The organism is Lentibacillus populi (assembly GCA_014642895.1).
In the GTDB taxonomy this organism is placed as follows: Bacteria; Bacillota; Bacilli; order Bacillales; family Amphibacillaceae; genus Lentibacillus_C; species Lentibacillus_C populi.
Window position 1 is genome coordinate 1 of record BMJD01000027.1, and the last position, 57,671, is coordinate 57,671.

Annotated in this window: 54 protein-coding genes, 1 pseudogene and 1 riboswitch (1 of these 56 running past the window's edge); of the genes and pseudogenes, 22 read left to right on the forward strand and 33 right to left on the reverse strand. The window is 41.0% G+C overall.

Annotated features, from left to right (window positions below; all coding sequences use genetic code 11):
- The first annotated feature begins 183 nt into the window (after window positions 1-183).
- Together IEX12_RS14945 and IEX12_RS14950 are read left to right on the forward strand one after the other, a co-directional pair.
- Complete coding sequence (locus IEX12_RS14945; RefSeq protein WP_088053385.1) at window positions 184-372, forward strand: hypothetical protein; 189 nt, start codon at window positions 184-186, stop codon at window positions 370-372.
- A 1-nt stretch (window position 373) separates the two neighbouring features.
- Window positions 374-1,870 (forward strand): sodium:solute symporter family protein, encoded by a 1,497-nt coding sequence (locus tag IEX12_RS14950; RefSeq protein ID WP_155555444.1) that lies wholly within the window; start codon window positions 374-376, stop codon window positions 1,868-1,870.
- Between the two features lie 36 nt (window positions 1,871-1,906).
- On the opposite strand, the gene IEX12_RS14955 is transcribed toward IEX12_RS14950, so the two are convergent.
- Window positions 1,907-2,902 carry a glutaminase gene (locus tag IEX12_RS14955; protein WP_188725442.1) on the reverse strand — a complete coding sequence of 332 codons (996 nt, stop codon included), beginning with the start codon at window positions 2,900-2,902 and terminating at the stop codon, window positions 1,907-1,909.
- Between the two features lie 150 nt (window positions 2,903-3,052).
- On the opposite strand from IEX12_RS14955, the gene IEX12_RS14960 reads away from it, so the two are divergent.
- Both IEX12_RS14960 and IEX12_RS14965 read left to right on the forward strand, forming a co-directional pair.
- Window positions 3,053-4,240: an amino acid deaminase/aldolase gene (locus tag IEX12_RS14960; RefSeq protein ID WP_188725443.1), complete on the forward strand. Its 1,188-nt coding sequence runs from the start codon at window positions 3,053-3,055 to the stop codon at window positions 4,238-4,240.
- Window positions 4,228-5,538, forward strand: a complete 1,311-nt coding sequence (locus tag IEX12_RS14965) for a D-arabinono-1,4-lactone oxidase (RefSeq protein ID WP_188725444.1) — start codon at window positions 4,228-4,230, stop codon at window positions 5,536-5,538. Before IEX12_RS14960 ends, IEX12_RS14965 begins: the two co-directional genes overlap by 13 nt.
- Window positions 5,539-5,867: 329 nt before the next feature.
- Here IEX12_RS14965 and IEX12_RS14970 read toward each other — a convergent pair whose 3' ends face one another.
- Entirely contained in the window at window positions 5,868-6,197 is a 330-nt protein-coding gene (locus IEX12_RS14970; RefSeq protein WP_088053379.1) for a YflT domain-containing protein, read from the reverse strand.
- A 243-nt stretch (window positions 6,198-6,440) separates the two neighbouring features.
- A complete protein-coding gene (locus IEX12_RS14975; protein WP_088053378.1) occupies window positions 6,441-7,232 on the reverse strand; it encodes a CAP domain-containing protein in 792 nt (263 codons plus the stop codon).
- Between the two features lie 450 nt (window positions 7,233-7,682).
- Here IEX12_RS14975 and mreBH point away from each other — a divergent pair, with 450 nt between their 5' ends.
- The 5 genes from mreBH to IEX12_RS15000 all read left to right on the forward strand — a co-directional run bounded on the left by mreBH (window position 7,683) and on the right by IEX12_RS15000 (window position 13,668).
- Window positions 7,683-8,690 (forward strand): rod-share determining protein MreBH, encoded by a 1,008-nt coding sequence (gene mreBH, locus IEX12_RS14980; RefSeq protein ID WP_102415755.1) that lies wholly within the window; start codon window positions 7,683-7,685, stop codon window positions 8,688-8,690.
- Window positions 8,691-9,019: 329 nt separating this feature from the next.
- Entirely contained in the window at window positions 9,020-9,379 is a 360-nt protein-coding gene (locus IEX12_RS14985; protein WP_188725445.1) for a DUF1428 family protein, read from the forward strand.
- Between the two features lie 382 nt (window positions 9,380-9,761).
- Window positions 9,762-10,919 (forward strand): CaiB/BaiF CoA transferase family protein, encoded by a 1,158-nt coding sequence (locus IEX12_RS14990; protein ID WP_088053375.1) that lies wholly within the window; start codon window positions 9,762-9,764, stop codon window positions 10,917-10,919.
- Between the two features lie 16 nt (window positions 10,920-10,935).
- Window positions 10,936-12,138 (forward strand): acyl-CoA dehydrogenase family protein, encoded by a 1,203-nt coding sequence (locus IEX12_RS14995; protein ID WP_088053374.1) that lies wholly within the window; start codon window positions 10,936-10,938, stop codon window positions 12,136-12,138.
- A gap of 87 nt (window positions 12,139-12,225) precedes the next feature.
- Window positions 12,226-13,668: an NAD-dependent succinate-semialdehyde dehydrogenase gene (locus IEX12_RS15000; protein WP_088053373.1), complete on the forward strand. Its 1,443-nt coding sequence runs from the start codon at window positions 12,226-12,228 to the stop codon at window positions 13,666-13,668.
- A gap of 380 nt (window positions 13,669-14,048) precedes the next feature.
- Here the strand turns inward: IEX12_RS15000 and IEX12_RS15005 are convergent, their stop codons facing one another.
- From IEX12_RS15005 to IEX12_RS15055, 11 genes are all read right to left on the reverse strand, one after another.
- On the reverse strand, window positions 14,049-14,600 hold the full coding sequence (locus tag IEX12_RS15005) for a cupin domain-containing protein (protein ID WP_088053372.1): 552 nt from the start codon (window positions 14,598-14,600) through the stop codon (window positions 14,049-14,051).
- 238 nt (window positions 14,601-14,838) lie between these two features.
- Complete coding sequence (locus tag IEX12_RS15010; RefSeq protein ID WP_155555447.1) at window positions 14,839-14,991, reverse strand: hypothetical protein; 153 nt, start codon at window positions 14,989-14,991, stop codon at window positions 14,839-14,841.
- Between the two features lie 310 nt (window positions 14,992-15,301).
- Window positions 15,302-15,682, reverse strand: coding sequence for a retropepsin-like aspartic protease (locus IEX12_RS15015; protein WP_088053371.1), 381 nt, complete (start codon window positions 15,680-15,682; stop codon window positions 15,302-15,304).
- Window positions 15,666-15,956, reverse strand: a complete 291-nt coding sequence (locus IEX12_RS15020; RefSeq protein ID WP_371871328.1) for a hypothetical protein — start codon at window positions 15,954-15,956, stop codon at window positions 15,666-15,668. Before IEX12_RS15020 ends, IEX12_RS15015 begins: the two co-directional genes overlap by 17 nt.
- A gap of 487 nt (window positions 15,957-16,443) precedes the next feature.
- Window positions 16,444-16,767: a DUF3870 domain-containing protein gene (locus IEX12_RS15025; protein ID WP_088053370.1), complete on the reverse strand. Its 324-nt coding sequence runs from the start codon at window positions 16,765-16,767 to the stop codon at window positions 16,444-16,446.
- Window positions 16,768-16,788: 21 nt separating this feature from the next.
- On the reverse strand, window positions 16,789-17,565 hold the full coding sequence (locus IEX12_RS15030; protein ID WP_088053369.1) for an IclR family transcriptional regulator: 777 nt from the start codon (window positions 17,563-17,565) through the stop codon (window positions 16,789-16,791).
- Between the two features lie 189 nt (window positions 17,566-17,754).
- Entirely contained in the window at window positions 17,755-18,930 is a 1,176-nt protein-coding gene (locus IEX12_RS15035) for a saccharopine dehydrogenase family protein (protein WP_088053368.1), read from the reverse strand.
- Between the two features lie 539 nt (window positions 18,931-19,469).
- On the reverse strand, window positions 19,470-20,969 hold the full coding sequence (locus IEX12_RS15040) for an aldehyde dehydrogenase family protein (RefSeq protein WP_088053367.1): 1,500 nt from the start codon (window positions 20,967-20,969) through the stop codon (window positions 19,470-19,472).
- A gap of 41 nt (window positions 20,970-21,010) precedes the next feature.
- The gene (locus IEX12_RS15045) at window positions 21,011-22,684 is read right to left on the reverse strand and encodes a thiamine pyrophosphate-binding protein (protein ID WP_268811341.1); all 1,674 of its coding nucleotides are present in this window, start codon (window positions 22,682-22,684) and stop codon (window positions 21,011-21,013) included.
- Window positions 22,681-23,862: an aminotransferase class I/II-fold pyridoxal phosphate-dependent enzyme gene (locus IEX12_RS15050; RefSeq protein WP_088053366.1), complete on the reverse strand. Its 1,182-nt coding sequence runs from the start codon at window positions 23,860-23,862 to the stop codon at window positions 22,681-22,683. Before IEX12_RS15050 ends, IEX12_RS15045 begins: the two co-directional genes overlap by 4 nt.
- Before the next feature lie 124 nt (window positions 23,863-23,986).
- Window positions 23,987-25,567: a Na+/H+ antiporter NhaC family protein gene (locus IEX12_RS15055; protein ID WP_088053365.1), complete on the reverse strand. Its 1,581-nt coding sequence runs from the start codon at window positions 25,565-25,567 to the stop codon at window positions 23,987-23,989.
- A gap of 241 nt (window positions 25,568-25,808) precedes the next feature.
- Here IEX12_RS15055 and kynU point away from each other — a divergent pair, with 241 nt between their 5' ends.
- The 5 genes from kynU (at window position 25,809) to IEX12_RS15080 (ending at window position 31,834) form a co-directional block, all read left to right on the forward strand.
- A complete protein-coding gene (gene kynU, locus IEX12_RS15060) occupies window positions 25,809-27,080 on the forward strand; it encodes a kynureninase (RefSeq protein WP_188725446.1) in 1,272 nt (423 codons plus the stop codon).
- On the forward strand, window positions 27,080-27,709 hold the full coding sequence (kynB, locus tag IEX12_RS15065; protein ID WP_088053363.1) for an arylformamidase: 630 nt from the start codon (window positions 27,080-27,082) through the stop codon (window positions 27,707-27,709). The genes kynU and kynB overlap by 1 nt, the downstream gene beginning before the upstream one ends.
- An 18-nt stretch (window positions 27,710-27,727) precedes the next feature.
- Window positions 27,728-28,570, forward strand: a complete 843-nt coding sequence (kynA, locus tag IEX12_RS15070) for a tryptophan 2,3-dioxygenase (RefSeq protein ID WP_088053362.1) — start codon at window positions 27,728-27,730, stop codon at window positions 28,568-28,570.
- 480 nt (window positions 28,571-29,050) lie between these two features.
- Window positions 29,051-30,394, forward strand: coding sequence for a sodium-dependent transporter (locus IEX12_RS15075; RefSeq protein ID WP_088053361.1), 1,344 nt, complete (start codon window positions 29,051-29,053; stop codon window positions 30,392-30,394).
- A 93-nt stretch (window positions 30,395-30,487) separates the two neighbouring features.
- A complete protein-coding gene (locus tag IEX12_RS15080) occupies window positions 30,488-31,834 on the forward strand; it encodes a CoA-disulfide reductase (RefSeq protein ID WP_088053360.1) in 1,347 nt (448 codons plus the stop codon).
- A 1,018-nt stretch (window positions 31,835-32,852) separates the two neighbouring features.
- Here the strand turns inward: IEX12_RS15080 and IEX12_RS15085 are convergent.
- The 3 genes from IEX12_RS15085 to IEX12_RS15095 all read right to left on the reverse strand — a co-directional run bounded on the left by IEX12_RS15085 (window position 32,853) and on the right by IEX12_RS15095 (window position 34,648).
- Window positions 32,853-33,524, reverse strand: coding sequence for a hypothetical protein (locus IEX12_RS15085; RefSeq protein ID WP_088053358.1), 672 nt, complete (start codon window positions 33,522-33,524; stop codon window positions 32,853-32,855).
- A gap of 174 nt (window positions 33,525-33,698) precedes the next feature.
- Complete coding sequence (locus IEX12_RS15090) at window positions 33,699-34,367, reverse strand: TerC family protein (RefSeq protein WP_088053599.1); 669 nt, start codon at window positions 34,365-34,367, stop codon at window positions 33,699-33,701.
- A gap of 134 nt (window positions 34,368-34,501) precedes the next feature.
- The gene (locus IEX12_RS15095) at window positions 34,502-34,648 is read right to left on the reverse strand and encodes a hypothetical protein (protein ID WP_188725447.1); all 147 of its coding nucleotides are present in this window, start codon (window positions 34,646-34,648) and stop codon (window positions 34,502-34,504) included.
- A gap of 253 nt (window positions 34,649-34,901) precedes the next feature.
- Between IEX12_RS15095 and IEX12_RS15100 the strand changes: the two genes are divergently transcribed.
- The 3 genes from IEX12_RS15100 to IEX12_RS15110 are packed head-to-tail and all read left to right on the forward strand — an operon-like array spanning window position 34,902 to window position 37,780.
- Entirely contained in the window at window positions 34,902-35,981 is a 1,080-nt protein-coding gene (locus IEX12_RS15100) for a FecCD family ABC transporter permease (RefSeq protein WP_088053357.1), read from the forward strand.
- Window positions 35,982-35,984: 3 nt separating this feature from the next.
- Entirely contained in the window at window positions 35,985-36,746 is a 762-nt protein-coding gene (locus IEX12_RS15105; RefSeq protein WP_088053356.1) for an ABC transporter ATP-binding protein, read from the forward strand.
- A gap of 17 nt (window positions 36,747-36,763) precedes the next feature.
- Window positions 36,764-37,780 carry an ABC transporter substrate-binding protein gene (locus IEX12_RS15110; protein WP_088053355.1) on the forward strand — a complete coding sequence of 339 codons (1,017 nt, stop codon included), beginning with the start codon at window positions 36,764-36,766 and terminating at the stop codon, window positions 37,778-37,780.
- 362 nt (window positions 37,781-38,142) lie between these two features.
- On the opposite strand, the gene IEX12_RS15115 is transcribed toward IEX12_RS15110, so the two are convergent.
- Entirely contained in the window at window positions 38,143-39,084 is a 942-nt protein-coding gene (locus tag IEX12_RS15115; RefSeq protein WP_371871331.1) for a DMT family transporter, read from the reverse strand.
- Window positions 39,085-39,119: 35 nt separating this feature from the next.
- Window positions 39,120-40,172: a C45 family autoproteolytic acyltransferase/hydrolase gene (locus IEX12_RS15120; RefSeq protein ID WP_088053354.1), complete on the reverse strand. Its 1,053-nt coding sequence runs from the start codon at window positions 40,170-40,172 to the stop codon at window positions 39,120-39,122.
- 445 nt (window positions 40,173-40,617) lie between these two features.
- Between IEX12_RS15120 and IEX12_RS15125 the strand changes: the two genes are divergently transcribed.
- A complete protein-coding gene (locus tag IEX12_RS15125) occupies window positions 40,618-42,333 on the forward strand; it encodes a DNA-binding protein (protein ID WP_088053353.1) in 1,716 nt (571 codons plus the stop codon).
- Between the two features lie 125 nt (window positions 42,334-42,458).
- Here the strand turns inward: IEX12_RS15125 and IEX12_RS15130 are convergent, their stop codons facing one another.
- The 5 genes from IEX12_RS15130 to ribD all read right to left on the reverse strand — a co-directional run bounded on the left by IEX12_RS15130 (window position 42,459) and on the right by ribD (window position 47,835).
- Window positions 42,459-44,339: an ABC-F family ATP-binding cassette domain-containing protein gene (locus IEX12_RS15130; RefSeq protein WP_088053352.1), complete on the reverse strand. Its 1,881-nt coding sequence runs from the start codon at window positions 44,337-44,339 to the stop codon at window positions 42,459-42,461.
- A gap of 94 nt (window positions 44,340-44,433) precedes the next feature.
- Entirely contained in the window at window positions 44,434-44,913 is a 480-nt protein-coding gene (gene ribH / locus IEX12_RS15135; protein WP_088053351.1) for a 6,7-dimethyl-8-ribityllumazine synthase, read from the reverse strand.
- Window positions 44,914-44,922: 9 nt separating this feature from the next.
- The gene (locus tag IEX12_RS15140; RefSeq protein WP_088053350.1) at window positions 44,923-46,122 is read right to left on the reverse strand and encodes a bifunctional 3,4-dihydroxy-2-butanone-4-phosphate synthase/GTP cyclohydrolase II; all 1,200 of its coding nucleotides are present in this window, start codon (window positions 46,120-46,122) and stop codon (window positions 44,923-44,925) included.
- Window positions 46,123-46,151: 29 nt separating this feature from the next.
- Window positions 46,152-46,739, reverse strand: a complete 588-nt coding sequence (gene ribE / locus IEX12_RS15145) for a riboflavin synthase (protein WP_088053349.1) — start codon at window positions 46,737-46,739, stop codon at window positions 46,152-46,154.
- A complete protein-coding gene (ribD, locus tag IEX12_RS15150) occupies window positions 46,720-47,835 on the reverse strand; it encodes a bifunctional diaminohydroxyphosphoribosylaminopyrimidine deaminase/5-amino-6-(5-phosphoribosylamino)uracil reductase RibD (protein ID WP_188725454.1) in 1,116 nt (371 codons plus the stop codon). Before ribD ends, ribE begins: the two co-directional genes overlap by 20 nt.
- Before the next feature lie 392 nt (window positions 47,836-48,227).
- Window positions 48,228-48,377, reverse strand: a riboswitch (FMN riboswitch).
- A 366-nt stretch (window positions 48,378-48,743) separates the two neighbouring features.
- Between ribD and IEX12_RS15155 the strand changes: the two genes are divergently transcribed.
- On the forward strand, window positions 48,744-50,102 hold the full coding sequence (locus IEX12_RS15155) for an alkaline phosphatase (RefSeq protein ID WP_088053348.1): 1,359 nt from the start codon (window positions 48,744-48,746) through the stop codon (window positions 50,100-50,102).
- Between the two features lie 97 nt (window positions 50,103-50,199).
- The gene (locus tag IEX12_RS15160; protein ID WP_188725448.1) at window positions 50,200-51,192 is read left to right on the forward strand and encodes a DmpA family aminopeptidase; all 993 of its coding nucleotides are present in this window, start codon (window positions 50,200-50,202) and stop codon (window positions 51,190-51,192) included.
- 36 nt (window positions 51,193-51,228) lie between these two features.
- Here IEX12_RS15160 and IEX12_RS15165 read toward each other — a convergent pair whose 3' ends face one another.
- From IEX12_RS15165 to IEX12_RS15190, 6 genes are all read right to left on the reverse strand, one after another.
- A complete protein-coding gene (locus IEX12_RS15165; protein ID WP_088053346.1) occupies window positions 51,229-51,879 on the reverse strand; it encodes a VC0807 family protein in 651 nt (216 codons plus the stop codon).
- Between the two features lie 163 nt (window positions 51,880-52,042).
- On the reverse strand, window positions 52,043-52,384 hold the full coding sequence (locus IEX12_RS15170) for a hypothetical protein (RefSeq protein ID WP_159457865.1): 342 nt from the start codon (window positions 52,382-52,384) through the stop codon (window positions 52,043-52,045).
- 77 nt (window positions 52,385-52,461) lie between these two features.
- On the reverse strand, window positions 52,462-52,608 hold the full coding sequence (locus IEX12_RS23880; RefSeq protein ID WP_088053344.1) for a MerR family DNA-binding transcriptional regulator: 147 nt from the start codon (window positions 52,606-52,608) through the stop codon (window positions 52,462-52,464).
- Window positions 52,609-52,740: 132 nt separating this feature from the next.
- Window positions 52,741-53,649 (reverse strand): RluA family pseudouridine synthase, encoded by a 909-nt coding sequence (locus tag IEX12_RS15180; RefSeq protein ID WP_286171178.1) that lies wholly within the window; start codon window positions 53,647-53,649, stop codon window positions 52,741-52,743.
- A gap of 19 nt (window positions 53,650-53,668) precedes the next feature.
- A complete protein-coding gene (locus IEX12_RS15185; RefSeq protein WP_188725450.1) occupies window positions 53,669-53,899 on the reverse strand; it encodes an excisionase family DNA-binding protein in 231 nt (76 codons plus the stop codon).
- A 193-nt stretch (window positions 53,900-54,092) separates the two neighbouring features.
- Window positions 54,093-54,374: a GNAT family N-acetyltransferase gene (locus IEX12_RS15190; RefSeq protein WP_088053342.1), complete on the reverse strand. Its 282-nt coding sequence runs from the start codon at window positions 54,372-54,374 to the stop codon at window positions 54,093-54,095.
- Between the two features lie 118 nt (window positions 54,375-54,492).
- Here IEX12_RS15190 and IEX12_RS15195 point away from each other — a divergent pair, with 118 nt between their 5' ends.
- The gene (locus IEX12_RS15195) at window positions 54,493-54,693 is read left to right on the forward strand and encodes a hypothetical protein (RefSeq protein ID WP_088053341.1); all 201 of its coding nucleotides are present in this window, start codon (window positions 54,493-54,495) and stop codon (window positions 54,691-54,693) included.
- Between the two features lie 60 nt (window positions 54,694-54,753).
- Here IEX12_RS15195 and cyoE read toward each other — a convergent pair whose 3' ends face one another.
- Window positions 54,754-55,689, reverse strand: a complete 936-nt coding sequence (gene cyoE, locus IEX12_RS15200) for a heme o synthase (protein ID WP_155555248.1) — start codon at window positions 55,687-55,689, stop codon at window positions 54,754-54,756.
- Between the two features lie 320 nt (window positions 55,690-56,009).
- Here cyoE and IEX12_RS15205 point away from each other — a divergent pair, with 320 nt between their 5' ends.
- A complete protein-coding gene (locus IEX12_RS15205; RefSeq protein WP_286171179.1) occupies window positions 56,010-56,495 on the forward strand; it encodes a hypothetical protein in 486 nt (161 codons plus the stop codon).
- Between the two features lie 161 nt (window positions 56,496-56,656).
- On the opposite strand, the pseudogene IEX12_RS23725 reads toward IEX12_RS15205, so the two are convergent.
- Both IEX12_RS23725 and IEX12_RS15215 read right to left on the reverse strand, forming a co-directional pair.
- Window positions 56,657-56,827: pseudogene (locus tag IEX12_RS23725) on the reverse strand (DUF6688 family protein); the annotation flags it as partial.
- Window positions 56,828-57,529: 702 nt separating this feature from the next.
- Window positions 57,530-57,671 carry the final stretch of an aminoglycoside 6-adenylyltransferase gene (locus IEX12_RS15215; protein WP_284732551.1) on the reverse strand. It continues 170 nt past the right edge of the window, so 142 of the gene's 312 nt are visible here — the last part of the coding sequence; the start codon falls outside the window, past its right edge — the gene reads right to left on this strand; it ends in the stop codon at window positions 57,530-57,532.

The window sequence follows — 57,671 nt, forward strand, 5'->3', positions numbered from 1 at the left end:
GCAATAAATGAATGTGATATACCTCCTATCCAGGCTAGAAATTCTTTTTCATCATAGATGGTGGCTGCGCGAATGCGGAGCCATGTTGGTTTCTTATGGTATAAGAAAAACTTCGCTTCAGCTATTATAGACGAAACGAATGCCCAGTTTTTCTAAAAACATTCATGTAAAAGGAGAAAGCAGATGAACAGAAAGAACGCAAAAATGTTATGGGGCGCACTAATCGTTTTTTTAATACTGTTATCCTATATCCTCCCCTACACAATTATGTCAGGGATTCAGGCCTGGTATGGCAGTTTTTTGCTGTGGGGTATTATCGGGATCCTGATTATCGTAGCGAATATCATGGTCACAAGGGATTGGAGGGAATAAAATGAGTTCAAATCTGGTAACTTTGGGAATTGTAATTTATGTTGTTTTAGCATTAGCCGTTGCATTGATGGCGCGACGTGGGAACCGGACGGATATGTCTGGTTACTTCCTTGGCGGCCGCAACATGAATGGGATTTTATCAGCATTAAGCTACAGTGCCACAACGTACAGTGCTTTTATGCTGGTCGGTTTGGCCGGTCTTACGTATCAAGGCGGGGTCGGTGCGCTTGGGTTTGAAATAGTTTACTTCACCGGTGTTTCGCTCGTTGCCTTATTCGGTCCGCGTTTTTGGCTGGCAGGGAAAAAATTTGGCTATGTTACACCTTCGGAAATGGTTGGGGATCGTTATGAAAGTAAAACGGCAGCTGCGGCTATTTCAATTGTAAATTGTTTGTTTCTTATTCCATACTGTGCAGTTCAGCTCGCAGGCATAGGCTATTTATTACAGGGAATCACCAATAATGCCATTCCCTTTACCGTGGGAGTTGTGATTGCCACTGGCCTAGCCATTCTTTTTTCTTATACAGCTGGCATTCGTTCCGTTGTTTGGACAGATTCCCTGCAAGCAGTGATCATGATTATTACATCTACACTCGTTGTGCTATTGGTAATCCATGGGTTAGGTGGTTTTGGCTCGTTTTTTGCTACATTGCAAACCGATCATCCTGATGCACTTTCCGTACCGGGCAATGGCTATTTTAATTTCTTAACATTTCTTGGCTTGACACTGCCATGGTTTTTCTTTAGCTTGTCCAATCCCCAGGTGAGTCAGCGAATGTTTATGCCTGCATCACTAAAGGGGTTACGGCAAATGCTGATTGGTTTTCTTGTATTTGGCTTTATTTACACCTTCGTATCGGTATTATGGGGATTTTCTGCACTTCAAATGTTTCCTGATCTAACTACAGCCGATTTGGCAACACCAAAATTATTATCGTCTGACCTGGTACCACCGGTTCTTGGTGTTATCGTCATGATTGGTATTCTCGCTGCTGCTGTTTCGACCATCGATTCGATTATGCTGACATTGTCATCGATGGTCGCACGTGATGTATATGGGAACTTGCAAAAAGATGCCTCTGATGCGAAACAATTACGGGTTGGAAAAATCGTGATTCCTATCATCGCAATTTTGGCGTTTGCCTTTGCCGAGCTGGAACTTAACCTGATAGCCATATTGTCTGTCGCAGCATCGTCCGGATTAATTGTTACAGTTCCAGCGTTTTTTGGTACCTTTTTTTGGAGACGTGGAACCGCTGCAGGTGTCATTTCCAGTGTATCAATTGGTGCAGTTATCGTCATGATGTTGGAATTCACCGGTTTAAAACCGTTTGGACTGGCTGCCGGGATTTGGGGGCTCATCATTTCCACAGTACTTTTTATTGGTGTAAGTTTGGCGACAAAGGCTCCTGTAAAAAAGGCGGAGCTATTTATCACTATATTGAAAACGAAGCCGGAGAAAAAGCAACAGCAGATATCACAAAAAGAACTGAAATAAGGAAGGAACAAGCCCCAGTGTACCTTCCTTATTTCTTTAAAAGATACTTAAATCCCATTGCTTGGCGATATGCCGCAATAAACGAATTCCTGCTATACTGTTCCCTTTGTTATCTAATGCTGGACCATACACACCGATGCCACAGCCCTCAATAAATGGTAATTCTTCCTCACGAACCCTTGGTGGTGCTACTGCCATTATCCCACCGGAAACACCACTTTTCGCCGGAATCCCGACGTATGTCGCAAATTTTCCGGAGGCATCATACATTCCACAAGTTAACATTAACGCCTTCACAATACGCGCAACCTGGCGGGGGATAATCTCTTTCTCTGCTTTCGGATCCTCCCCATCATTTGCCAAGATCATTCCGATTCTGGCGAGATCATCCACCGTCACTTCGATGGAGCACTGTTTGAAATAAGTTTCCAACGTTATGTTTAGATCTGATTCAAGGAATCCGGTTTCCAGCAAATAATAGCCAATTGCCCGGTTTCGCATCGAAGAATCTCGCTCTGATTCATAAACATCAACATTAATCGCTGGACGATACCCAAGCATCGCCTCCATTAAATTCAGGATTGGTTTCAGCTTTTGATCGGACGTTTTTCCTTGTAAAATTGATGTTACAGTAATTGCCCCTGCATTAATTAATGGATTGAACGGCTTTTTTACCTGTTTCATTTCCAAATGCATGATCGAATTAAAAGCCTCTCCAGTTGGCTCCACATCAACCCGGTCAAGCATATAGCCAACACCCCGTTCCATACAGGCAGTAATAAAACTTAACACCTTTGAAATACTCTGGATGGTAAATGGGATATCGACGTCACCTGACCGAATCGTCATCCCATCTTTCCCCATGATGGAAATACCTAAATGGTCTCGATTTGCTTCAGCCAAAATCGGGATATAGGAAGCCACTTTTCCTTCCGTTGTATGTTTTCGGTAAAAGGATACCCAATCATCAACATAATTCTCAAGCCATTCCTGCGTTTGCTCCGTATTCCAGTTTGCTGCTCCTTGCACCATTACGATCACCTCACGAAAAGTTATGTAAAAGCGATGCACAAAAATTATTTCAGAATTTTCCCTGTTATGTGTGTTCTTATGCTACCATAAGTATAAAGATACTATATCACCATCTATCTGCAACGATATGTTTACAAAGGAGTTTTTGTTATGCCGGACTATGATTACTACAAAGAGGCATTAAAAAATGTAACAAAACCATGTGCATTCCTGAATCTTGATGTGCTGGCTGAAAATATCCATGATATCACCGGGAAAAGCAATAACAAAAAGATACGGATTGCCAGTAAATCAATTCGCAGTGTTGCTGTCTTAAAAACGATTCTTAACGCCTCCCCTGTTTTTCAAGGGATTATGTGCTTTACAGCTGATGAAGCCGTGTATTTAAATGGGCATGGTTTTGACGATCTGCTAATCGCATATCCAGTTTGGGATACTTACCACTTAAAACAGATTGCTAAACTCAGGAGAGACAATCATATCATTACCGTGATGATTGATTCAATTGAGCACATTGATCGTCTGGAAAAAGCCGCCAAGGCGGAACATTGTACATTCTTAGTATGTATCGATATCGACCTGTCTAGTGATTTTTTTGGTCTTCATTTTGGTGTGCACCGTTCACCGATAAAAACGCTTGAACACGCAATGGCAATTATCAACCGCGCCACTGGCTCCAACTACCTGCAAATTGACGGGGTAATGGGGTATGAAGCGCAGATCGCCGGTGTTACCGACAATGACCCAAATCAGAAGGCAAAAAATAATGTAATCCGATTTTTGAAAAGAAAATCATCAGCAGAACTGATCAAAAAGCGAGACATGATCATCAAAGCAATAAAAAGGAAAGGTATTTCATTGCGATTTGTCAATGGTGGTGGTACAGGGAGCCTGCATCAAACATCACGTGAAACAGAAGTTACGGAGGTGACTGTTGGATCGGGCTTTTTTAATCCGGGTTTGTTCGACTATTATCAAGCATTTAAACGACAGCCAGCTGTTGGATTTGCCATTGAAATCACCCGTATTCCGACAAGTCATATTTATACTTGTTCAGGTGGCGGCTATATTGCTTCGGGAGCTACGGGTCATGATAAGCAGCCACATGTTTATTTGCCTGAAGGTGCCAAACTTATTGCGAATGAGGGTGCCGGCGAAGTGCAAACACCAATTTATTATGCCGGAAAAATCCAGCTTACCCACGGTGATCCAATTATCATGCGTCATAGTAAAGCTGGAGAATTATGTGAACGTTTCCATTACCTTCATCTTATCCAAAATGGAAGGATAATTGGTAAATACACGACCTACAGGGGGGACAATCAATGTTTTCTGTAAAAACAAATGAATGGAAAAACTGGTCAGAAACGGTAATGAGCCGATCGGAGGCATTTCGGCATCCGAAAACGGTAAATGAAATTGCGGCAATAGTTGCAGAATGTAATGCAACAGGGAAAAAAATACGGGTGGTCGGTGCGGGCCATTCCTTTACCCCATTGGCCGCAACAAGCGAGGTACTCGTTTCGCTTAAGCATTTAACTGGAATCGATACAATTGACCGGGAACAAGACCTTGTTACAGTATGGGCAGGGACTACTTTGAAAGACCTTGGCGAATTACTTTATAAAGAAGGATACGCAATGGAGAACCTCGGTGATATTAATGTCCAGTCCATCGCCGGTGCGATAAGTACTGGAACTCACGGTACCGGGATTAACTTTGGCAGCATCTCTACACAGGTTACCATGCTGACAGTCATTACGGCATCTGGTAAACAAATGGAAATAGCTGCGGATAAAAACGCGGAATTTTTCCAAGCCTCACGGATATCATTAGGAATGCTTGGCGTAATTGTCAAAGTACAGTTGCAGGTTATACCATCGCATCAATTAATTAGTGAAACCTACAAAACACCGCTTAATCACTGTTTAGCACGGTTAGACGAATTAAAACAGGCAAACCGCCATTTTGAATTTTTTTGGTTCCCGTACACGAAAACGGTGCAAATAAAGCTAATGAACAGCTCCGGAACTAACCCGCAGCCGAATAAAAAAGGAAGTACATTTAATAAAATCGTGATCGAAAACGGTGCGTTTTGGCTATTATCCCAAATGTGCCGTATGCAGCCTAGATTGAGTAAAACGGCAAGCAATATTTCGGCATTAGGTATTCCCTCAGCTAAAGAGGCCGGTAATAGCCATGCATTGTATGCAACCCCACGATTAGTAAAATTTTATGAAATGGAATACAGTGTGCCTGCAGAAAGGATGCGCGTTGTGCTTGAGGATATTCAATACGTACTGGAAAATCAAAAGTTCGCGGTGCATTTTCCAATTGAGTGCCGCTATGTAAAAGGGGATGATATTTGGCTTAGCCCGGCCTATCAGCGCGATTCCGCCTATATCGCCGTTCACATGTACAAAGGCATGGAATTCGAGCCCTATTTTAACGCCATGGAAGAAATATTTCAGTATCATGGAGGTCGCCCGCATTGGGGAAAAATGCACAACATGACGGCACAGAAGCTGGCGTTGGCATATCCAAAATTCCACGACTTTTTGCATGTACGTGCTAAGCTTGATCCGAATGGGATGTTTTTGAATGCGTATCTTCAGAAATTGTTTGCAGTTTCTTAGCAAACTTTAAGACAATTAATAATTGTATCTGAATATTTTTTGAGATAAGCTGTGAATCGTATAATAATCAAGCGCTTCTTTGGTTGAATGTATCACGACATCGAAAGGGAGAAATTCGCCGATCAAAAGTGAGAAATCGCTGATCGAAAACCTTTCTTCACCGCTGACACAGCAACATTCCTTTTGCATAATCTTCGGAGTTATTCAAACAAATAGGTTTACAAATACTACACAGAACGAACCCTGAAAGCCTCGCTAAAGGTCTTTCAGAGTTCGTTTTTCTGGCAATCATCTCTGTTTAACTTAAGCGCCAACTCACTTAACAATGTTTAGCTAGCTTGATTCACAATCAGCAGAATTTTTCCATGATCCAGCTTCTCTTCAAGCTCGTTCGCTTCATGTTGTGCAAAACCGAGTTCTTTAAATTTCTGACGGAGTTCATCACCTTTTTTACGAAAAATGTTTCCAACCGCTGTGCCTAGTCCTTCTTCACTCACACCAACCTTATTAGCATCAACTTTTTCAGCTACTCTATTGGTCCGATCGGCATCGTGAGACATTACATACAAGTTGTCCTTATGGATTCCTTTTGCTGACAGTTCTTTCACTTCAGTCATTAAAGCAGTATCATCCTGAAATTCCTTTACTATTGGTTTCATGAAATCTCCTCCTCAAATTGATAGATTGGTTCAGAGCATGATACCTGTCCTTCAGCTCTATAATTTTTATACCCGTATCCATTATGGTTAAACGTAAAAAAATGTGGGGAAATAACGATTACATGTAAATTCCAGGTAATAATACCGATCAATCAAGTTTCTTCATGAGATTGAAAACGTATCTTCCTATTATATTTCGATAAAAAAAGAGACTAACCTCGCAGCTAGTCCCTCATCATCCGTTTATTTTCCGATAAATTCTTGCGTCCAGTAATTGCCGTTTTCAACATATCCTACACCAATATGGGTGAATTTCGGATTTAAAATGTTGGCACGGTGACCTTCACTGTTCATCCAGCCATTTACGACTTCTTCCGGTGTACGTTGCCCTCTGGCAATGTTTTCTCCAGCTGAACGGTAGCTAATACCATATTGCTTCATCATATCGAATGGTGAGCCGTACGTTGGGCTGTTATGAGAAAAGTAACCATTTGCACTCATATCACGTGATTTTTCATGTGCTACTTTGCTTAATTCCGCATCTACTTTAAGTGGTGATAGGCCTTGCTTTTCACGCTCTTGATTGGTTAAGTCAACAACTTGTTGTTCATATTGGCTTAACCCTTGTGATTGTGACTCATTTTGCTGTTCATTTTTATCTGCAGCAGGCTGTTGTGTAGTTGTCTCTGTTTTGTCTGTTTGCTTCGGCTGTTCTTGTGTTTGCTTTTGTTGTTCTTGTGGTTGTTCTTGTGTTTGCTCTGGCTGTTTTCCTTCTTGTTTGTCTTTATCGGCTTGTGCTTGCTGATCACCTTGATGTTTCCAATTCAGTTGGCAATGCTTGAAATAATCATTTAGTAGATTACTATTGTTGCCTTGTGAAGATTTGTGCCAGTTTCCACCATTAACAGAATAATAAACTTTATATGTTTTATCTGATGAATGATCTGTGTTAGCCGATGCATCTACAGAAGATAACGCTCCGCCAAATAATAATGCTGTCGATAACGCCGTAACGACGCCGAGTTTTTTCAACATCTTTCATGCACTCTCCTTTGGTTTTTGTTTTTGCAAAACTAATCATAGCATGGTTTTTTTGTAATAAAGCTGGAAAGGCCTGCCAACGCAGAATAAACAAAAATAATTTACAGGGCATGTCAATAAAAATCTTTAATTTCCAAGAAAAATAGACTTGTATAATATCGGTCAAACAGGAAAATGTTCAATACACTGGTAAAAATTACAGTAAATCCGCTATTGACACCCCCGCAATTTCCGATGTTATATTACAAAATATCTGAATTTGTAATCAGATTGTTACTTGATTTTTCAACGATTTAATGATTGGAGTTGTCCTGATCGAGTTAAAGAATCATCCTCCCAACCTACTAAATAACAAAATATGTAAAGTGCTTATCTACCCCCAAAAATTATGTTATGGTATAGAAGATATTTAATTAGAAAACTGTCATCATTGGAGGAGCTTATATGTTATCTAATGCAGAAATTGGAATAGATTTAGGTACGGCAAATATACTTATATATTCAAAATCAAAAGGAATTGTTTTAAATGAGCCGTCCGTTGTGGCCATCGATGTTAATACAAAAAATGTTGTTGCGGTCGGTGCAGAAGCAAAAGAGATGGTAGGAAAAACACCGCAAAACATTGTTCCGATTCGACCTTTAAAAGACGGCGTTATTGCGGATTATGATGTGACCGCTCAGATGCTGAAGGAATTTTTGAAAAAGGTCAGCAAAAAAATGGGACTGTCGATGCGGAAACCTACTATTGTTGTTTGTACACCATCTGGAAGTACCACAGTTGAACGCCGCGCCATTCATAATGCAGTCACAAGCTACGGCGCAAAACAGGTCCACTTAATTGAAGAACCAGTTGCTGCTGCGATTGGCGCCGATTTACCAGTAGACGAGCCAATCGCTAATGTGGTTGTCGACATTGGCGGTGGTACTTCCGAAGTAGGAATTATCTCATTTGGCGGGGTTGTCTCCTGCAATTCTGTCCGGATTGGCGGCGACAAGATGGATGAAGAGATTATCCAGTACATCCGCAAAAAATACAACATTCTTATCGGGGAACGAACAGCAGAAAATATTAAAATCGAAATTGGCTACGCACATCCTGATCATAAGGAAGAAACAATGGATGTTCGCGGACGTGATATGGTCACCGGTTTACCAAAAACTGTTACCATTTCATCATTTGAAATTTATAATGCATTAAAAGAATCATTGCAGCAGATCCTGGAGGCAATCCGTGCGACACTTGAGAACTGCCCGCCGGAATTAAGCGGTGATATTGTTGATCGGGGTATCGTTTTAACAGGCGGTGGCTCCCTATTGAACGGAATGAAGGATTGGCTGGCGCAGGAAATTATTGTTCCTGTTCACATTGCACCAAATCCCCTTGAGTCGGTTGCAGTCGGGACAGGACGGGCTTTGAAAATGATATCAAAGCTGCAAAAAGCCGCGAAATAATAGACTATTTGTGGCCGTACGCCGATATAGTGTACGGCTATTTGCTATTTCTAAATTTATCCAATCTATGGAAGTACATCGGTTAAAAAGGAGCAAAAGGCTAAAGTTCATACTGATTATGCTGAAGTTCACGAAAGGAAACCTGAAATTCATTTTTAAGACTTTTAAAAAAAATAAATAATGCTGGTTTTAACAATAACCTTTGCAGACATTTACCATTAGATCCAAGGATTTCCCCACTAACCCCTCAATCTAACAACTTTCTCAAAAAAATAAAGGATTTTCCCGATACGTGTTGAATATATAGAGTAATGTAGCGAGGTGATTGCATGTATACAATTATTTACATTTATCGCATCAAAAAAGTACATGAACAGACGTTTTTAGATATTACTGAAAAGGCTAGCGAAATTTATTTGGCAAATGGTGCCTTGGAAGACACTATATATCTCGCTGATGCGTTACATGGTCAGCATGGCTGTACGGGATTAATGTCAATTATTGATGTAGCAGAAGATGAAGCCGTTTATTTAGGGCAGAGTGTATTTCGTAATAAGTCCCATTATGAGGATGTCATGAAACAGGTTAATCAGGATGAAGAAATTAGCCGGTTATATGATGAAATGACCAAGATCATTGATTTTACCAGGGTGATCTCTGCTACGTTTACAACTGGCGACAGGAAATAATACAGCATTTCAATATTTTTTAGAAAAAGGGATTTACAAATTATTCAGAACAAAATATAATAGGAATTAATGAATCATGTTGGAAACAATGCCATGTTCCGTTCACATGATTATAAGTTTACGAATCGAACTATGCGATAAGAAGCCAAACCATTACAAAACATACACTGCCTAATCTGTTTACAGTACTATCCCAGTTCTGTTCCAGCAGATATAAAGCCAGTTCACATTGACTTGCAGCAACACGACTGTGGTCAATTTGAATTGGCTTTTTTCACTTTAAGATTTCATAGGATAAAAGTATAAGAGAAACTTTAGACTCGTTAGTATGGACGAGGCGAATAACCGAGTTTTTCTAACATTTCAAGAAAGGAGTGGTGACATGACGGGAGCACTGGAAAATGTGAAAGTGCTTGATCTATCCCGTGTTTTAGCTGGCCCCTATTGTACGATGATCCTTGGCGATATGGGGGCCGAGGTTATTAAGGTCGAAGCACCAGGCGGAAGTGATGAAACGAGAGGCTGGGGTCCCCCGTTTCAAAATGGTGTAAGTGCCTATTATTTATGTGCCAACCGCAACAAAAAGAGTATCACCGTCGACCTGAAATCCACTGAAGGTATTGAGGCTATTAAAAAGCTGGTTTCTGAAAGCGATGTCATCATTAATAACTTTAAATCCGGTACAATGGAGCGATTTGGGCTTGACTATGATACGCTCACCACAATCAATCCGGGGATTGTATACTGCTCTATTACTGGCTTTGGTGAAACAGGTCCTTATCAGCACATGCCAGGATATGACTTTATCATTCAGGCGATGAGTGGGTTTATGAGTATTACTGGCAGTGAGGATTCAGGTCCGCAAAAGGTTGGTATTGCCATTACTGATATTTTGACAGGGTTATACGCCTGTATCGGCATCCAAGGTGCATTACTCGAACGCACCCAGTCTGGCAAAGGGCAGAAGCTTGATATTTCCCTTTATGATTCTGCAGTCAGCTCCCTTGTCAATATCGGCAGCAACTATTTGATGTCAGGTGAAATTCCGCAAGTACTTGGCAATCATCATGCTAACATTGTCCCCTATCAGACCTTCAAAACTGCAGATGGGGAAATGGTCATTGCGGTAGGGAACGACAATCAATTTAAGGCACTATGTGGTATTCTGGAAAAACCGGAAATCGCCAGTGAAGAACGTTTTCAGACGAATCCGAGCCGGGTTGAGCACCGGGATGAATTAGTACCTTTGCTGCAGAAAGTGTTTTCGACAAAATCCACTTTGTACTGGCAGGAGCAATGCCGGCAGCATAACATTCCGTGCGGGCCGATTCAAAACCTGGAAGAAGTCGCGAATGACCCACAATTAAAGGCACGGAAGATGTTTATTGAATATGAGCATCCAACAGCTGGGGAGATAAAAATGATCGGCAGTCCGTTGAAATTTTCCCGGACGCCTGTCACGGTGAAACATCATCCGCCTGATGCTGGTGAACATACAAATGAAATTTTAACAAAGCTTGGATTGACTAAGACAAATTAATTTAGGAGATGATCAGATGAACTTTGAACTTTCAGAAGAACAACAAATGCTACGGGATACAGTACGAAATTTTGTCGACAAAGAAATTATGCCGTACGCTTCAGACTGGGATCGGGAAGGAAAATTTGATACTAAGATTATGACCCGATTAGCCGACCTTGGCCTGATGGGTGTTTGTATCCCCGAAGAATACGGCGGCAGCGGGATGGACTATAATTCGCTGGCAATTGTTTGTGAGGAACTCGAACGCGGGGATACCGCATTCCGGACCGCAGTTTCTGTCCACACCGGATTGAATAGTATGACCCTGCTGCAATGGGGAACCGAAGAGCAGAAGCAAAAATATTTAGTCCCGCAAGCAAAAGGCGAAAAGGTTGGTGCATTTGGCCTGACTGAACCTGGTGCGGGATCGGACGTTGCCTCCATTCAGTCAACTGCGGTAAAGGATGGCGATCATTATGTTTTAAACGGACAAAAGACATGGATTTCACTATGTGACACCGCCGATCACTTTCTCGTTTTCGCCTATACCGATAAAGCGAAGAAACATCATGGCATTTCCGCCTTTATCGTTGAGCGGACGTGGGAAGGGTTTTCGTCAAAAGCAATCAAAGGAAAACACGGCATTCGTTCCGGTAATACCGGTGAATTATTCTTTGATAATGTTCGCGTTCCAGCAGAAAACCTGCTTGGCGAAGAAGGAGAAGGATTTAAAATTGCGATGGCCTCATTAGATAATGGACGGTTTACCGTTGCCGCCGGTGCATGCGGGCAAATCATGGCATGCCTTGAAGCAAGTGTAAACTATTGCCACGAACGGGAAACATTCGGCAAAGAAATCGGCCGCCACCAGCTCGTTCAGCAAATGATTGCCAAGATGGAAGCGGGCTTGCAAATGAGCCGTTTACTCGTGTTCCGTGCCGGCGAATTAAAAAATCAAGGGAAACGCAATACGAGAGAAACGTCACTAGCAAAATGGCAAGCCTGTGATTTTGCCAATCAAGCGGCTGATGATGCCGTTCAAATCCACGGTGCCTATGGCTACTCCGATGAGTATCCAGTAGAACGCTATTTACGTAACTCGAAGGCACCTGTTATATATGAAGGGACCCGTGAAATCCACACTATCATGCAAGCCGAATATGTACTCGGCTATCGCAAAGACAAACCGCTAAATAAAATGCTGCCAGCCTGGGAAAAGGAATTAGTTTCTAAATAATTTTGTCACGGTCGCATCTCACCTGTAGATGTTTCATATATTGTAGGTGGCCAGATGTGACCTATTCGCTAAAGGAGGAAATTTTTGATGATCGATACAATGATTAACAGTATTTTTATTGATGGCAAATGGCAGCGTGCAGAATCGGATAAAACGACGACCGTCTACAACCCTGCAACACTTGAACCAATTGCCGAAGTGGCTTACGGTGGTGAAGTGGAAACGAAAAAGGCGATCACGGCCGCAGCCAATGCATTTACCACGTGGAGTGAGATGACGGGGCGTGAACGTTCGCACATTTTATATAAAGCATATCAGCTTATGTTGGAAGAAACCGACCGTCTGGCAAAAATTTTAACAACCGAACAAGGAAAACCGTTGAAAGAAGCAACAGGCGAGGTCAAAGGTGCGGCCAATTTTCTGCTTTGGTATGCGGAAGAAGCAAGCCGCAGTTACGGTGAGTGGATTCCATCGTCCATTAAATCCAAGCGAATGCTCGTTATACCGCAACCAGTCGGGGTCGTCGGTGCCATTACACCATGGAATTTCCCATCCTCGATGATTACCCGGAAAATTGCACCAGCGCTCGCCGCCGGCTGTACCGTTGTGCTAAAACCAGCACCGGAAACACCATTATCCGCCATTGAAATCGTTAAAATTCTTGAACGTGCTGGAATGCCCAATGGCGTCGTTAATTTAGTTACCGGGGACGCGGAAGCAATTGGCAATACGCTGCTTACAAGTAAGGACGTCCGTTTAATTACATTTACCGGTTCAACGGCTGTTGGAAAATACTTAATGCGGGAAAGTGCCGAGCATGTAAAAAAACTAGCACTGGAGCTTGGTGGGCATGCACCGATTATCGTGTTTGACGATGCTGATTTAGAAAAAGCTGCTAGCATGTCACTAGCAAGCAAATTCCGAAATAATGGTCAAACATGTATCTGTGCCAACCGGTTATATGTACATGAATCGGTAAAAGAAAAATTCACGCAAGCTTTAACCGAAAAAGTAAAACAACTGAAAATCGGTAATGGACTGGAAGACGGAACCGATCTCGGTCCGCTTATCAATGAGCAAGCCTCTATTAAAGTTCAGACACATCTTGATGATGCAGTGAAAAAAGGTGCACAAATTGTCTGCGGCGGTACGAAATGGAATGGCAATATGGACGGCTATTTTTACGAGCCAACCATTCTCTCCAACATTACCGAAGACATGCAAGTAATGAATGAGGAAACATTTGGTCCAATTATCCCGATCCAGGCCTTTTCCGATGAACAAGCCGTCATCGAAAAGGCAAACGATACGGATTATGGCCTGGCCGCGTATATTTTCACGGAGAAAACGAGCCGCGCTATCCGCGTTTCCGAAAAACTGGACTACGGCATTGTTGGTGTAAACGATGTTTTCCCTGCAGTTGCCGAGGCACCATTTGGCGGTATAAAGCAGTCCGGAATTGGTAAAGAGGGCGGTCATTATGGAATGGATGAATTTTTGGAGAGGAAGTTTGTTTCGATGGGGATATAAGTGAAAAGTTTTTTAGTTCGCAGTCAACTATCCACCCCGGCAAGATTAATGTCGGGGAACGCTTTCTTATATCAGGAAACCAAATTTGTTGAAGCAAATATTTCCCGGATTAAGACACTCTAGTAACAGTAGCTTTAAAATATAGTTTGATCAAAATCACCTCCCAAGCCCATATTTTACGATAAATAAAAAGAATCCGTTTGGAAAGGATTCTTTTCTTGTGAATTAGTATACATTTTTTAATCAAATTACTATTAAAATATATACTCTGATACTAAATAGAAGCATATTCCGATATTCTGTTGTAAATGTCCTTAAAACAGGCGCATTTAACATTTATCTTTCTGAGGTATTGTGGCTTGTTTTTTCATTTCCATTACTTATCCTTCTTCCGCAGCCATTGCCTCTGCTTTAGTCCTATGAACAGTGCCAAATGGATGGTTTGGTGGGGCATATATCGAGTATAGTTTTAAAGGAACATTTCCGGTATTTGTGACATTGTGCCACATTCCCGCAGGTATTATGATGGCAGAGTCATCAAAAATTCTCCTTTGAAAACTTAAATTTTCTCTACCTTTGCCCATTTGGACAATTCCCTGACCTTGTTCAACCCTTAAGAATTGATCAACGTTAGGGTGCATCTCCAAACCAATATCATCGCCAACATGGAGACTCATTAATGTAACTTGCAAATGATTACCTGTCCATATTGCTGTACGATACGTATTGTTTTGCTTGGTGGCTTCATTGATATTTATAACAAATGGGTTTGCTCCATAATCTTTTAACATAATCCTATTATCCCCATAAGATGACCGATACGAACCAAATGTCTCATTAGGATCAGCCCAATAACCTGTAAGATTTCTGTAAGTATGCATTGGTACATTCATATAATAAGGATATTGATACGTATAGGGCACACAGTACATTTTCCCCAACCCCTTCACATAAATTGTTATTCACAAATTATCCTATGTATTGTAGGAGAGGTGTGTGTACTTCACCTAAGGTAACTTTAATGAAACAACTTCATCTTTATCGATTCTAACCCCCCTTTATAATACAGTGTGTTACCATTTTTTTAGTACATCGTATTATAATAATGAAAATAAAGGTGGATAGACAATAGCAAATGAAATTGCATATAGTCTCATTCCACAGAATTGTCTAATTATCAAAATGAACGCGATTCATATAGGAAATTGCGTCCTTATTTAGTACAGTATATAAAAGTCTTACTTCGTTAATGGAACGTTTAATATCATCACCAACTAAAATAATGGAGTTTTGGCGATCCTCAACTGGAGCAAAAATCATCACATATTCGTTATCCTTACCCTTGACTTCACCCTTACTAAAAATCAGATAACTTTTTCACCAGCTGATTCCAAAAACACACCGGATTTACCTTCATCAATAATATAGCCGTATTCTTTATCAATTTTCCGGGCGTTAAGGAATTGATGTTCCAGTTTGCTCATTACTCTATACTTGTTTCCATCGTTATCCGCCTGAAGTTTAATATCGGAGCCAAAGCAATTCTACTGCAGCTGGGGTACTAAGACGAAGACATAAAATGTGGCTTATATACTATAACAACAAAAGAGAACCATTGTATTTAAAGTTCCCTTTAACTGTTCCTCTCCATTTCAAGTTGCATTAAGTCTATTGTAAATCCTGCTTGCATTAACAAATCTAATCCAAGTAATCCGTTAATGTCCTCATATCCAAAGTCATTGAAATCTACCTCTACATTTTCAACTACAAAATCACTAATTTGAATTTGGTCTATTTGTTTTCTAAATGCATGTTCTTTTCCACCAACTCCAAAATAGGTGACAATTCGATCGTGCAAATCAACATGTAGTCCAATATCTTCCACAATATCTTGGGAAATAAGTGTTCTAGCTGCTCCTGTATCTACTACCATATTTTGTATCACTTTACTTTTGCCATTAAATATTAATGTAATATCAACCAAAAGTAATCCATATCTATGCTTGATTTTCATGATAGCGGAATCTCCTTAATCCTACATCTTGGCGGACTTCAAGCACAATGTTTTCATGAGCAGTATGATAAACCAACTCGTCACCTATTGAGTTTAATAATTCCGTTGTTGCACTTTTCTCGGACACGGGCTTAATAACCGCTATATCTTCAATGAATTCTTGACTATTTTCAATATGAGACGATAATACTTTTAATTTAACAAATTGATTAGGGTATAATTCTCTGACCTCTGACCATTTCATGATTTTCACCGTCCCTTCGTTTGGTACCATTATTATAACACCCTTCTATATATCTTTTCATTGTATATAATTGCCCTACGATATTACCCTGGCTCTTCTATATACCATATGTATTTATTATTTATAGCAGCTTCCTTTTAACCGTTCACAAAGTTGAGCCAAGTTGGGATTATAAAAATGGAAGTGTGATTCTGGAATAAGGGAGATAGTCAATTAGTTCACTAATCAGGGCCCCTCATATGGTGGATTTAAATAGTGCTCCGCAAAATCCTCTTTATAGGGGGAGTTTGACTTAAGAATTCTTTCAGCAGATGATACCGCTTACCATCTATTTCATATACTGACTCTCCATTATGAATAATTTCCTTCATAATTTTGGCTGCATACCCTCTAACCTTTTCAAGCAAATACCTCCGTTCGATTATTACTTTATTTAATTTTACAGCATTTGCAATAACAAAAAAGATTTTTTGTTTCTACAAAACAAGTATTCATTTACAAAAAATCTCTTTGTAATTCACCTGGCCCCTGCACCCCTCTGATACTGCTCATACTGCTTATACAAATCCTTCAGTGCCGATTCCAGTGCATTTCCTGCTTTCCCCAAATAATGATCCTTCACTTCCTGCACCGGTTTTTCAATCCCATCCTGCAAACTATAGCCCCGCAGCAGCTGCTGTACATACTCTCTGCCGTGCAAGGTGGCAAGTGTGCAACCGGCGGTAACGATAACCCCGTACTTTTTATCAATTTCAGCTGTAATCGTTAACGTATCGTAAATACTTTTCGCTGCCATCCCCGATGGAAGTCTGGCATGCCCTGCAATAAAAACCGTATTCATTCTCTGTCAATCCTCCCCGAATTAACGAACAAAACCCCGCCCACGGTAGCCTAGCTTTTCGGAGATATCCTGTGCTGTCCTCTCCGTACTTGCTTTAATATAGCTAAGATTGTCACCCTCAAAATGGCTTGACAACCCGCTTACAGTCAGTGCGGCAACGACATATCCGCGATGATCATAGATTGGATAGGATATTCCAGTCGTATCGGCGTCTTGTTCTCCTATACTATAAGAATATCCTGCTTCACGGATTTTTTCCAGTTCCTCTAGCAAACTTTTTCGATCAGTAGGCTCATGATCACCAAGAAAATGCAATTCCTCCCTATCCAGTATTTTTTCCTTCCGTTTTTCATCTAAAAAGGCAAGCAGCAACTTAGGACCGGAGCCCATATATAATGGCGTGCTCTTCCCGATTCTCGTATACAGACGCAGTGCTCTTGTACTTTCTACCTTTTCAATATAAGTCGCCTCATTTTGATTGACGATAACGAGGTGGATGACTTCATTGATCTCATGTGCCAGCTCTTCCATAAATGGCAGGGCAATTCCCCTAAGCTCCAGTTGGTCGGAGACAATTTGTCCTAATTCCAGCAGCTTTAAGCCTAACCGGTAGCGGCTGTCATGCTCCGTTTCCTTTGTTTTATGTAAAAAATTGCATGATTCCAACGCCGACAACAGCCTGTAAGCAGTCGGTTTCGGCATATTTGCTCTGTAGGAAATTTCCTTTAGTGTCAATTCCTGATCTTCTTCGGTAAATAAATCGAGTAATTTTAGTGCCTTGATTACACTTTGGTTCATGATTAATAGACTCCTTTAGAAAAACTCGGCATCCGCCTCGTCTTTCCAGAGGCCAGAAGTCGGAGGTCGGATTGGTAGAAATCGGCAGGTTAGTCGATTTCGTTATGAAGAACCGGCAGCCCTTTTTATCCCGTATCCCCGGAAAGGCAATATGGATATCCCTCTACCAGTTTAGTAGAGGGACTAAAATTAACTATTTACATGTATCGTTTTCTCGGTATTACTTGTTTCCTTAATGATAACACCGCGCTTTGCCATTTCTTTAATATAGGTATCTCCGGCAACAATTTGTTCCGGCGGATAGACACCCTTTTTCGTTATTGTACCATTTGCAATCATTTGTGCAACAACGGAGATCGTATTAGCAGTCGCGCGAGCCATCGCTGTAACATTTGTGTTCCGATCCTTGTACGTCGTCATTTCATATTGGAATGTTGCAGGTTTTCCATCCTTTTCTCCAGAAACAACCACGCGTAATAATACCGCATCATCTTTGTCTTTTAAATCGACGATTGGATCGAGCACTTTTAGCAATACTTCGCGTGGATTGATCTTTTGCCCATTTACATCTACTTCGTAATCCATTCTAGTTAAATTTAAATCTACTAACAGCTTGAATTTTTCGGCATGACCCGGATAACGAATCGTTTTGTATTCCAATGTTTGCAAATTCGGATAAGAAATGGATAATGTTGATGTTCCACCAGATGTATGGAAGGCTTCCAGCGGTCCAAATTTTTCAAAATAGACGCGCTCGATTTCCGATAATGACGGAATTTCCTGTTTTACGCCATCACGAATAATCAGGGACGGGTCGGTGTAATGGTCAAAAACCCCCTCCATCGAGAATACATGATTATATTCAAACGGTGGTTCCGGACGTACTGGTATACCGCCAACATACAATTTAATCGATTCCGTCTTATCCAATTTTGATACCCCATGTCCGGACAGGATATTGATCATCCCTGGTGCAACACCAAGATCAGGAATTAGTGTCACACCAGCCGCCTTTGCCTCATCTTTGAGGGCTAATACTTTATCCGTCATATGGCCAATGTGACCACCAAGATCAACTGAATTAACACCAACTTTGATAGCAGTTTTAGCAACAGATTCATTGAAGGAGTAGAATAAGGCGTTAATAATTACATCAAACTCCATCATATAATTTGCCAATTCGTCTTCATCACTGGCATTTACTTGATAGGCTGTCAGTTTAGGAGAATTTAATGAATCACAAACCTGTTGTGCTCTGGCAAAGTCGATATCGGCAAGGCCAACTGCTGCTACCCCTGAACTCATGACTAAGTCCCGTGCTGCTTCTTTTCCCATTAATCCAGATCCTAATACACCTATTTTCATCAAATCCACTCCTTGTGAAAAGTTATTAAGAGCTACTTGGCTGCAGTAATGCTCCTTAATCCCGTTTTAATGGGCAGGCGAAGCACCCATTTTTAATGCGGAACGAATACAAGCCTCAAAAGGCGGGGTTCAACTGCCCGCAAAGTTCCATTTAAACAAAAAATTCAATAAACTCCAGCCACCGTAGATAACCAGCGAAAAAACAGCAATCCAACACTAGCCTAGTGAGCCTAGAATCGCGCTAAAATCGTGGAAAGCGCCGATCGCCTTTTTTCCCCTTCGATTGGGGTTTCTATATGTTCGATCGGCTTTTTTCCTCTTCTGATCGGGGTTTCTGCATGTTCGATCGGCTTTTTCTCCTCTAGATCGGGGTTTCTGTATGCTTGATAAAAGTGATAAAACACCAGAAATTCGTCGGTAAAACCTCAAAAATCGCCGATAAAAGTAACGATAAGCTACAAAAAGGATCGATCAAGCAACTATCTAAATAGTAAACCACCCGACTACCGTTAAGACGCCTCGGCTAATGCCGTGTTAACCTACTCTACATCGATCTGCGCCCGCTGCAATTTTCCACTGTAATCCACATAGACCGCTTTCCATTCTGTAAATACGTCGAGTGCCGCAACACCAGAATCGCGGTGCCCGTTACCTGTTCCTTTTGTTCCACCGAATGGCAGGTGAATTTCCGCGCCAGTTGTGCCAGCGTTGACGTAGACGATTCCGGTATCAAGATCACGCTGGGCTTTAAATACACGATTAACATCTGCTGTAAAAATCGAACTTGATAAGCCGTACGTTACTCCGTTGTTTACCTCAATCGCCTCTTCAAAACTCTTAACTGGAATCAAAGAAACAACGGGACCAAAGATTTCTTCCTGGGCGATTCGCATATCCGCCGTTGCATCCGTGAACAGGGTCGGTGAAAAATAATTTCCCTTTTGATGGTCATCCTCATTCAGGACATAACCGCCGGCAAGCATTTTTGCCCCTTCCGCTTTACCAATTTCGATGTACTGTTTAATTTTCTCAAGACCTGCTTGATTAATAATTGGACCGACTTTAATCGATTCGTCCAAGCCGTTTCCAATGGTTAGTTTCTCCATTTCCACAAGCAGCCGTTCTTCTAATCGTTCCTTGACCGCTTCGTGAACAATCACACGGCTGCATGCGGTGCAGCGCTGGCCGCTTGTGCCAAAGGCGCTCCAGAGAATACCTTCCACAGCCAAATCCAGATCAGCATCATCCATCACAATTACCGCATTTTTTCCGCCCATCTCGAGGGATACTTTTTTCAGTTTCATCCCACATTTGCTGGCGATATTTCTTCCTGTATCATTCGACCCTGTAAAGGAAATAACCCGGATATCATCATGTTCAACCATCGCATCGCCGACTTCTGATCCAGAGCCAAACACAACGTTCATAACTCCTTTTGGCAGCCCTGCCTCTTCTAAAATCTTAGCAAGTTCAAAGGCCATAATTGGTGTCTCGGTTGCTGGCTTCCATACAACCGCATTTCCTGCAACAATTGCTGGGAATGACTTCCAAGTGGCAATTGCAATCGGGAAATTCCATGGCGTAATAATGCCAACAACACCAACTGGTGCCCGCATGCTCATCGCGAATTTATCCTTTAATTCCGACGGGGTCGTCTGCCCAAACAAACGGCGTCCTTCACCAGCCATGTAAAAGGCCATATCAATTCCTTCCTGCACTTCTCCGCGCGCTTCCTCAATAACCTTTCCGTTTTCCATTGTTAATAATTGGGCAAGCTTTTCTTTCCGTTCCTTCATCATGCTGCCAACGCGAAACAGTACCTCGGCTCGATGTGGTGCAGGCACCAGTGCCCATTCTTTTTGTGCTTTTTTGGCAGCTGCCACGGCATCATTCACACTTCCCCCGCTGGATAACGGTACCTCAACAACAGTTTCGCCAGTTGCAGGGTTAACAACCGCAGCCGTTTTCCCGTCTGATTCAATCCATTCCCCATTAATAAAGTTTTTTAGGCTTCTTACTTCTAATAATGCTTCTGCCATATTAAATACCTCCTAAAATTTTTTATGAACAAAGGTGCAGATTACTTGTTAGAACGATCCCGAATTTCCTGGATGGTTGATGATACGGAAATTTGCTCTTTATCGGTTATAATCTCAATAACTGTTGGTTTGTTTGATTTTAATGCCTCGTCAAATACACGCTCAAACGCCTCAATCGTATGAACCGTAAACCCTTTAGCGCCAACACTTTTTGCCAGGTCAGCAAATGACACATCCCCTAGATCTGTTGCCATCACTTTCTCCGGATAATGTATTTCCTGATGCATGCGAATCGTTCCATACATGTTATTATTAAACACGAGACTTATGACCGGAATATGATAGCGGACTGCGGTCTCCAGTTCCTGCACGGTCATCATAAAGCCGCCATCACCAGACAACGACACAACCGTCTTTTTCGGAAATGCAAGCTTTGCACCAAGTGCTGCCGGCATTCCGTACCCCATCGCCCCCGAAGTTGGTCCAACATACGTATGTTTTTCGGTAAATGGATAAAAGGCGTGCAGCCATCCGGCAAAATTTCCGGCATCGTTGGTTAATAACGCATTTCCCGGAAGTTTATCTGCCAGTATTGCAACAACATGCTTGTTTAGCACATCATCATCTTTCAAAACTAAACGACTGATCGATTCATATGCCTTCCGCCGCTCTTTCACCCAACCGCTCCAAACGGGATCAACGTCCAAACCTGTCAGGGATTGGAGCGCCTCCTGCAGATCGGCCACAATTCCGACGTCTGGCTGATACACTTTTCCAAGCGTTTCAAAGTCGATATCGATATGAATCAGCTTTTTGGCTGGGTTGATAAGCCTGTAATCCTGTGTCGTAACTTCGGAAAGCCGCGTTCCAAGCGCCAGGATCACATCCGCATCCGTTACCGTTTCAAGGATCTTTTTATTCGTTCCAAGTCCCAGATGCCCAACATATAAGGCATGATCATTCGGAAAAACGTCATGCCGGCGAAATGCTGCAGCTACGGGAAGCTGATATTTTTCCGCAAAATTAAGCAGTGCCCCTTCTGCTTGTGAACATTTCACTCCGCCACCCGCAATAATCAAAGGATGTGTTGCCCCAGCTACTATTTCCTCGACACGTTTTATTTCTTCTGTTGCTGGACTTGGCTTTGGCTTGATCGTTGCTGGTCCAAAGTGCATATCTGATACTACCGGTAAAACATCCTCCGGTAAAGAAACAATAACAGGTCCTGGTCTACCCGTCTGAGCGATTCGGAATGCCCGCTGTACCAGCTCTGGCATCCGTTCCGCGTCTTTTACCTCCACCGCCCATTTAGCGATATGCTGGAAATAGCTATCCAAATCAACTTCCTGGAACCCTTCCCTGCCCCGGAATTTGCTATGTACCTGGCCAAGAAACACAACCATTGGCGTTGAATCCTGGTAGGCTGTATGAACGCCTATGGAAAGATTTGCCGCGCCAACACCTCTTGTTGCCAGCACGACACCAGGTTGTAATGCCGATTTCGCATATCCTTCCGCCATAAATGCTGCTCCACTTTCATGTCTTGCAGAAATGACTTGAATCGCCTGCTCATCATATAAGGCATCCAACAAGGGCAAATAACTTTCTCCAGGCACACAAAAGACGTTTGTAACTCCCTCGACTTTCATACATTCTACAATTGCCTGGGCAGCCGATAATTTTTTCGTTGTTTGTGGAGCCAAGTCAGTCTTCACGATTCGTGCACCCCCTTTAAATCCATTGCTTTTATCCGGTTGATGACTTGATCCAGCCGCCCCGTTGTCACGGATAGGGAGATACGGATAAAGCCCTCACCAGTTGGCCCAAAAGCTGTACCAGGAGTAACAATAATGCCAGCTTCCTCCAGTAATTTATTGGCAAAACCGATGGAGGTATACTCATCCGGAACACGTGCCCAGAGAAAAATGGTTCCTTTTGGCTTTTCCGTATAAATACCTGCTCTGTTTAAAGCGGCATGCAATTTCTCCATGCGCATTTCGTATTTTTTGTTATTGGCTGCTACTGCTGACAGATCACTTTCGAGTGCAGCGGCAGCAGCCTTTTGAATCGGGAGAAACTGACTTGTATCAATGTTACTTTTTAACGTAGCCAATGCCCCTATAACCGTTTTATTTCCGACAATATAACCGATCCGCCAGCCGGTCATACTAAAACTTTTTGACAATGATCCGAATTCAACTGCCCAGTCCTTGGCATTTGGTGCCTGCATGACACTCGGTGCTTTGTATCCGTGAAACGTAACCAAATCGTAGGCGGCATCATGGGCCAGGAGCACGTTGTTTTCCCGGGCAAATGCAATCGCTTCCACAAATGTGCTTAAATGAACAGTTGCCGCAGTTGGATTGCTCGGGTAATTTAACAGCATTAATGTGGCCTTTTCCTTATCTTCATCCGTAATGTTATCAAAAAGCGGCACATAGCCATTTTCTGTATCAAGTGGTAACCGAACGCTTTTCCCGCCAGCTAGATGTACCGCAGTACGATAAGCTGGGTAGCCTGGATCGGGAACGAGCACGGTTTCGCCAGGATTAATAACGGCATGCATTAAATTGGCAATTCCTTCTTTTGACCCGATTAATGCCAGTACCTCTGTGTCTGGATCCAATGTAACGCCATAATGTTTTTGGTAATAGTGGGAAACAGCCTCCCTAAATTCAAGGCAACCGCTATAGGTTGAATAGCGATGGTTGGCAGAAACTCTGGCCTCTTCCGCCAGTTTGTCAATGATAAAATCCGGTGTCGGCAAATCCGGTGCACCGATTCCTAAATCGATTACATTGACCCCCTTCGCTTCCAGCTCTTTCTTTTTTTCCTGAAACGCAGCGAATAAATAAGGCGGCAAGCTTGTTACTTTGTCAGAAACAAAAGTCATTATCCATCCTCCCTATTTCACTATTTGAAACGATATTTCATATAACTATTATAAGTGTAAATCACATTTTATAAATTTGCAACTGTTTATAATTAACAGAATATAAACAGTGCAAAAATACTAGTTATTGGGCTAACGTCTCATCTGCACGTTCTATATTATCCGGTTTTTCTGAAAAAACATAAAACAAAACCAAACAGATGATAACCGTGGCCAAACCAGCCCACACATTGCCGACCAACCCCAAAACAATGTACCCTAATCCGGCAATTCCGGCTGCTACTAATGCGTATGGAATCTGGGTGGTCACATGGTCAATATGGTGACAGCTTGACCCTGCTGAGGAAAGAATGGTCGTATCGGAAATCGGTGAACAATGGTCACCAAAGACTGCTCCTGCTAGTACAGCTGCAAGTATTGGTAATATGAGGGAGATATCCGTTGCTGCTGCAATGTGTCCAGCAATCGGCAACAAAATCCCGAATGACCCCCACGATGTTCCCGTTGCAAAGGCGATGAATCCGGCAATAACAAACATAATAAATGGTAAAAATGCCAGGCTGATATTGGCATTATCAACTACTCCAGCCAAGTATTCCCCTGTTCCCAGTTCACCAATCAAAAAGACAATTGCCCAGGCAAAAATTAAAATAGTGAATCCGGGCATCATTGATTTTGCCCCTTCATAAAGCCCGATTCCAAAGTGCTTTCCCGTTAATTTCCCCTTAAATATATGGCGCAAAAATAAGATGAAGGTGATCGCAATACCAATCAGCCCACCATACAACAATGCCTCCGGCGCATCAGCACTGCCAAAAATATTAATTAACGTTTTTTCTCCTTCAACAGAGCCAAGACCGCTGAAGTACATGGAAATGACCGTCGCCACAAACAATCCGGCAATTGGGATAAAAAGGTCACTGACTTTACCAGAATCACTTGTTGGCAAATTAGACGCTGTGTCTATTTTATCTTTATTTTCTGGATTTAACACTTCACCTGTTTGCATCGCCCGTTGTTCGTGTACTTTCATAGGTCCAAAATCTGCCTGACGCAATGCCATGATAACGACAACACCAAGTGCAGCCCACACATAAAAATTCATCGGAATGATTTGGACAAAGGCGCCAAAAGCGGTATGCTCTGTAACTTGTTGTGCTGCCAAAACCGTCCCAAGTATTCCGATAATGGAAGCACCCCAGCTTGAAACAGGTGCAATAACACATACAGGTGCCGACGTCGAATCAACAATATAGGCAAGCTTTGCCCGTGATACCCGATGTTTATCGGTCACCGGTCTTGCAACCTGACCGACTGTTAAACTATTAAAATAATCATCAACAAAGACGATAACACCAAGCACAGCTGTCATGATTTGTGCACCAGCCCTTGTTTTCACCCGTTTGATCATCCAGTCGCCAAACGCCTTTGTCCCGCCCATCATACTGACAAAAGCCGTTAGAATCCCAAGCATCATGACAAACAATAGAATATAGATATTTCCTGTGTTTAATGCACCATCGGCAACAAATACACCTTTGAACGCTTCCCAGACCATACCAAGTGAGGCAAGAATATCAAAGCTTTTAATAAAAAATGCAGCAGCGACAATTCCGACACCAAGCGATAACAATACCCGTTTCGTTAAAAGTACCATCACAATTGCTAATATCGGCGGAAGTAACGACCAAGCTGAATTCACCATGGTAAAACCTCCTTTTTCCATTTGATTTCCAATATTGCAAGCAAGAAAATTTTTCACCCCCATTTGTAAGCGCTTGCATTATTTACCTACTCCATACTATTCTATACATACTTGCCAAATCCTCCTTTTATACGAAAAATTCGTGTACATAAGCTATTCCTTTATTTCGACTTTTGACACATTCCGGAAAGCGTTTTATCATTTAAGTAGAGTAAATTCGTTATAAAATGAGGTGTAATCAATGAATACAGGAAAAAGTTATGCACAGTACCTGGATCAGCAGGATGAACTAAAACACTTCCGCAATGAATTTTACGTTTCAGATGAGACGATTTATTTTGACGGCAATTCATTAGGACTTTTATCCAAACGCGCTGAACAAGCAGTTGCGGAATTGATGGATTCCTGGAAACGATACGCGATTGATGGATGGACCGAGGGGCATCATCCATGGTTTTATTTATCCGAAAAACTTGGCGACCAGTTAGCCCCACTTGTTGGTGCAAGGCCGGAAGAGGTCATTGTAACAGGATCAACCACAACGAACCTGCATCAGCTTGTTGCCAGCTTTTATCGTCCGAACGGCAGAAAAACAAAGATTCTTGCAGACGAACTAAACTTCCCATCTGATATTTATGCATTAAAAAGCCAGTTGAAATTAAAAGGCTATGATTCTAGTAAACACTTGATCCAAGTGCCGAGTAACGACGGAAACACACTCAAAACCTCGGACATTATTGCCAACATGACAGACGATGTTGCACTGATTGTCCTCCCTGGTGTCCTCTATCGCAGCGGCCAGATTTTAGATATGAAAACATTAACGAAAGAAGCACATAAACGCAATATATTGATTGGGTTTGATTTATGCCATTCGATTGGCTCCATTCCCCATCATTTATCAGATTGGGATGTTGATTTTGCTTTTTGGTGTACGTATAAACATTTAAATGGCGGCCCTGGAAGTGTTGCAGGTCTGTACGTAAACAAACGGCATTTCGGGCATGAACCGGGCCTTGCCGGCTGGTTTAGTTCGGCAAAGGAAAAGCAATTTGACATGGAGCATCATCTGACACCGGCTGCGGATGCTGGCGCCTATCAAATTGGTACTCCACATCTTTTAAGTATCACCCCGCTAATTGGTGCGTTGGAACTATTTCAGGAAGCGGGAATAACAAGGATTCGCGAAAAATCGCTTCGCCTCACCAATTATTTAATGGAATTAATCGAAGCAGAGCTTTCCAGTTACGGTTTTTTCATAGCTAATCCCCGGGAAGCTGCAATGCGCGGGGCTCATGTATTTATTGAACACCAGGAGGCTGCACGAATTTGTAAGGCACTGAAAGCAGCTGGTGTTATCCCTGACTTTCGTACACCAAACGGCATTCGGCTCGCCCCGGTTCCTTTGTACAACATGTTTGCAGAAGTATGGCAAACGGTGCAAATTTTGAAATCAATCATGGATAAAGGGGATTATAAACAATTTGAAAACAAACGAGGTGTTATTGCATAATGACAAACTGGATTGACATTACCCAGCCCCTGACCAATACAATTGCTCACTGGCCCGGGGATACACCCTTTTCTTATAACTTAACTTGCACCAAGGAAGAAACCGGATCTACCAACGTTGGGCAAATTACAACCAGCCTGCATATGGGTACCCATATAGACGCACCCTTTCACTTTGATAACGATGGGTTAACGGTTGATCAGCTTGATGTAAATATATATATCGGGAAGGCAGCCGTAATCGATGTCAGCCATACCGACACGATTACCCCAGATATTTTACAGGAACACGAATGGGATAAGGATGTAACACGTCTGTTATTGAAAACAAGTCTGCCAAATGATCCTGAACGTTTTCCGAAAAGAATACCGGAACTGGCTCCAGAAATTGCTGCGTTTTTACATGATAAAGGGATAAAATTGCTGGGCGTTGACATGCCATCCGTTGATCCCCCTGACAGTAAAGAACTGGCGACACATCATGCATTAGCTGATCATGGCATTTTCATTTTGGAGAATATTATGTTAGACCACATAGCTGACGGCAATTATCAACTAATCGCCTTGCCGCTTGCCATTCATGGTGCAGACGGCAGCCCGGTGCGAGCGGTATTGCGAAAAATCGATTAATTAAAAGGAGAGTTTCACATGACTGATGCAAATGTCACCTTCCAATCGGAGGAAGGTATCCATACTGACTTCAAAGAGAAAATGACCTACGGCGATTATCTTCAGCTTGATACACTGTTGTCCAGTCAAAAACGATTATCCGATCATCATGATGAAATGCTGTTTATCATTATTCATCATGTGTCAGAGCTTTGGCTGAAGCTGATTATCCATGAAACGAAAGCTGCTATCAAAGCAATTGAACGAGATGACCTGCAAGCGTCGTTCAAAATGCTTGCTCGCGTTTCTAAAATCCAAACACAAATTATTCAGGCATGGGACGTACTATCAACCTTGACCCCGGCAGAGTATATGGAATTTCGCGATACGTTAGGGAATGCATCCGGATTTCAATCGTATCAATACCGATTGGTTGAATTTGTATTAGGATATAAAACACCCTATATCTTGAAAATCTATCAAAAAGATCCAGAAGTTCATACCATTTTACAGGAAGCATATAACGCTCCCGGCTTGTATGACGTGGCCATTCAAGCCTTAGCCCGGCATGGATTTGCAATTAATAATGCAATACTACATCGCGATTTTTCCAAAACGTATCAAAGGGATAGTTCCGTCGAAAGTGCTTGGCTCGATGTCTATAAAGATGTGGAGGCACATTGGGATTTATACCAGTTAGCTGAGAAGCTTGTGGATGTGGAAGACGCTTTTCAGCAATGGCGGTTCCGTCACATGAAAACGGTGGAACGAATCATTGGACATAAAAAAGGAACTGGCGGATCATCAGGTGTCGGGTATTTGAAAAAGGTGCTGGATCATTATTTCTTTCCGGAATTGTGGGCGATTCGGACAGAATTGTAATGCTATCCTTTATACTGTTGTTGCCATATCTTTCCGTTCGCATGCGTTTTCTTCTTTTTCAGGCGGATACCTTTCCGTTCGACAAAAACCTTCCACCCGTCCGTAAAGCCGGCTTTTCAACGAATCCCGGGATCTTGTGAACAAAGGCGCAAGCGCCCGTTTAGCGACGTATGGACTGGACTGAGCCGTAGGAGATAAAGGAAACATGCCCCTGCAAAAGGGGTATGCCGACGTTGGCCGCAAAGGCCGTTTTTAGTCGGCCTTCCTTCCGCCCCGAACCGATGTTGACTTATCGTAGTGAAGGAGTGTGAAGTTTGCTTGGCTTTAGCGCTGGAGCTGGACATGGCCAACTCTGACGTAAGCAGAATAGAGCCTAAATTTTTTTAAACTTTCTTTACCTACGACGAAATACCATTACTTGCGCTTACCCAGAAGAAATGATATTTTTTAAAGATAAGCATTTTCAAAGGGAGGAATATCATGCAGAAAAAAACAGATCAATGGTCATCAAAACTCGGCTTTATTTTATCATCAGCCGGTGCCGCGATTGGCCTTGGTGCAATTTGGAAGTTTCCTTATATGACCGGGATGAACGGCGGTGGAGCGTTTTTTCTCTTGTTTATCGGGTTCACAATTATCATTGGCCTCCCCTTATTAATTGCGGAATTCATTATTGGCAGAGGTGCACAAAAGGAAGCAGTTAGTGCCTATAAGGTTCTCGCATCAAATAACGGATGGTCGATTATTGGCAAACTGGGAGTATTTGGAGCATTTATTTTAATGTCTTTTTACAGTGTTGTCGGCGGATGGGTACTCATCTATAGTGCCATGTCCATCCCGGGACTGATCATTACGGGAACGGCCGATTACCAGGGATTATTCACCACCATAACAGGCAATCCCGGCATTACTATTCTGGGTCACGCCTTATTTATGATCATTAATATTATTGTCATTTCATTTGGCATCAAAAATGGGATTGAAAAAGCTAGTAAAGTGTTAATGCCATTATTGTTTATCTTTTTTATCATCCTGGTTATTCGTGCAGTCACCTTTGAAGGTGCCATGGAAGGACTCGAGTTTTTTCTGCAGCCGGATTTCTCAAAATTAACCGGGGAGAATGTGTTATATGCACTTGGGCAATCCTTTTTTTCATTGGCGGTTGGGATTTCCGTTATGGTCACATATAGTTCCTACCTAAAAAAAGACGTTAGCCTGCCAATGTCAGCGGGCTCTGTTTCGATTATGAATATTTTTGTATCATTGCTCGCCGGGTTAGCCATTTTTCCGATTGTCTTTTCGTTCGGTCTTGAACCAACGGAAGGTCCTGGTTTATTATTTATTGTCTTACCGGAAGCATTCGCCCAAATGCCACTCGGTGAACTATTCTTATGTTTATTTCTTTTACTATTCTTATTTGCCGTGTTGACATCTTCTTTTAGCATGCTGGAGATTATTACTTCTGCTTTTACCGCTAACAAGCAACGTTCACGTACCAAAGTGGCCTGGATAGCGGGATTTATCGTTTTTCTTGCAGGAATTCCAGCAGCACTGTCATCCAATGTATTAGTAGATGTTAAAATTTTTGGATTGACGGCGTTTGATGCATCTGATTTTCTGGTAAGTAATATCATCCTTCCGCTCGGGTGTTTGCTAATTGCAATATTTATTACCTTTGTTATGGATAAAGCTTTAGTTAAACAGGAGTTTTATTATGGGAGAAATCTATCCCCTGGCCTATTTCGACTATGGTTTCCGATTATGCGCTGGCTTGTGCCGGTTACGATTATTATTGTTTTTGTCAGTTCACTTGGAATGCTGTAACAGGTGTCATTTTAGACATCTGTTTTTTTCTGCTTACTTTTGGCAGTACACGGGTACTATAATAATAATGACAAGCAAAGGAGTGAGCATACTTTGGCTAAAAAAATTGTAATTGTTGGCGGGGTTGGCGGTGGTTCAACAGTCGCTTCACAAATTCGCAGGCTTGATAATCAAGCGGAAATTACTTTATTTGAAAGAGGAGCAAACATTGCCTTTTCCAATTGCGGGATGCCATATTTCATAGGCGGAACAGTTCCAGTCCGGGATGATATCTTGCCAGATGTGGAGAAATTTGCAAAAAAATATAACGTTGACGTAAGGATCCATTCCGAGGTAACACAAATTGACCGTACGAAAAAGTCCGTTACATATCAAAATGACTCAGGTAAATACGAGGAACCATATGATGTTCTCATCCTTTCACCGGGGGCTCACGCATCCGTCCCTCCCATAAAAGGACTGACAGAGCAAAATACATTTACACTTAGAACCATACCTGATATGGACCGCATCAACGCCTTTATTAACGAAAATAATCCGCAAACATGTGCCATTGTTGGCGGCGGGTTTGTTGGGCTGGAAATGGCTGAAAATATACGTGACCGGAACATAGATTGTTGCATTATTGACCATTCCGAGCATGTGATGACGTTAGTTGACAGCGATATGGCAGCACATATTCATGATCACCTGGATGAGAAAGGTGTGCAGTTATTTTTAAATACTTCCCTTGATTCCTTTGCAAATCATGGAAGGACATTACATTTAAACAATGGAAAAAGTCTTGAGACAGATATGACCATACTAGCAGTTGGTATTAAGCCCAACACGGAACTCGCCAAGCAGGCTGATCTTTCTCTCGGTGAAACCGGAGCAATTCATGTCAATGAATTTATGCAAACGTCCGATCCAGCCATCTATGCACTAGGTGACGCCGCAGAAACACCGGACTTTCTGACAGGAGCACCAAGTAATGTTGCCTTGGCATCTCCCGCCCACCGGCAAGCATATATCATCGCCAATCACCTTCATCACACGCCAATTCGGTATCAGGGGGCACTCGGAACATCAATCGTTAAAGTATTTGATTTAACCGTAACAAGTACCGGGCACACGAGTGAATCATTAAAGCAGACGTCATTCCAGTTTCAAACGGTAACACATGAAGCGTTATCAAATGCTGGTTATTTCCCTGGTGCCGAGAAGCTTTCCATAAAAATTCTATTTGCCAGGGAAACCGGAACATTGCTAGGAGGACAGGTGATTGGGGGAAAGGGTACAGATAAACGACTTGCAGTACTGGCGACAGCCATTAAAGGCGGGCTGACCGTTGCAGATTTAACTGAACTGGAACTCGGGTATGCCCCACCATATTCATCACCAAAAGACCCGATTAATATTATTGGCTATAAAGCAGTAGATGCCTTGAACAAAAATTAAGCTCCCAAATCCAAGGGGTTCTTAATTAAGGTGTATACAATAAAATCACACAGAGTTTGGCAGTGAACTACTCACCACTTAGCTACGCTTGAAGTGGGAGCTTCTCACTTCCATGACGAAAGCAACCTTTCATCTCCATGAGCGTTACTTCGGGAAGTTCCTGCCCTAGATGTCCGACGATTCGGAGTTTCTTTCGTACCTTGGATATTTTACGCATGGAAGGATTTCGCTTGGTTTTCGCATTTTTTATTTCTCCATGCAACCTCATATATCCAGTTATCAAAGAACACTTCATAGATAAATACTAACATAAGTTCAGTCAATTAGCACATCTAAAGACGTATTTGCCCGAAAGCCAATTCATCTCCACCCTACTCCTTGTGCTAAATCCCTTCACAATCCTTGAGGATGAAGACTTCTTGGCTAAGTTCGTTAAAATTATCAAATAAAAATAGCAGGGTAATTTACAAATAAATCCTCCTGCTATTTTTTTCTATGTTTTTAGTAAGATAAGCAGGCAATGAAGAACAAATCTGATCGGATTACGGAAAAAGTCTTTCATCATGGATATCAGTGACCTTACTCGCTCGAATTACAAGGAAATAGGCCTTCATCATGGATATCAGTGACCTTACTCGCTCGAATTACAAGGAAATAGGCCTTCATCATGGATATCAGTGACCATATTCGCTCTAATTACAAGGAAATAGGCCTTCATCATGGATATCAGTGACCACATTCGCTCCGATTTATAATAGAAGTCGATTTTTTCAAGTTTGTTCTATCACGTGTCTGACAGTAATTAATATCTATTTTTATGCAGTAAATAGCGGAATAGGAATATACATTCCTGTCCCGCTTATACCTATACGTTTTCCAAATGCTATTTGGAGACACAATAAAACCTGATACACAAATAACATGTGAAAATCTATCCGATTTCACTTGCTATTTAGTGTATTTGCACCCTTAAAAGAACCTGTTATCCCAAATCCAAGGGGGTTTTTTATATTCGTGTTTATAAATCCTCTTCTATCCGATAGATCAACGTATAATTTTCTTCATCCAGCAGTTCACTAACATGAATTCGCACCCCGTGGCCAAAAATGACTTCATCTTCTGTCATTGCAACAATCATTGCTTTCATTTCATTTTTGGCATCATAATAAATATCACCAACAACCGGTTTCAGTTGTGTTTCGGACGCCTGTAGGTATTTCGGAGATTCATCCGCATGCAACTGCGTTTCCGGAACGAGACTTTTATCAAAATACGCGATATCCTGGCTACCCTCTGCCTTGCCTGGGACCATTACAACATATTCACTATGTTTTACCCCGTTGTCCTTTGTTGTTACAACATTCCCATCTTCTACGGTATCTACCTTTTCAATTTCATTAAGGGAATAATGGTCAAGGAAATCGGGAGCCGGTTTAATAATTAAAATATAATCGCCTTTTTCCGGCAATTTGTCCTTGTCAATGGTGTACCGTTTGCCGTAGAAAATAAACGAATCCAAATGTTTCGGCCGGTACAAATTAATTTCGCTCGCTTTCGTAAGTATTTGCTGCATATCCTTCAATCGGTATAAATGGACGGACTTCTTAAACATCGGCTTAACCGAATAAACCTTATGCAGTTCATTCTTATAGAAAACAAATTGTCCCTTTCTTACTTGGAAAAGCTTCATTTCGTTACCTCCTCATGAATCATTTTTCAAAAATAATAATGGCTTAAATTCTTTTCCTTCTTATTGTACATCCTAAACATAGTATATGTAATTTCCTTTAAAGTAAAAGCAATTGTACCATTTTTCCATAAGGATAACTAGTGTTAGAACAAAAGGCTCCCATTACAGGAACCTTTATGCTTTCGTGTTTTTATTCTGTACGTATCCTGACAACAATACGCCGATCGTCAGAATTACAATAATCGCATACTGGAATGGCCCATGTTCCAATTGAAGCGTATTTGTAACGAAATCGTCCTCCGTTATCATTTCTCCAGCGGTCCATGCTAATATCCCAGCACCGATATAGGCAATCCATGTATATTTTTCCATGATTCGAACAATCACTTTGGAGCCGAAAATCATGATTGGTATACTAACCGCAACACCAAGTGCAATCATACCGATATGCCCTTTTGCCGCACCGGCGACCGCTACAACATTGTCAAGGCTCATGACGGCATCCGCCATAATAATCGTCATAACGGCCTTCCCCAAACTGCTTGATGATTGAACATTCGCTTCCTCTTTGTCATCAATCAGTACGTTGTGGGCTATATAAAGCAAAAGAAGCCCGCCAATTAAATGAACCAATGGTATTTGCAATAAATATACAATAACAATAGCAAAGATGATCCGTAAAATTACCGCACCGCCAGTCCCCAAAATAATTGCTTTGTTTTGGCGTTTTTTTGGTAATCTTCTGGTGGCCAATGCAATAACGATCGCGTTATCTCCTGAGAGAACGATATCAATCGCAATGATCTTTAATAATGCAATAATCGATTCAGATGTAAATTCAATACCGAGCAAATTTGGTGCCACCCTTCTATATGAAACGACCTTTATTATACTATTTTCGGTCCAATTGTAAAGTATTGTGTCTGATTATGAAGAAGGGTGCAATAATAGAGAACTGAACGAATTATGTTTTTACCTCAACTTAGTTGCCGTTTCTTCCCAGGTTTATAATTAACAGAAATAATCCCAACTGCAACCAGTGCCAAAGCTCCGATAATAAAAATCGTTAACTGTTCCCCTTGGATAAAAATTGCCGAAAGAATTGTTCCCGTTACTGGTGTCACAAACTTATAAATGCTAATCTCTCCGGCCTTATTATATTTTAGAATAGAGTATTACAGCGCAAACGCGACCGTCGACAGAACTGCCGCATACCTGAGCAGTTGCCTGCCCATTAATGCAAACGGATTTTAAATAAACTTGGCTATTTTTTTTAAATTTTCGTTGTTATTTATTCATTTATATTGTAATATAATTGATATTGATAATCATTATCATCGTTATTTATAGCTATAGTATTTTATTGGAGGTGGGTTTTTGCGTAATAAGAATGGAAACAGAATAAGCCTGAGATACATCTATTATCCAACTATTTTTATTTTGATATGCGCAATTGTATTTTCTGCTATTTTTTCTGTTTCAATCGGGCAAGTTAATATTCCATTCAAGCAATCGATGGAGATGTTATTGCATGCACTGACAAATGGAAAAATTGGATCCTTAAGTAATAGCAATAGTGAAGCATACTTAAATATTATTTTACAAGTTAGGATGCCCCGAGTTATTTTCGCTCTCCTTATTGGCATGGGGCTTTCGTTGTGTGGAGTTGTCCTGCAAGCAGTGGTGCAAAATCCGCTGGCTGATCCGTATATTCTTGGTATTTCATCTGGAGCTTCTCTAGGAGCAACTTTTGCTATTCTTGTTGGATTTGGAAGTGGCGCGCTTTTATCTCAGTTTGGTGTAGCATTTGGAGCCTTTATCGGAGCGATGATTACTACCATTGCAGTCCTTATATTATCCAGCATAGGTGGTAAAGCCACATCGGTGAAACTCGTTTTATCAGGGGTTGTGATTGGTGCGTTATGTAGTTCCTTTTCTAGCCTTATTATATATTTTGCTAATGATGCTGAAGGAATTAAAACAGTTACCTTTTGGTCCATGGGAAGTTTGGCTTCATCAAGCTGGGTAAAAACCCCTATCATGGCGGTAGTAGTTTTAGGTGGGTGTCTTTTGTTTCTATTTCAACATCGGGTGTTGAATACAATGCTGTTAGGGGATGAATCCGCCATTACACTTGGAATTAACTTAAGTGCCTATCGGAAACTTTACATGGTTATCACCGCTCTTATCACTGGAACAATGGTTGCATATGCAGGAATGGTTGGTTTTGTCGGGCTTATCATCCCTCATATATGCAGAGGTATTTTTGGTGCTGATCATAAACGATTAATACCAGGAACGCTTCTGTTAGGGGGTCTATTTTTAATTTGGTGCGATATCTTGTCTAGAACGTTAATACATAATGTTGAATTGCCAATTGGAATCATTACATCCGTGATTGGCGCGCCATTATTCATCTATATATTAGTTAAAAAAGGCTATAATTTTGGAGGGTAGAAAATGGAATTGGTTGCAAAGGAAATGGAAGTAAGAATTGGTAAAAAAGAAATTGTAAAAAATATTTCAATTCAAGTTAGAAAACAACAATTTGTGGGAGTTATTGGACCAAATGGATGTGGAAAGTCAACGCTATTAAAGAGTATCTATAAAAGTCTAATTCCTCATAAAGGCACAGTGTTTTTAGATGATCTAGATGTATTAAATACTTCCCAAAAAAAGATTTCACAACGACTAGGTGTAGTGGGTCAATTTAATGAAATGAATTTTGATTTGACCGTACACCAAATGGTTATGTTAGGTAGAACTCCACATAAAAAATTGCTCGAGTCAGATAAACAGGGAGATTTTACGATTGTGGAGGAAGCTTTAACACGAACAAATTTACTTGATTACAAGGATCGTAGTTTTTTATCACTGTCCGGTGGTGAAAAACAAAGAGTTATTTTAGCAAGAACAATTGCTCAGCAACCAAAATTTATGATTTTGGATGAGCCCACAAATCACTTAGATATTCGATATCAAATTGAAATATTAACATGTGTTAAGGAATTAAATATTGGTGTGCTGGCAGCCCTTCATGATCTAGAAATGGCAGCACATTACTGTGATTATCTTTATGCCATAAAACATGGCGAAGTATATGCACATGGTACACCAGAAGAGGTATTAACACCTGAAACCATCGAAGCTTTATATCGAATAAAGTGCCAAACGTATATTAATCCTATTACAAATGGATTAGGTTTTGCATATCAAATATAAACTAGGAGGATACGAAAATGATAAAGAAATTATTACTTGGGGTTACTTTAATAGTCATATTAACAGCTTGTGGAACGCAAAGTGGTTCAGAAGAGGAAACGCAAACCAAAAAGCATTACCCACTTACGATTGAAAATTATACGAAAGCGGAAGGCGGAACCACTTGGGAAAAGAAAGATCAAGTATTTGATAAAGCACCGGAACGAATCATGGCAAATACTAGACCAGCAGCAGAATTGTTATTACATTTAGGATTAGGTGTCAAAATTGTTGGGGTAGGTGCAAGCTTTGGAGCACCGGATAAAGCTGTAGAAGAAGAATACTCAAAATTAAATATATTAAGTGATGCATATGTTGGAAAAGAGGTTACATTAGGAACAGACCCTGATTTAGTCTATGGACGAGGTGGTTTATTTGAAAATGCTGATTGGGGAGTAGGAACAGTTGATACTCTTAACGATATGGGAATTAATACGTATGTACTTGAATCTTCTATTAGTGGAGCAACATATGATTCAATCTATAAAGACATTGAAAACTTAGGTAAAATTTTTAATGTACAAGATAAAGCTGATAGTTTTATAAAAGAGTTAAAGGATAGAGAAGAATCTATTACTTCTAAATTAGATAGTATTAAAGAGGAAAAAACATTTGCTTATTTACATACAACCGACCCAAATGACATTACTATTTATTCGGCTAGTAGTAAAGATGAAACATTCTTTAATGACGTATTCAGTATGATTAAATTAGATAATGTGTTCAAAGATGAGAACGGGGAGATTAGTATCGAAATGCTTATTGAAGCTGATCCAGATGTATTAATCATTCCAATGTGGGTGGATAATGATCCGGCAAAAGCTGATAAGGTAAAAGAAGGCCTTTATGCCAATCCAAAACTATCAAGTATGAAAGCAATAAAAAACAAGCAAATATATGCAGTTGATTACAATTATATGTTTGGATATGGCTATAACTCAATTGATGGAATGGAAATTTTAGCTAAAGAAATGTATCCAGACTTATTTAAATAGAATGCTAATACGTTGAAGTGTTGTCGACACAATATTAATTGCTAATGTCGATCAAATACTTTTCAAGATTTCAGTCGATGATTCAGATGTAAATTCAATACCTAGCCCAAGTTTCGACTTGAACCTTTGACGGGATTTCCATTTTTTATTTGTATTTTCAAAAACACAAATGTTTATAATTCAACGTTTTGAAGTATGAAAAAGCAGTTTTTGATGGGTTTTTATCAAAAACTGCCGAAACTTTGGCTAGCAAATTTGGTGCCACCCTTCTATATGAAACGACCTTTATTATATTTCGGCCCAATTGTAAAGTATTGTGTCCGATTATGAAGATGGGTGCATTAATAGAGAACTTAAACGAATTACATTTTTACTTCAGCTTGCCGTTTCCTTCCAGGTTTATAATTAACAGAAATAATCCCAACTGCAACTAGTGCCAAAGCTCCGATAATAAAAATCGTTAACTGTTCCCCAGGGATAAAAATTGCCGAAAGAATCGTTCCCGATACTGGGGTCACAAATTTATAAATACTGACCTCCCCGGCTTTGTTATATTTTAGGATAGAGTACCATAACGCAAACGCTACCGCCGATAGAAGCGCCGCATACCCGAGCAGCCCCCATCCAAGTGGTGTAAAGCTAATAGCGCCAGGTTTCAATTGCGGAACACCAATCAACAGCATAAGGACAGAACCAATCGTAAGCTGCCAGCCTGTTAGTGCGAACGGATGAATTCCCAGTGCCAGTTCCTTCGCCATAATCGCACCGATGGCTCCGGTAAGTGCTGCTAAAATCATAAACCCTTCCCCAGTTAATGTGAAACTAAGCTGAAATTCCTGTCCCCAATTGGCAACAATAATTCCGCAGAAACCAGCAACAAGGCCGATTGCTTTTGGCCAGTTCAAGCGATCATTGGAATAGAAAAAATGTGCCAGCAATACGGTAAAAAATGTGCCGCTTGCTGATAGGAGCGCTCCTTTCATACCGGATGTATTTGCTAATCCATTATAAAAGAAAAAATATTGCAAAGCCGTTTGCACAACCCCGAAAATAACGAGAAACATCGCCTGCCTTTTTGTAACGAGCAGGGCCTTTGGTTTGGCAATCAGCATTCCGACTAACAACATAAGCCCAGCAAGTAAAAAACGCATTCCAGCAAACACGATTTTTGCTATCGTATCATCCGCAGCCATTTGTAATTCTTCATAACTTATCTTTAAAACCGGAAAAGCACTGCCCCACAAAATTGAGCAAAAAATAGCAATGCTTATCACGATCCATTTTTGTGTTAAATAATGCTTCAAATCATCCATCTCCCACATTCACGCTATCAACACCGTTAGCGAACATTCTCATCCATATGCACAAACGGCAAATCGGTATCAACCTCTCCTAAAACCCGCTTGATCGTAAACGCTTCCCCTTCAAGCCATTTGGCAAAATCGAATATAACCGGCTCCCGATCGCCGCCTAACGCAAACCATGCCTTTTTTTGCTTCGGAAAATACCCGGATGTATGAATTGTCCCGGACCAGTTTTTATATTGCTTGGAAAAAACACCGTTGTCCGTACCATTCAGCATACGAAACGCCTGGTATCCATCTATAATAGTGTGTTGTTGCATCTCCATTACCTCCATTCGTTTATACGAATCGGTAAGGTGGTGACGATTTTCATCTTTTAGCAATTCAAAATGGTTTGTACAAACGTTTGATTGACGTACCTCTACCTTTCTTGGTGTTGCCTCAACGATAAACGTTTCTCCCTTCTGATCAAGCAACGTATAACTAAACGAATGACGATGTGGAATCTTTTTCAGCATCGCAATTCCTTCATCAACCGTCGCACAGTTCTCCAGAATGATTCTGCCAATCATATTACAAATAAATCCGTCTCCAGGCTTTTTTCGATGCATAAAATTATAACCCATTACAAGACCTTTTTCATTCATACCGTCCATTCGTCCTGTTATGCGCTGTGACGGCCCAATGACTGCATACCCTTGATCAGAAGGTTGAAAAACAGTGTAGCGCCCTTCATATGTTTTCGGATGGTAATCATAATTACGGATCATATAATTAGAACCAGTAAAAATAGAACATCCACTCTTCACATACTCCAGCCGGTAGCCGCCAAATTCCTTCAGTACGTCCTCCATTGTCCATTCCAGTGCATCCTGCAAACCACGCAGTTCATCCCAAATACCAGGGGCAAATGCTTGTATGGCCTGCTTTGTCTCCTCTATATCAATCGTAAAACGTGGTCTTCTAATCTTCCACTGTTTTTCCCGATTTTTTACAGTTAATGAATCCTTTAACAGTACACCCTGTTTGTATCCAAACGCATAATGTGTACCACGAAATTGAATCATATCGCTAAAAATCTTCTTCAAAACGACAACCCCCTTTATTATTTTGGCTTCAATTAATTTAAAGAGGATGTTCAAAAAGTCCGGTAAAAATGACACTTCGGGATAGGGGATCTTCGACTCAGTTCCGACACGTCCTGTGTCGAACGTCGAAGTCACCACATCCTGTGGAAGCTCGTTGGCTTGTTTCTGCGCTGCTCATGTATCTATTTGCATACACTGCGCTGCTCGAAACTACACCGCCTCGAACTTCTTGGTCCTTTTTATCCTCCTTTTTGAACACGTACTTAAAACTCGGAAATTATAAATACCGAATATGCTTAAATGTGCCACGTCCAGCTCCTGCCGCTAAACGGGCACCTCCACTTTTGTTAATAGTACAAGTTTATAAGAAATCGGGGAAAAGTGAAACCAATCAAGCTTCGTTTTCGTATGAATCTGGCGTAAGAACACTATAGGAGCTGAGACTATGACAGGAATTTTAACAACAACTATCCTAGCTTTCATCATGTACATTGTATTAGCAGGTATTTTGATTGCGAAAAACAGTCATCGCAAAGGTACGTTCAAGGCCGCATTACTTATTTTTATCTTTCTTTTCATTATAGGAAGTGTTTCTAATTACATTATATTATTACCGATAACAGTACCAAATATGGTAATTGCCAATACCGGCATTGCACTTGTCGGGATTTTTCTATTATATGGAGTTACATCGGTAAAAACGAAGAAGAAAAAAATAGGTTCCTATGAAGCAGCATTGGGCCTGGTGATTCTTTTAGGAGTCATCGCTATACCAACCGTTTTTGTGCTTGGAATTTTTACAGTGGATGATACGTATCAATCTATCGACAAACAGGAAGTTGCAGAAGCGAAACCATTAAACAAAGACGATACGCCCATTACTGTATCTCCTGAATTCGCGCGAAACAAAGTACAAAAATCGATGAGTGTTGTACCTAATACACAATTTTACGACTTAGGTAAATTACAGGTGCAAAGAGTGGGTGAAGACATTGTTTTCGTTGCACCCGTTGAATTCACAGGATTATGGAAATATTTCCGTGGAAAAGAAACAGCGGGGTATTTTATGATATCGGCAACTGATATTAATGCCCAGCCGAAGTTTTATGACAGCAAAATGAAATATACCAATTCAAGCTATTTTAATCATAATATCGAACGCACGATTTATGCTGAATTTCCCAATTATATTCAAAGTGGTGAGCCGCAAATTGAGGTTGATGATGATGGAAAGCCCTGGTATGTGCAAACATTATATAAACCTATCGGCGTGACAAATAAACCGGATATGAAAGACATGAAAGTAGCTGTGGTTGATCCGGTTACGAGTAAAACAGTTGCATACGATATGAACAAAGCACCGGACTTCATTGACAGTCCATTAAGTTCAGAAATGGCAACAGACGAAAACAATTATTTTGGTAAATATGTTCATGGATGGCTAAACTCCTTATTTGGTAAAAAGGATGTAAAAATTCCAAATGACTCCGGAACAGAAAGCAGTGTAACGCCGGTATTCGACGAAAATGGGGATATGTATTACTTTACCGATATGGCATCACCAAAAGAAAACATTGATTCTGCACTTGGTTATACGTTAATTAATGCACGTACAGGTGAATTAACCTATTACAACAGTAAAAAGAATAGCGGCATTATGGATAGTAAAGGTGCTAAGGAAATTGTTAATAAGGAATTTCCGGAGAAAAAATGGGAAGGATCCATGCCGATTTTATACAACATTGACGGAAACCCTACATGGGTTGTGAATGTTCTGGATCCGAATGGTTTATTTAAAAAATATGCGTACATCAAGGCCGCTGACTCTGATTTTGTTGTATTCGGTGATACAGCAAGAGAAACGTTGGAATCCTACCGCCTTGCATTAGCACAGGACCCAAGTAACGTGGAAGCAACTGGAGAAAGCGCATTGGAGGAAATAACCGGCGAGGTTGATCGCGCCATCGTTACGACCCAAAAAGCAGGCCAGGTCATTCAGTTTCTGTTAAAAGGGGATAAAACCGTTTATACAATTAATGCCGGAAAAGCTCCATTGTCATTATTTCTGCAACAAGGAGATAAGGTGAAGCTGAAGGCTAACATCCGCGATAATGGCACAGGAATCGTTGATACAATTGAGATTGAAGGATTGACGGAGTAGGGTGCAGGATAGTACATGCCTGATTTTCATGAATTTTAGGGGAGTGCACTTCAGTCGATTAATTCCATTACACAATAGCTATAGAAAAGCCTAAGGATGTGCTCTTAGGCTTTTTCTATCAACTATTAACTTTTCAGTTTCTCAACTAACAAGGAAAGCTCAGTCCAGCGTTCCATCTTTTCCTCGAGTAATTCTTCCATCTCCCCGAGTTCCTGATAAAGTGCCTGCACTTTTTCTACGTCACTACCAGCTTCTGCGACACCTTCCTGCAGCTTCTCAATATGCATTTCCAATTCAGTAATTTCATCTTCTATGCTATCCCATTCCTTTTGCTCCATATAGGATAACTTCTTCTTTTTCAGAGCGGGCTTTTCACCTATTTCTTTAACCGGTGCCGTTAAAGCATCCTCATTTTTCTCACTTTCATTCTCCAAATACTCGCTGTAATTGCCGTAAAAACGCGTAACATTACCATTACCGGAAAATACAAGCAAGTGATCAATTACCCGATCTAAGAAGTAGCGGTCATGGGAAACGGTAATGACGACACCCGGGAATTGCTCCAAATATTCTTCCAGGACACTTAGTGTCTGGGTATCTAAATCATTTGTCGGTTCGTCTAATAACAAAACATTTGGTTCAGTCATCAGCACTTTCAGCAAATACAGCCGTCTTTTTTCACCGCCTGAAAGCCTGCGAATATATGTCCATTGTTCACTTCGGGAAAACAAAAATCGTTCCAGCATTTGTTCAGCAGTTATCACATCTCCGTCCTTCGTATGAATTATTTCCGCGACTTCCTTTATATAGTCGATAATCCGCGAGTTTCCATCAAGCTCTTCGTCACCCTGCGTATAATAACCAATTTTAACCGTTTCCCCAATGGCCATTGTCCCGTTATCAGGGGAAATGCGCCCCGCCATCATATTAAGCAATGTTGACTTCCCGGAACCATTCGGGCCAATGATGCCAAGACGGTCACCAGGAACAACCAAATAATTAAAATCATGAAGCAGCTTTTTGCCATCGTATGACTTGTCAATGTTTTCTAATTCGATAACCTTTTTTCCCAGCCTTGTGGATCCTGCCTGGAAAGACAGATCACCCTTCACTGTGTCGAATTCCTTTTCCTTCATTTCCTGTACACGGTCAATGCGCGCCTTTTGCTTGGTGGAACGTGCCTTGGCCCCGCGTTTCAACCAGGCAAGCTCACGTTTAAGTGTGTTTTTATGTTTTTGTTCAAGGCTATGTTCTAATGCTTCGCGTTCCGCTTTCTTCTCTAAAAATAACGTATAATTACCCGTATATGTATACAGGTTTCCTTTATCCAATTCAAATATACGATTCGTAACCCGATTCAGAAAATAGCGATCATGGGTAACGATGAGTAATGCGCCATTATACGATGCTAAATATTTTTCCAGCCATTCCACCGTTTCATTATCAAGATGGTTTGTCGGCTCGTCTAAAATGAGCAAATCGGCTGGCTGGATTAATGCCTTGGCGATCGCAACCCGTTTTTTCTGACCGCCGGAAAGCGTGGTAACATTTTTATCAAATTCCGTAATCCCGAGCTTCGTCAAAATGGTTTTCGCAAGCGTGTTTGCTTCCCATGCTTCATGGAGATCCATTTGCTGCTGCAGCGTTAGCACGTTTTCTTGCGCTTGTTCACTTTCCGGATTTTGGGCTAACTGGCTCAGGGCCTGCTCATATTCACGGATTGCCTTCATAACAACTGAATCCCCATAATAAATTTGCTCGATTACCGTCAAATGTGGATCTAATTCAGGCTCTTGGGCCAGATACTCGATTTTATAACCCTTTTTATAGTTTACCGTTCCCTCTTCGGCGGACTCAAGCCCGGCAATTACTTTTAAGAAACTGGACTTTCCTGTACCATTTACCCCGATTAAGCCAATACGATCATGCGGTGCAATCACACATGAAACATGGTTAAACAATATTTTTTCGCCAAATGATTTATATAAATTTTCCACTGTAAGCATTGATTTTCATCCTAACTTAACGTATCGTCTCTTCTCCCATTCTATCATAAAAATCAGGGTAACAGCTGTTCACACAGCTTTACCCTGATTCCCCTCATTCCGCTATACCTTTTGTGAGATTTGTCATTTCGATCGCTGCCACAGCTGCCTCTGCTCCCTTGTTTCCGGCTTTCGTACCAGCGCGCTCGATTGCTTGTTCAATCGTATCTGTCGTCAAAATACCAAATATAACAGGTTTGCCAGATTGTAATGAAGCTGCCTGAACCCCTTTAGCAGCTTCATTACATACGTAATCGAAATGGGCGGTCGCCCCTCTGATGACGGCACCCAATGTTATGACAGCATCGTAATCATGGTTTGTTGCCAGCTTTTGTGCCGCCAGCGGGATTTCAAAAGCTCCCGGCACCCATGCCACATCAATGTTTTCTTCCTTTACCCCATGTCTTTTTAGCGTATCCACTGCTCCGGTTAGTAGTTTACTCGTAATAAATTCATTGAAACGTGCAACAACAATTGCTATTTTTAGTTCGGTTCCTACTAAACTTCCCTTATATATTTTTCCCAATTTATTCATCCCCTTCCATTAATGATGCAATTCTAGCAAGTGACTTAATTTAGCAAATTTCGTATGCATATATTTCTCATTTTCTTTGCGAGGCGGTGTTTGGAGTGGAATGCGTCGTTCGACGGTGATTCCATGTGGCTCCAAACTGGTTATTTTTGCCGGATTATTCGTCAGCAGGTCGACTTTTTTTACACCTAAATCCAATAAAATCTGAGCACTGAGATCATATTCCCGTAAATCCGGAGCAAACCCGAGTTGTTCATTCGCCTCCACCGTATCTGCTCCAGAATCCTGCAGCTTGTATGCTCGCAGTTTATTCATCAACCCGATGCCACGTCCTTCTTGCCGCATATATATTAAAACGCCACGTCCGGCTTCATTAATTTTAGCAAGTGCTTCATGTAATTGTGATCCACAATCACAGCGGTAAGACCCAAATACATCACCCGTTAAACATTCGGAATGGATCCGGGTTAATGTTGGTATATCTGACTGAATATCACCTTTAACCAGGGCAATATGTTCTTTGTCATCAAGGTCGTTGGAATAGCCAATTACACTAAACGTGCCAAATTCAGTCGGCAATACCGTTTCAACCTCACGTTTAACATGTCTTTCGTGTTTTTTACGATAATCAATTAATGCTTTGATCGTAATTATTTTCAGCGAAAATTGTTTGGACATCTTCAGCAAGTCCGGAACGCGGGCCATTGTGCCATCTTCTTTAATAATCTCGCAAATGACCCCGGAAGGAAAAGCACCACTTAGGTTAGCCAAGTCAAGAGAAGCCTCGGTATGACCAGGACGCGTCAAAACACCGCCGTCTTTGGCCATTAGCGGAAAAACATGCCCAGGCTGTTTAAATTCTTCAGCACGTACATCCTGCCTGAGTAATGATTGAATGGTCTTCGAACGCTCCACAGCACTTATACCGGTTGTTGTATCTTTGTGATCAATGCTCACCGTAAAAGCAGTTCCGAACGGGTCTGTGCTTTGATCCGTCATCATCGAAAGGCCTAATCTCTTTGCTAAATCTGCTTTGATCGAGGTACAAACTAACCCCTTTCCGTGGGTAATCATAAAATTAATCACATCAGGGGTTGCCTTTTCGGCTAATGCAACAAGATCTCCTTCATTTTCTCTGGTTTCATCATCAACAACAATAATTGGCTTCCCCTTCCTTAAATCGACAATCGCCTCTTCAATGGAATGAAACATCCTACCCATCCTTTCTTTTTCATTAATCGTTAACTAAGCATATTTCCGACATACTTAGCGAGCATGTCACACTCGATATTGACCGCATCCCCCTTCTTCTTAGCACCTAAAATCGTTGCTGATGCGGTGTGGGGAATAAGGGAAATGGTTAGCTTATTTTCATCAACCCCAAATACAGTCAAGCTTACACCATCAAGTGCAATCGAGCCTTTCAGCACAACATATTTTGTCAGGCTCTCCGGAATTTCGATTTCATAGTAAATGGCATTTTCCCGCTTTTTCTTACTTACTATTTCTCCGATTCCATCGACATGTCCGGAAACAAAATGGCCACCGAACCTGCCATTAGCAGGCATCGATCCTTCTAGATTTACCTTGGAACCCGGTTTCAGCGATTTTAGTGAAGTTGATTTAATTGTTTCCGGCATAACCTCTACTTGAAAATTGCTTACCATAAAATTAGTAACCGTTAAACAGACTCCGTTTACGGCAATACTATCGCCTATCCGTACATCGTTTAACACCTTTTTTGCTGCAATTGTCATCTGGATTGCTTGTTCCGATACCTGTTGCAGCTGCTTAATCGTACCTTTCTCCTCAATGATTCCCGTAAACATCTAACTCCTCCTTCTTTGGTTCTGCGACAATTTTTATATCTTCACCAATCATCTCAACATCCTTTATGCGAAGTGACAGGGTCTCAGCAATGGACTGGAATCCCGGCCCAGCAATAGCGGTCGGAGCTGTTTTCCCCCCAATTAATTTAGGGGCAATATAAAAAATGATTTCATTCAGCAGATTCTCCTGCAAAAAAGCACCATTTATTGCAGCACCGCCTTCCACAAAGAGGGACATTATGCCCTTACTCCCTAGCACCTGCAAAACAGCTGATACATTAATCTGGTCACGATCCAATGAAATGATGGTTACACGATTCCGTTGCTGATAAGCTTTCTTTTTCTCATCAGGTACATTTTTGCCAGTAAAAATCCATGTGTCTGCCTGATTATCGGTAATAACAGCGGCATCTACTGGTGTTCTAAGACTTGTGTCCAAAACAATACGAACCGGATTCTTACCGCCACCCGCAAGCCTTGTCGTAAGTGATGGGTTATCAGCAATGATCGTATTCACCCCAACAAGAATGGCATCATGCTTATGTCGATATTCATGCACATCCAGCCGCGCCTTCTTCCCTGTAATCCATTTGCTGTCACCAGTAGCGGTAGCAGTTTTTCCATCCAGGCTAACTGCTGATTTCATCGTGACATATGGTGTTTTTGTTTTGATATAATGAAAAAATGCTGCATTGACCGCTTCAGCCTTCTCTTGAAGTAAGCCTAATTCCACATCAACGCCGGCATCGCGAAGCTTTGTAATTCCTCTCCCTGCAACCTTTTCGTTTGGATCCGAAACAGCTATGACACACCGTTTGATCCCCATTTCAATAATATAATCTGCACATGGCGGGGTTTTTCCGTGATGACTGCACGGCTCCAGTGTGACATAAATTGTTGCACCAATGGCCTTTTCCCCTGCCATTTGTAATGCATGAACTTCTGCATGGGATCCGCCTGCTTTCAGATGGGCGCCAAACCCAATTATTTGTCCTTCTTTAACAACAACCGCCCCAACCGGAGGATTTGGGCTTGTTTGACCGGCAACTTTACCAGCAAGCTTCAGAGCAAATCGCATATAATCTTCATCCTTCAATGACATCACTCCACTCCTTTTATTTTTCATTAAAAAAGCCCCCGAATAAGCTTCGGAGGCGTAAGAACAGAATTTTCATCAACAAGCAATAAACCTATGTATGAACAAAGGCGCAAGCGACCGTTTAGCGGCGTATGTGCTGGACTGAGCCGTAGGAGATAAAGGAAACACGGTGAGCTGGAAGCGAACCGATGTTGACTTATCGTACGGAGGTGAAGGAAGCACACTAGCCGCTGGGCGCTGGAGCCGGACGTGGCCTACCTTGATCCAAGCTGAATAGGGCTAAAATTTTATACTTTCCTATCCCTTGAAAAAAAGGTATACTAATAGATTGGACGTAAAAAAACATACATCTCTATAAGTATTTTCTATACACAGATAGCTTCTATCCGAAATTCCTTCTCCCATCCAGACTATAACTGTCGGCTCTGGAGTTTCACCAGATCCACCGTTTGGTATTCAAACCGCACGGGTCACGGACTTAGAACAAAAATGAGTTCCTTACCGTCGGTCGGGAATTGCACCCTGCCCCGAAGGAAATTGCGATATGAAGTTGTATGTTAGTTATAACGTAAATGGGATTTGATCGCAAGTTTTTTGAACTTTATATTTTTATTCCAGCGTGTTCATTTTTGCTGTTACCGTGCATTTTGGATCAAAGAATGGATTTATGACGTTCGAACCGCGCTAAAAATACTGTTTTTTGATAAGAAAATAATTCTGGTTTAGCCCTATGTAGACTTTTGCAGTTCGATTTAACTATTTTCGACTACTTTTAAAGAATCTCTAAACTCTATTAAGAATACATTAAAAATTCACAACTAATCGACTATGTTTAAAAAGAACATTTTATTCTACTATAAAAGTAGTTTCATAGTTTTATTATAACTTTACTAAGGAGGAGAATCATGAGAAAAAGAGTATGGCTGATTGTAGTTATTTGTATCCTTACTGTAGGCGGATTGCTTGGAGCAAACGGTGTAAGCTCTTATGCTGATAGCCCAAAGCACAAAGAAACACCTCACAACAAAGGCAAAGCAAAAAACGTAATCGTACTAATTGGTGATGGTATGGGCCCTGCTTATACCACAGCATATCGTTACATGAAAGATGATCCTTCCACCCCAGAGATGGAGAAAACTATTTTTGATACCTATTTTACAGGAATGGCAAAGACGTATTCTAACGACGAAGAAGAGAATATAACCGATTCAGCAGCTGCAGCAACATCGATGGCAGCGGGAATAAAAACATATAATGGTGCTATCTCTGTTGATACAGATAAACAGCCTGTTAAGACCGTACTAGAGGCCGCAAAAGAAAAAGGAAAGGCAACTGGGCTTGTTTCAACATCACAAATAACCCATGCTACACCAGCAGCTTTTGGTGCACATGATGTTTCCAGACAAAACTATGATGCAATTGCTGATGACTATTTTGACGAAATGATCAGTGGAAAACATAAGATAGATGTCATGCTTGGAGGCGGTACCAATTATTTTGATCGTGATGATCGAAATCTAATTCAAGAATTTAAAGAAGACGGCTATAGCTATGTGACATCTGCTGGCGAAATGGAAGAAAATAAAAATGGGAAGTTACTTGGCTTATTTGCTCCGGTAGGTCTGCCAAAGGCAATTGATCGTGATGAATCTACACCTTCACTAGAAGATATGACGAAAGCAGCGTTAGAAAAATTAAGTAAAGATAAGGATGGATTTTTCCTTATGATTGAGGGCAGCCAAATCGACTGGGCCGGACACGATAACGATTCCGTTAGTGTCATGAGTGAAATGGAGGATTTCGCAAAGGCATTCGAAGCAGCCATTGCATTTGCCAAAGAAAACAAGCATACTCAAGTTGTCTTAACTGCCGATCATGCAACAGGAGGATTCTCGATTGGGCGTGACGGGGGATATAATTTCAACCCAGATGCAATCAAAGCAGCTAAACGCACACCTGAATTTATGGCTCAGCAAATAATCAATGGAGCGTCAGTTGAGGACGTGTTAGATGAGTACGTTGAATTTGATTTCACAGAAAATGAGCTGCAGTCAATTAGGGAAGCTGCTGACAGCGACGATTTTGATACCCTCTATCATGGAATTTCGGAGGTATTTAATAAGCGGGCTGGTGTCGGATTTACTACTGGCGGACACACCGGGGTCGATGTACCAGTATATGCTTACGGTCCAAAGAGTGAACGATTTTCCGGATTGATCGAAAACACGGACATTGCGAATGAAGTTTTCAGGTTTTTAAAATAAACATTTCATAGGCTTGCTCCTTTAGAATGGTGCAAGTCTATTTTTATCCATTGAATATCGGTATAATAATGGTAAAAGCTTGAAAGGAGCAAACAAAATGACATCTCTACCAAAAGGCAGTTCGAATTGTATTACGGATGTTTCCGGTATCAAGGTTGGACATGTAACGCTATATGAAAAAATCGATCAACAGGATACCATTTGTACTGGCGTAACAGCTATCCTGCCGCATGGTGGAAATCTTTTTACGAAAAAAGTCCGTGCAGCAAGTTCTGTTATTAACGGGTACGGGAAAACGGTTGGACTTGTCCAAGTTGATGAGCTTGGGCTACTGGAGTCACCGATTATGTTAACCAACACATTCAGTGTAGGCACAGTCTTGCAAGGAACACTACAATACATGCTGAATGAAAACGAGGAAATTGGCGATTCGGCAAGTTCGATTAATATTGTTGTGGGTGAGTGTAATGATAGTTGTTTAAATTCGATGCGTCTGCAAGCGGTGAAACCGGAGCATGCAATAGAAGCGATCCGAAACGCAACAAGTAAACCCGTAATAGAAGGTGCTGTTGGTGCTGGGAAAGGGATGGTCTGCTTTGGGTATAAGGGCGGAATCGGCACTTCTTCCCGCCTCGTTGCGGTCGATGATGTGCAATATACGGTTGGATGTCTCGTACTAAGTAATTTCGGCAAGCGAGAAGACGCTCTTTTCACTAGCTGGGACACAGAAAAGCTTACTATGCCCGATGGCTCGATCATGATGATCATTGCGACCGATGCCCCGCTTTATGACAGGCAGTTGAAGCGATTAGCCAAACGTTGTACCGCAGGATTAGGCCGAACTGGAAGCCATATTGCGAATGGCAGTGGTGATATCGCAATCGCCTTTTCAACAGCCAATCCATACAGCCATGAAAGTAACGAGCATGTAGCATCCATGACGTTTGTACGTGATGATCATCCGGCTATGAATAAGCTTTTTCAAGCGGTAGTAGAAGTCACGGAAGAAGCAGTGATTCGTTCTCTCAAAAAAGCGGAAACGACAAAAGGCAGAAAGGGACGAGTGGTCGAGAAGGCCCCTTTTGTTTAAAAAACGGGCAGATGCTCGTTTTTTAGTCTGCTAATACTACCCCTCTAATGGCTTAACGGTCTGCTCATGCCGACCTGCTTCTAAAAATTTGTTTATCTTTACACCTACAAAAATGAAGCCAGCAAAAATGATCCCACTAAAAATAAAGCCGCTTATGTTCATGTAAATTAATAGCTGGCCATATGCATCCACTCCATAGGCTTGAATTAACCAGGCTTTCAGGGAGTTTTGAAAAACACAACGGAACACAAACACTAACGTGAGTAATTGATACCACACAAAAATTCCTTTAGTATTATATAAAGCCAGACTATCCTTTCGCCGGTAACCTTGCAAATAAGCCCAGTCCACAGCGAAATAGAGTGCTAATGGTTTCCTGATAGCCATGGACAATAGAAAGAATGCAGCATAGCCAAATCCTAAATATACCTGATTCCAAAGCATACTTTCAGCAGTTGCTGACAGGAGATTTACGGTTGTGCTTATCACCAATGATCCAATGATAGACAGGCCTGCTATATTAAATTGTCGTTCTTTTATAAACCGATACACTGTATAAATAAATCCGGGAACAGTTGATAATAGTAAAGCAAGATAATCTCCAAAAATATCTCTTCCATGCGCCCAAAGCAAATATGGAATAGCAGCATAACAAACTATATCCAGCACCATGATATTCTTTTTCATAGGCTCTCACCTTGTTCATAACCGCGGAACAAATGTTCACATGCTTCATTCATGAATTGCACAATTTCCTCATCAAATTGATAGAATCCTGGTACTTTATTTTCGAGGTTAACTTGCCAAGTTTTGTGCGCAAGATCCCGGTCTCCATCGTACATCTCATATGCTAGATCCAGCCATCGTCTTGCAGTTTCTGTGCTTCATTTGATGTGGGATCCTTATCAAGATTTTTGCGGATATCGTTTACAATGTCTACCCACTTACTTATTTCTTCATAATCTTTGCCGGCCTTTGGCAAGTTTTTTAATAAACGCTGTTCCTTTGCAGTGAAATGACGATTCCAGATTTCTCTCATTTGCTTTTTATCCTTTTGGGGAGGGAAAAACTTTGTAAATAGATTGTCCCAATCCTCTTTCCCCTCCAATTCCATCACTTGAATAAGCGAACGAATTGTTTCCTTCGACTTTTCAAGCTGTTGTTGCTCCAGTTCAATTACTTTCAGACGCATACAAAGCAAATCCTTTGGGGTCCTGATTTGTTGATCCAATATTCCATGTATTGTATCGAGGCTGAACCCAAGATCTTTCAACATGATAATAACTTGTAATTTCGCAGCCTTCTTAGAATCATACTCCCCACCTCAGCGGGAGACAATAAACCAATTTCATCATAGTACATTAACGTTCGTACAGTAACATCATTCATCCCAGCTAACTGTCCAATCGAACACATATATACTTCACCCTGTAACAACTATTAAGTTTTATTATATAGGTTTACGTTACGTAAGGTGCAAGTGTTTTTTTAATAATCCGATTGTTCATGTACAAGTACAAGAATATCGAGTTGGGATCAATCCGCTTTTTATTTCACCTTATCAAAAAAATTTTTTGGCACATCGGCTTCAAACCGCAATAACTCCCCTGTAGTCGGATGCTCAAAAGCTAGCACCTTCGCATGAAGTCCAAGTCTCCCAATAGGATTTCCAGTCGCCCCGTATTTTTTATCTCCGACAACCGGATGCCCAAGGTCTTGCATATGGACACGAATTTGGTTTTTCCGTCCAGTCTCAAGACGGACTTCTAATAAGGAAAAGTTTTTATTCGATTGGATGACGTGGTAATGTGTAATTGCATGCAGTCCGTCATTTTTTATCCCGCTGGAATACATTAGGTGTGTGCGGCTTTCTTTTAGCCGAGACGCTATCGTTCCCTTATCTTTTGTTAATTTTCCTTCCACAAGTGCAACATAGGTACGTTCCTTCACATTTTCCTTCCAAGCATGTTGCAAGGCCTGCTTCACCTGCTCATTTTTGGCAAACATCATAACACCAGATGTCTCTTTATCAAGTCGATGAACGACATAAATACGGCGTTGGGAATTTTCCCGACGTACATAGTCCATTAATTGGTGATAGACAGTTTTTTTCTTCTCCTTTTTGGTTGCGATTGATAATAGACCAGCATCCTTTTTAACCACGATGATGTCACCATCCTCATAAAGTATGGACATGCCGATAAATGTACTTTCTTTGACAGCCGCTTTATTTTTTAAAATGGTAACAGTTTGACCAGGTTGGAGACGATAATTATATTTTGTTTCGATGTGATTGTTAACCGTAACCTGCCCCCGTGAAAGAATGGATTTAACGGAATTTCTGCTGCGATTTGCCATGACCTTTAATAAAAATGGTAAAAGTTCTGTTGGATCTTCCACCTTGTACGTGAGGGATTTTTCCTGTCGCTTGCTGGGATACTTCTTGTTTTGCCGCAAATTGTAGGCTCCTTTATCATTAGTCCTCGTCTTTAACATCGATGTCCTCAGGAATTGGCTCGCTTAAATATTCCTGAATCTGTTTTCTATAGTTTTCTACCTGTTCGAAATGGGTTGTGAATTGCTCCTTGTTTATGAAGTATTGTTCCCCATCATGCACTGCGCGAATTCGATTTTGTAAGACGAATGCTCTAATTTCCACTTCATCAATGGACAAATATTCTGCTGTTTCCTTTATGGTGAGGTACATGTGAATATCCTTTCCGACTAATTGATATATGTAATTATACGGTAATTTACGATAAAAACTAATTCTGACAGGAACTTATATGATAAAATAGCCCTTCTACAAGAGGCAGTCGGGAGAGTGAACATCCGAAGAAGAGACAGGAGACGGAGGCGGTTATCTTCCCCTCCCCCCTATCAATTCGGGAATAGCCTAATTACTTCTTACTAAGCACATCATGATATTCCGGTGTTTTTTCGATTTTATTTTTTGCATATGAACACTCCGGAATAATCTTCTTCCCTTCTTCTCTCGCGTACTTTACCACTCGTTCTACTAGCTTTCCAGCAACACCTTCACCACGTAGTTCATCCTGCACAAACGTGTGGTCAACAATTAAATCGGTATCGCCAGACTGTGTAAATGTAATTTCTGCCAATGGCTCTTCTTCATTCTCACCTACAAAAAACTTGTTTTTACCTTGCTTAATAGTAACCATCATATTCTCTCCTTTTAATTTATACAAAATGATCACGTTAACATTTTAGAAGACGTAAAATCCTTAATACATATTTTTCATCCATATTCCTATTCTAATCAGGAAAGGGGTGATTAACATGCCTAGAGAGACTGCCAATACCGGATCTCAACCCTCTCCCCATTTTGATGGCAGACGTGATTCTATTGCCCATGATCCTTCGGGTGTACAAATGGGCGTACGAGATGACTTTAACAATACGAAAAATGCTCATTACGTAAACAAATTAAAAAACAAAGAGGAAAACAGGCTGGATAACAATTCAGCCGGTAAACATTAAACAAGATACCAGGGGATAAATTTGCTTCCCCTGGTTATTTTAGTTTAGATCCGGAACAACTTAACCAGCTGCAGGCAAGGTTACAACGATCATCATCAAGAATAGTATGGTCAAATAACTTAACGAATAAATAAAGTTTTTATGGGCCCACTGCCAATTATCTTTTGCAGAAAAACCGCGAATACCCAAAATAAGCCAGCCAACGTTTAGAGCGGTGGCGATTACTATAAATGTTGTTCCAAGCGGCGCTAACAGAAATGGCAATGGTAATAAGCAGGCAATATACACAACCATTTGCCGTTTGGTAAAGTTAAATCCATGCACAACCGGAAGCATGGCAACCCCTGCTGCCTTATACTCATCATATTTTTTGATAGCGATCGAAAAAGTATGTGGAATTTGCCAAATAAATAAAATAAAAAACAAGACAATTGGTACGACATGATATGCCGGCTCGATTGCTGCCCAGCCAATTAAAGGCGTAACAGCCCCGGAAATACTTCCAATAATGGTATTCAACGTATATTTTCGTTTGGACCACATGGTATACAAAAAGACATACGTAAACCAGCCGATGAAAGCATAAATTGTTGCTTCAAGTGTTGTTAACAGCAAGATAACTAACCCAATTGCAGAAAGAGCAATTCCGAGTATCAGCACAGTTTTTAGTGAAATATGACCTGTTACTGTAGGCCGTTTTTTTGTCCGATCCATTACCGCATCGATATCGACATCATACCAGTTATTCAGGATAAGCGCCCCTGCCATCACAAAGGTACTGCCGACTATCGTAATTACAAACAATTCCCAGTTCTCGGCAAAGGTTGAATTTGTAAAATGGAGAGCAAGCCAAAACCCCGTAAGAACAGGTAACACATTTGATATTAAAACAATCGCTTTAAATAGCTCTTTAAAATCAGCGATTAAGGAATTTGGTTTCGTTGCTACATGAGCATTTCCAATCTTCAATGAAGAAGGTGTATCCGCTTTGTTCATTTCGTTTCCTCCTAAAAGTGGAATCCACCCTAATAATAAGTGTTATTACTATTGTAACGGTTTTAGCAAAATTATTTAAGTCAAAAGAACTTGAAACAATAGTCATAATATATTTTACTTTACCAAAGGATGGAGTGACTCGCCCGGGTATGTTCGCTTTTCGTTTTTCCCTTCTTAGTTACAATCATCAAAACGCGAAGAAAGTCCTTTTACCGATTTGTGATTAGCGTTTCAATGCCGTAAAAATTATTAAAGAATAACACTTTTACGTGATCTTGGACGTCCATTGCTACATATGGTGGGGTATAAGGAGGTGAAAAGTGTTGAAGAAGGTTTTAACGGTACTATTTCCCTTTGTTATCTTATTGGCTGGATGCTTTAATGATGCGGTGCAGGATGATCTGCTAAATTATGTAAACAAAGAAATGAGCCCTGCATTCGAATTGGAAAATGTCGCTATATCTGCCTATGACAATGTGTCGGGTGCCAACTATTCAGATGATCAAACGATGTATGCTGCCCTAGTCGACGAAGTACTTCCAAATTACAATGAATTCATCAATGAGTTAAATTATGTAAATGTAGAAACGGATGAATTAAGAAAAATCCACGAACTATACATTAAGGGGGCAGACACGCAATACAATGCATTTGTCAAAATTACACATGCATTGGAAAAACAGGATCCGAGCATGATTGAGGAGGCAAACGGGATGCTCGATGAAGCGAAAAAGCATATACGTGATTATAAGCATGAACTTAACAAATTGGCAGATGAGCATGATGTAGAGTTGAAGGACAATTAAGAAGCTTTTATAAGTAGCCCTCAGTTAATCCCTCTAATTTTCTCTGTTTAAAATAATTTACCAGGCAGCGGCCTATGTCTTGGGATCACGTAGTCATTACACCTATTGCGCGTTTACAGTTCGGATTATAAGCTCACAACATTTTTACGAGGATTACTGCCCTAGTTCCCTCGTTTACACCAATCACTATATTGGATATGAATCCGGTTTTCCGGATTTTTATCCACTGTGTACAGCACAATGAGAAAAAACCATTCCAAAGGCTTCATCAAAAGATAGACAATGTCCGCGGACCATTGTGAATTGATATGTCTGCTGATTGGATAGCCATATGTTCGGTGCCAACGTATTTGAATATTTATATAACGTAGCACCTTTTTCATCCCAAGCTCGCAAACCATTTTTGCCAACTGGTACCTCCCAGCCATTGTTCCCGAAAACACCCTCATCAAAGTAACTGGTCCAGATGATGTTTTGTTGTGTAACATACAGATCCTGAATTCCGTCACCGAGCAGGAATTGTCTTATTAAATTTCCTTTAGCATCAAAGATCCTCGCATTTAAATCATACTTATTACTGTTGTAAAAATAGGAGCGCGCTGAGGCTAATAGTATGTTACCATCTTCTATTGGCTGAATAAAGTGATAATCCCATTTCTGGTTAGATAGAGATATTTCCTGTATTTCATTTTGTGATTGAATAATAATCTTATAATGACGTTCTTCTTCAGTTTGAATCTGTGGAAACATATCATCCACATAATCCGGTATTCTATCGACGGCAAGAACGCATACCTCTCCCTGTGAGCCAATCGAGATATTAACAATAACATATCCTTCCAACCTATCTTTAAAACCGTAATGGGAATTCAAAGTATATTCTTTTGTTACTTTCAACACGCTTCCCCACCTCTCTATTCAAAAATCTTACTTTCTTTTTTATACCTCATTTTTAATTAGAGAATTATAACATCCTTACATACATAAATAAAAATCATTAATGTTACTACTTTACCTGTGCATATCCTGAGCATTTAATGGCAATTTTTTAATACGTTTAAGATAAGCAGTAACATTTTTGTCATCATCATACGGATATATAAATCCAAAATGATCGGCAATAATGCTACTTTTCGAAATAGATCACTCATTATAAAAAGCGAGTCCCATATGCAT

Coding starts and splice junctions, on each gene's coding strand:
- IEX12_RS15020 (WP_371871328.1), bottom strand. CDS start 15,956: ATGGTACCAAACGAAGGGACGGTGAAAATCATGAAATGGTCAGAGGTC.
- IEX12_RS15110 (WP_088053355.1), top strand. CDS start 36,764: ATGATAAAGAAATTATTACTTGGGGTTACTTTAATAGTCATATTAACA.
- IEX12_RS15170 (WP_159457865.1), bottom strand. CDS start 52,384: ATGCGTCTGAAAGTAATTGAACTGGAGCAACAACAGCTTGAAAAGTCG.
- IEX12_RS14945 (WP_088053385.1), top strand. CDS start 184: ATGAACAGAAAGAACGCAAAAATGTTATGGGGCGCACTAATCGTTTTT.
- IEX12_RS14990 (WP_088053375.1), top strand. CDS start 9,762: ATGACGGGAGCACTGGAAAATGTGAAAGTGCTTGATCTATCCCGTGTT.
- cyoE (WP_155555248.1), bottom strand. CDS start 55,689: ATGAACAAAGCGGATACACCTTCTTCATTGAAGATTGGAAATGCTCAT.
- IEX12_RS15165 (WP_088053346.1), bottom strand. CDS start 51,879: ATGAAAAAGAATATCATGGTGCTGGATATAGTTTGTTATGCTGCTATT.
- IEX12_RS15040 (WP_088053367.1), bottom strand. CDS start 20,969: ATGGCAGAAGCATTATTAGAAGTAAGAAGCCTAAAAAACTTTATTAAT.
- ribE (WP_088053349.1), bottom strand. CDS start 46,739: ATGTTTACGGGAATCATTGAGGAGAAAGGTACGATTAAGCAGCTGCAA.
- ribH (WP_088053351.1), bottom strand. CDS start 44,913: ATGAATAAATTGGGAAAAATATATAAGGGAAGTTTAGTAGGAACCGAA.
- IEX12_RS14960 (WP_188725443.1), top strand. CDS start 3,053: ATGCCGGACTATGATTACTACAAAGAGGCATTAAAAAATGTAACAAAA.
- IEX12_RS15000 (WP_088053373.1), top strand. CDS start 12,226: ATGATCGATACAATGATTAACAGTATTTTTATTGATGGCAAATGGCAG.
- kynU (WP_188725446.1), top strand. CDS start 25,809: ATGAATACAGGAAAAAGTTATGCACAGTACCTGGATCAGCAGGATGAA.
- kynA (WP_088053362.1), top strand. CDS start 27,728: ATGACTGATGCAAATGTCACCTTCCAATCGGAGGAAGGTATCCATACT.
- IEX12_RS15130 (WP_088053352.1), bottom strand. CDS start 44,339: ATGCTTACAGTGGAAAATTTATATAAATCATTTGGCGAAAAAATATTG.
- IEX12_RS14950 (WP_155555444.1), top strand. CDS start 374: ATGAGTTCAAATCTGGTAACTTTGGGAATTGTAATTTATGTTGTTTTA.
- mreBH (WP_102415755.1), top strand. CDS start 7,683: ATGTTATCTAATGCAGAAATTGGAATAGATTTAGGTACGGCAAATATA.
- IEX12_RS15185 (WP_188725450.1), bottom strand. CDS start 53,899: ATGTACCTCACCATAAAGGAAACAGCAGAATATTTGTCCATTGATGAA.
- IEX12_RS15030 (WP_088053369.1), bottom strand. CDS start 17,565: ATGAACCAAAGTGTAATCAAGGCACTAAAATTACTCGATTTATTTACC.
- IEX12_RS15015 (WP_088053371.1), bottom strand. CDS start 15,682: ATGAAAATCAAGCATAGATATGGATTACTTTTGGTTGATATTACATTA.
- kynB (WP_088053363.1), top strand. CDS start 27,080: ATGACAAACTGGATTGACATTACCCAGCCCCTGACCAATACAATTGCT.
- IEX12_RS14970 (WP_088053379.1), bottom strand. CDS start 6,197: ATGAAACCAATAGTAAAGGAATTTCAGGATGATACTGCTTTAATGACT.
- IEX12_RS15085 (WP_088053358.1), bottom strand. CDS start 33,524: ATGAAGCTTTTCCAAGTAAGAAAGGGACAATTTGTTTTCTATAAGAAT.
- IEX12_RS14985 (WP_188725445.1), top strand. CDS start 9,020: ATGTATACAATTATTTACATTTATCGCATCAAAAAAGTACATGAACAG.
- IEX12_RS15005 (WP_088053372.1), bottom strand. CDS start 14,600: ATGTACTGTGTGCCCTATACGTATCAATATCCTTATTATATGAATGTA.
- IEX12_RS15190 (WP_088053342.1), bottom strand. CDS start 54,374: ATGGTTACTATTAAGCAAGGTAAAAACAAGTTTTTTGTAGGTGAGAAT.
- IEX12_RS23880 (WP_088053344.1), bottom strand. CDS start 52,608: ATGTGTTCGATTGGACAGTTAGCTGGGATGAATGATGTTACTGTACGA.
- IEX12_RS15050 (WP_088053366.1), bottom strand. CDS start 23,862: ATGACTTTTGTTTCTGACAAAGTAACAAGCTTGCCGCCTTATTTATTC.
- IEX12_RS15055 (WP_088053365.1), bottom strand. CDS start 25,567: ATGGTGAATTCAGCTTGGTCGTTACTTCCGCCGATATTAGCAATTGTG.
- IEX12_RS15140 (WP_088053350.1), bottom strand. CDS start 46,122: ATGTTTCATTCCATTGAAGAGGCGATTGTCGATTTAAGGAAGGGGAAG.
- IEX12_RS14955 (WP_188725442.1), bottom strand. CDS start 2,902: ATGGTGCAAGGAGCAGCAAACTGGAATACGGAGCAAACGCAGGAATGG.
- IEX12_RS14965 (WP_188725444.1), top strand. CDS start 4,228: ATGTTTTCTGTAAAAACAAATGAATGGAAAAACTGGTCAGAAACGGTA.
- IEX12_RS15025 (WP_088053370.1), bottom strand. CDS start 16,767: ATGAATACGGTTTTTATTGCAGGGCATGCCAGACTTCCATCGGGGATG.
- IEX12_RS14975 (WP_088053378.1), bottom strand. CDS start 7,232: ATGTTGAAAAAACTCGGCGTCGTTACGGCGTTATCGACAGCATTATTA.
- IEX12_RS15035 (WP_088053368.1), bottom strand. CDS start 18,930: ATGAAAATAGGTGTATTAGGATCTGGATTAATGGGAAAAGAAGCAGCA.
- IEX12_RS14995 (WP_088053374.1), top strand. CDS start 10,936: ATGAACTTTGAACTTTCAGAAGAACAACAAATGCTACGGGATACAGTA.
- IEX12_RS15160 (WP_188725448.1), top strand. CDS start 50,200: ATGACATCTCTACCAAAAGGCAGTTCGAATTGTATTACGGATGTTTCC.
- IEX12_RS15195 (WP_088053341.1), top strand. CDS start 54,493: ATGCCTAGAGAGACTGCCAATACCGGATCTCAACCCTCTCCCCATTTT.
- IEX12_RS15155 (WP_088053348.1), top strand. CDS start 48,744: ATGAGAAAAAGAGTATGGCTGATTGTAGTTATTTGTATCCTTACTGTA.
- IEX12_RS15105 (WP_088053356.1), top strand. CDS start 35,985: ATGGAATTGGTTGCAAAGGAAATGGAAGTAAGAATTGGTAAAAAAGAA.
- IEX12_RS15075 (WP_088053361.1), top strand. CDS start 29,051: ATGCAGAAAAAAACAGATCAATGGTCATCAAAACTCGGCTTTATTTTA.
- IEX12_RS15125 (WP_088053353.1), top strand. CDS start 40,618: ATGACAGGAATTTTAACAACAACTATCCTAGCTTTCATCATGTACATT.